Below are 56490 nucleotides of genomic sequence, written 5' to 3'. Positions count from 1 at the left end.
GGGCGGCGCAGCGTCTGCGACGAGTCGGGGCAACGCACGTTCGGGCGGCACCGGCGACGTGGCGAGCAGGCGCGGCAGGATCCGCCGCAGTGCCGCGCAGGCACGCGGACCGATCCGTTCGGCCGACGCGATGAGCGCCGAGCACGCGAGGACGGCGACGGCGTGCGCCGACAGCATCGGCGCCGACAGCTGCGCGCCGTCGTGCATACCGGCGTGGGCGTCACCGAGCGAGAGGGCGCCGTGCGCGAGCACCTGCCCGGCGGCGAGCACCGGAACCAACGCGCCCCGGCGCGCCGCGAGGGCGGGCACCGCGGTGACGGCCGCGGCGACCACGGCGGCGACGCCGACGAGCAGCAAGAGCGTCACACCGTGGGGCATGCCGCCCCCGCCCATGCCGTGGGCCCCGATGGCGAGGGCCACCACGGACGCGGCCACGGCAAGACCCCGCACTTGGCGTGCGAGCTCCTCACCTGGCCCGATGCGCATGCCGCGACAGTACTACACGCTGTCGTACCGAGACGGCGACCCCGCACCCCCTCGTTTTACGAACTTGACAGTCTGTTGTGTTTTTACAACGATGCATTGCATGAGTCCGGTGCGGCGTGGCGCGAGCCTCCCCATCTTCAATCGCATCGGGGTGCTGCGCGCGGAACGAAAGATGAGTCGCGCACAGCTCGCCGAGTCGATCGAGGTGAATCCGCAGACCGTCGGTGCGCTCGAGCGCGGCGACCACTACCCGAGCCTGGACCTCGCGATGCGCATCTGCACGGTGTTCGAACTACCGATCGAGGCGGTGTTCTCGCGCACCGAGTTCGCGCCGATGTCGGTCGAGCTCTACCCGACCACCCCCAAGGAGGAGGGCTGACATGCCCGGCACGACCCTCGTCGAGCGTTACGAGGACTTCCGCACGCGACGATTCCTCCGTCAGGAAGCTCGGATGTCCACCTGGATGCCGCAGTGGCGTTCTCGTTCCCGCCGCCGCGCGCTGGTGATGGCGCTCGTCGTCATCTTCGCCGGCATGTTCGCGACCGCGGTCGGCACGTACTTCTCCACGCCGGCCGTGCTCGGCTGGATCGCCCTGCTGGTCGTGTTCCTCCCGGTCTGGACCAGCCTCCAGATCGTCTCCAGCCGACAATGCGACGCGCCCCGCCACGCCCTCGACGAGCGCGAGATCGCCGAACGCAACAGCGCCCGCTCCGTCGGCCTCACCGCCCTGCAGTGGCTGGTGCTGCTGCCGATATTCGCGCTCACGTGGGGTGCGGGAGTGGACGGACTCGATCACCGGGCACTGGCCTACGCCGGCGGCGGGACCGCGCTGGCCGCGGTCCTGTTCGGCGGGTGCCTGCCCGCCATGATCCTGGCCTGGTCGGCCCCCGACCCCGACCCCGATACCGACGACCACGAGGAGTCCTCATGACCGGTCAGACGCTCACCTTCGACGGCATCTCCAAACGCTACGGCGACGTCGTCGCGCTGGAGGGCCTGAGCTTCGACGTCCGCCCCGGCGAGATCTTCGGATTCGTCGGCAGCAACGGCGCCGGCAAGACCACCGCGATGCGCATCGCCCTCGGCGTCCTGGCTGCCGACGGGGGTGAGGTGCGGCTCGGCGGCCGGCCGGTCGACCTCGAGGTCCGCCGCTCGATCGGTTACATGCCCGAGGAACGCGGGCTCTACCCGAAGATGAAGGTGGGTCGTCAGCTCACGTACTTCGCGGAACTACACGGGCTTTCGCGTGCCGAGGCGAGCGAGTCCGCGCGCCGGTGGACCGAGCGTCTGGGGATCGAGACACGGGTGAACGACACCGTCGACGCGCTCAGCCTCGGCAACCAGCAGCGCGTCCAGCTCGCCGCCGCACTGGTCCACGACCCCGCGGTACTCATTCTCGACGAACCGTTCTCCGGACTCGATCCGGTCGCGGTCGACGTCATGAGCGACGTCCTCGTCGAGAAGGCGAACACCGGTGTCCCGGTGATCTTCTCCAGTCACCAGCTGGATCTGGTGCAGCGGCTGTGCGACCGGGTCGGCATCATCTCGAAGGGCCGGATGAACTCGATCGGCACCGTCGACGAGTTGCGTGGCAGCGGCGACGTGCTCCTCGAGGTCCACGCGCCCGCGGCACCCGCCGGATGGGCCGATCACCTGTTCGCGGTGACGACCGTCAGCCACGCCGACGGCCGCACCGTGCTGTCGCTCGGCTCGGGCGCCGACGACCAGGCCGTCCTGCACGCCGCCCTGAAGACCGGACCCGTACACGAGTTCGCGGTCCGCAAACCGTCCCTGACCGAACTGTTCCGAGAGGTGGTGTCCGCATGAACGTTCGGAACGGCCTGAGCCCGGCCCGCGCGATCGCCCTGGTCGCTCGGCGCGAATTCCTGACCCAGGTGCAGAAGAAGAGCTTCCTGATCAGCAACGTGATCGTCCTGATCGCGATCGTCGGTGGCATCGTCGCCGCCTCGATCTTCTCGGGCGGCGACGACGAGTCGCGGTCCACAGTGGGGCTGGTCGGCGATCAGTCGTTGAGCGCCGCGCTGGTGGCCACCGGTGACGCGGCCGGCAATCCGGTCGAGGTCACCGAGATCGGCGACGAGCAGGCCGCCCGCGGCCAGGTCGAGAACGGCGACCTCGACGTCGCGCTCGTGCCCGGCACCGGCGGCAGCGTCACCGCGATCACCAAGTCCGAGATCGACGCTCCGCTGCGCGTCGTGCTCGACGGCGCCGTGGCCGCACAGGCACAGACCGCCGCGCTGGCGGCGCAGGGCGTCGACGCGGCGCAGTTGGCCGAGAGCACGAAGTCCGCCGTCGTCACCGTCGACGCGATCGACCCACCGGATCCCGAACGCGGACAACGCATCGCGCTCTCGACCGCGGTCGTGATCCTGCTGTACATGCAAATCCTCGCGTTCGGCATGTACGTGGCGATGGGTGTGGTCGAGGAGAAGTCGTCGCGCGTGGTGGAACTGCTGCTGTCGACGCTGCGACCGCTGCAGCTGTTGTGGGGCAAGGTGATCGGCATCGGCGCCGTCGGCCTGGCGCAGCTCGCGGTGTACGGCGTGGTCGGCGTGGGCGCCGGCGTCGCGACCGGCGTCCTCACGCTCGGTGGCACCGCGTGGGGCACGCTGGTCGGCACCCTCGGCTGGTTCGTCCTCGGGTTCGCCTTCTTCGCGGTGCTCTACGCCGCGACCGGGTCGATGGTCTCGCGCCAGGAGGACGTCAACTCCACCGCGATGCCGCTCACGATCTTGATCATGGCAATGTTCTTCGCCGCGTTCAGCGCCGTGCAGAACCCGGACGGCCCGCTGTCGAACGTGCTCAGCTGGATCCCGCCGTTCTCCGCGATCCTCATGCCGCTGCGCATCGCCGCCGGCGTCGCGAGCGGAGTGCAGATCGTGGGCACCGTCGCCTTGATGCTGCTCGTCACGGTCGCGATGTCGGCCCTGGCCGCCCGCATCTACCAGCGATCGATTCTCCGCATGGGCAAGACGGTCTCGTGGCGTGAGGCCCTCGCCCGGTAACTAGGCTGAACCACGGCGACCGCGCCCGCTGCCGGGTGCGGTCGCCGTCGGCGATTCGCGAGATGGAGGAGGGCCCATGTCCCGCACCAGAATGTCGGCTCGGGACCTGATCGCGCGGGTGTTCGACGCCGACAGTTTCGAGTCGTGGGACACCGCCCCGGTCGACGTCGACCCCGACCCGAAGTACCGCGCCGAGCTCGCCGCCGCGGCGGCGCGCTCCGGCGTGGACGAGTCGGTGCTCACCGGTACCGCATTGCTCGGCGGCCGTCGCGTCGCCGTCATCGCGTGCGAGTTCTCCTTCCTCGCCGGGTCGATCGGGGTGGCCGCGGCCGAACGGATCGTCACCGCGGTCGAACGCGCCACCGCCGAGGGGCTACCCCTGCTGGCGTCCCCCACGTCGGGCGGAACTCGCATGCAGGAGGGCACCGTCGCGTTCGTGCAGATGGTCAAGATCGCGGCGGCAGTCGCCGCGCACAAGGCCGCGCACCTGCCGTACCTGGTGTACCTGCGCGACCCCACGACCGGTGGCGTCTTCGCGTCGTGGGGATCGCTCGGGCACGTGACGATCGCCGAACCCGGCGCGCTCGTCGGATTCCTCGGCCCCCGCGTGTACCAGGCCCTGTACGGCGCCGAGTTCCCGGCGGGCGTCCAGACGTCGGAGAATCTGTATCGCAAGGGCGTCATCGACGGGGTCGCGTCCGTCGAGCAGCTGCGCGAGCTCGTCGACCGTGCGCTGCACGTGGTGTGCGACCCGGCCGACGCCACGGTGCCGATCCCCGAACTCGCCGCGCCCGAGGACATCCCGGATGTACCGGCTTGGCAATCCGTGATGTCGTCCCGCCGCACCGACCGCCCCGGTGTGCGCGAGCTGGTACGGCACGCGGCCTCCACCCGCGTGCCGCTGAGCGGAACCGGTCAGGGGGAGGTGGACTCGACCGTCCTGCTGTCGCTCGCCCGGTTCGGCGGCCGGCCGTGCGTACTGTTCGGTCAGGACCGTGCGGGCCAGTCGGCCCTCAACACGATGGGCCCGGCCGCGCTGCGGGAGGCCCGCCGTGGCATGCGGATGGCCGCCGAACTCCGGCTGCCCCTGGTGCTGGTGATCGACACGCTCGGGGCGGCGCTGTCGCAGGAGGCCGAGGAACGCGGCCTGGCCCCGGAGATCGCGCGCTGCATCTCCGATCTGGTGACGCTGCGAACCCCGACGGTGTCGGTGCTGCTCGGTCAGGGCACCGGCGGTGGCGCGCTCGCATTGCTGCCTGCCGACCGCGTACTCGCGGCCCAGAACGGCTGGCTCGCCCCGCTTCCCCCCGAGGGTGCGAGCGCCATCGTGCACCGTGACACCACCCACGCGCCGCAGATGGCTGCGGCGCAGGGCATCCGGTCGCTCGACCTGTTGCGCGACGGCGTGGTCGACGCGGTGATCCCCGAACTTCCCGACGCCGCCCTCGAACCGGTCGAGTTCTCGCGCCGGGTCGGCGCGGCGATCGCGCACGAACTCGCGGCGTTGGACGACCTCCCGGTCGACGACCGGATCACGACACGCACGTCGCGCTACCGCACTCTCGGCCTGCCCGGGAGTTGACGCTCCGGAGGATCCTGCGCCAGTCCTCCCGGACCGAGCCACGATCGATCACGCGCCCCTCCCCGCCGGACGAGAGCGCGGTCAGCCGATCGTCGGAGCGAACTCGCCGTAGGTGGTGCCGTCCCCGCGCCACAACTCCGACGAGCGCAGCCGGGCCACCACCGCGTCGAACGCGTCGACGAGCCATTCCCGGTCCGCGGCCGCGAGCAGGTCATCGGAGCGGTCGAAGAAGCGCACCGCCCACAGGCCGTCACCGTCGTCGGTGGCGGTGGACAGATCGCCTCCCTCGTTGGTGGCGAGGAGATATCGGCCCAATTCGAACTCGACCCGAATCGCGTATGTAGATCCCACGTTGACGATGCCGGCCGGGCGTTGCGTCGCCGCCGCCAGGGCGACGAGAGCGTCCGCGTACCGCTCGGTGTGCTGACGGGTCAGGGGCACGGCGCGGCCACCCGCCGCGTCGGGACGGGCAGCACGGGCCCGAGGTCATTCGGATGCATGGCGCCGATCCTTCGAACGGAGCCGCACGCGCGATCGATTCGCGTGCCTATCGACCTTTTCCCAACACTCTCACCTTCTCACGACAACCGACGCGGCCTACCTGCTCTCCCACCCTTTAGACGCACGGATGACGCCGAACCGAACGCCTACAAACCTGTGATCTACGACACATTTCCGACGGACGCTCGGTGCGGTTCGGGGAAGTGGTGATCGGCACGCCGGCTCGGTTAAAGTCTGCGTGCCTCACTCCCGCGACGGCTTCGACGGGAGGAGTGTATTCAGTGACCGAACGGGCCGTGGACGGGCAGAGAGGGCTCGACCATGCCTATCACCATCACCGGGGTGAAGACCCCGACGACACCTTCGCGCAGTTCGTCGACCGACACGGTCGTGAACTGCGCAGATACTGTCGGCAGCTGGCTCCCGACGACCACACCGCCGAGGACGTCGTGCAGGAGACGTTCCTGGCCGCGTGGAACCGGTTGGCCTCGTTCCGCGGCGACTCCTCGATTCGGACGTGGCTGTTCGCGATCTGCACTCGGAAGATCTTCGACCTGCACCGACGCCGGCGACCGGACCTGGTGGACGACGAGACACTTCGCGCCCTCCCGGACGGGCCCGAGGTCGAGCCCGCATCGGTGGCGTCGAACAATGCCTTCCTGCACGCTCTCGACAGCGCTCTGCGGCAGCTCCCGCTTCGCCAACGCGCATCATGGGTGATGAGAGAGGTGGAGGCGATGACGTTCCCGGAGATCGGCAAGGTGCTGGGGCTCAGCCCGGACGCGGCGCGCGGTCAGCATCGGCGTGCCGCGGCGGCGCTGGCGGTGCTGCTGGAAGAGTGGCGATGACCGCGCAGCGGATCGAAGGAGGCCGGCACGATGGTGCACACTGACCCGCGCACGGACGGGCGGGCGCCGGGCGCCGACGAGGTCGTCGCGATCGCCGAGGTGTCCGACCTGCCGCCGAACAGGCTGGCGTCGATACTGGTGTCCCTCGGCGAGAGCATCACCGACGAGGACGACCTGGTGAACCTGCTCGACCGTGTCACCGAGGTGGCGCACGAGGTGATCGACGGTGCCGACTGCACGGGCGTGACGATCGACTTCGGCGGGCGGACGTACACGGCCTCGTACACCGACGGACGCACCCTGCGGGTGGACCACGAGCAGTACGCCGCCGGTGAGGGCCCCTGTCTCCACGCGTCGCGCACGCGCGAGACCGTGCTGGTCGACCTGGACGAGGCGACGGACCGGTGGCCCGCATTCACCGAAGCGGCACGCGCCGAGGGGATATGCAGCTTCCTGGCCGCCCCGCTGTTCGTCGCCGACCGCACTCTCGGCGCCCTCAACCTCTACGGCCGTGCTCGCGCCGCATTCGACGAAGTGGACGCCGACGTCCTGGAACTGCTGACGAGCACGGTCTCGCGGGCCATCGGCGAGTTCGCGCGGTTCAAGTCCGCGCGCGACGCCGCGGACGCACTGCAACGGGCACTCGAGACGAGGGCGCCCATCGAGCAGGCCAAGGGCATGCTGATGGCTCTGCACCGGATCGATGCCCAACAGGCATTCGAGGTGCTGCGCAAGCAGTCGCAGACGACCAACACCCGGTTGCGGGACGTGGCGGCAGACCTGGTCGAGAAACTGAGCGCGACGGACGGTTCCGGCGCGGGCGAGGCCGTCTCCTGACGCCGGTACCCGGCCCGGACGCGGTGGTCGCCGCCCTGTCCGACGTGGCCGACCCGGACGACGCGCGCCGGTTCGCCCGCTTCTTCAAGACCGCGCCGGGCGAGTACGGCGCCGGTGACGTGTTCGTCGGCGTGCGGGTACCCGCAATCCGTGCAGTGGCCAAGACCTTTGCCACGCTTTCGCTCGACGACGTCGACACGCTGCTCGACAGTGCGGTGCACGAGTACCGTCTGGCCGGCCTGTTGATCCTCGTCGAGCAGTTCGCGCGCGCGAGCCGGACGCGCAGCCGCGACGAGCAGGCCCGCGAGCGTATCGCCGATCGGTATCTCGCGGCGGTGCTGCGGGGCCGGGTGAACAACTGGGACCTCGTCGACCAGTCGGCGCTGCACATCCTGGGTGACTGGCTCTACGACCGACCCCGGACCGTCGTGTTCGAACTGGGCGCGGACGACGATCTGTGGCGTCGACGGGTCGCGCTGCTCACCACGTTCGGCTTCATCCGACGCGGCGACGCGTCCACGACCCTCGAACTCGCGGCCCGCGTCCTCGGCGACCGGCGGGACCTGACCCAGAAGGCGACCGGCTGGATGCTCCGCGAGGTCGGCAAGCGCGTGGACCGGGCGCTGCTGCTCGCTTTCCTGGACGCCCACGCGGCGGACATGGGGGCGACGGCCCTGAGCTACGCCACCGAACACCTGGACACCGACGCCCGCGCGCACTACCGGTTGCTCCGGGGTAGCCGACGGTAGCCGTTCGGCGACCGTTCCGGCCCGTCCGCCGCACGGCCGACCGGTGACCGGTCGCGTGCCGGGGCACCGGCCCGCCGGTCGAATAGGGTGTTGTGTGCATCACAGCTGCAGTGACGTGGCGTCCGCCGACGCTGTCGCTGTCAGGACCGAGAGGACACGAATCGCGATGAGCACCGCCGAGCGCGCCACCAGCGCCTACTCCACCGCCTTCACCGAGAGCGTGGAACAGCCGGACAGCTTCTGGCTCGACGCCGCCCGAGCCGTCGACTGGGACACCGCGCCCACGCGGGCACTGGACGACTCGAACGCGCCGATGTACCGCTGGTTCCCCGACGCCACGCTCAACACGTGCTTCAACGCGCTCGACCGGCACGTGCGGGACGGCCGCGGCGACCAGGCCGCCCTGATCTGGGACTCGGCGATGGTGCCCGCTCGGCGTACGTACACGTACTCCCAGCTGCTCGCGGAGGTCGCGCGGTTCGCCGGGGTGCTCGCCGAGCAGGGAGTCGTGGCGGGTGACCGGGTCGTGGTCTACATGCCGATGATCCCCGAGGCCGCGATCGCGATGCTGGCGTGTGCCCGCATCGGCGCCGTGCACTCGGTGGTGTTCGGCGGCTTCGCCGCCAAGGAGCTGGCCACCCGCATCGACGACGCGCAGCCCGTCGTGCTCGTGACCGCCTCGGGCGGCCTCGAGCCGGGGCGCACCGTCGAGTACCTGCCGATGGTCGACCAGGCGCTCGGCCTGTCGGCGCACCCCCCGCACACCGTGATCGTGAAGAACCGCGAGTCCGTTCCCGGGTCGGCGGCCGACTACCGCGACCGCGGCTCCGCGTGGTTCGACTGGGACGAGCTGGCGACGGACGCGAGCGATGCCGCGCCGGTCTCGGTCGCCGCGACCGATCCGCTGTACATCCTCTACACGTCCGGCACCACCGGAAAGCCCAAGGGCGTGGTCCGCGACAACGGCGGGCACGCGGTGGCCCTCACGTGGTCGATGCGCAACATCTACGACATCGGTCCCGGACAGGTGATGTGGACGGCTTCGGACGTCGGCTGGGTCGTCGGCCACTCGTACATCGTGTACGCCCCGCTGCTCGCGGGCGCGACCACCGTGATGTACGAGGGCAAGCCGGTGGGCACGCCCGATGCGGGCGTGTTCTGGCGAATCATCCAGGAGCACAACGTGTCCGCCCTGTTCACCGCGCCCACCGCGATTCGCGCGATCCGCAAGGCCGACCCGGACGCCGCGGAACTCGGGAAGTACGACGTCACCTCGATGACCACACTGTTCGCCGCGGGCGAGCGCCTCGATCCCGACACCTACGAGTGGGCCACCGAGAAGCTCGGCGTCCCGGTGATCGATCACTGGTGGCAGACCGAGACCGGCTGGGCGATCGCGGCGAACCTGCGCGGGCTCGAGCCGATGCCGATCAAGGCCGGCTCCCCCACCGTGCCGGTGCCGGGCTACCGCGTCGACATCGTCGACGGTGCGGGCACCCCGGTGCAGGCGGGCACCGAGGGCAACATCGTCATCGCGCTGCCGCTGCCCCCGGGCACCCTGACCGGGTTGTGGCGCGACGAGGACCGCTTCGTCAAGTCGTACCTGTCGACGTTCGACGGGTACTACCTCACCGGCGATTCCGGCTACATCGACGAGGACGGGTACGTGTTCGTCCTGGGCCGCAGCGACGACGTCATCAACGTTGCCGGACACCGGCTCTCGACAGGCAGCATGGAGGCGGTGGTGGCGTCGCACCCCGCGGTCGCGGAGTGCGCCGTGATCGGCATCCACGACGATCTCAAGGGTCAGCGCCCCAGCGGCTACGTGGTACTCAAGGCCGGCGTCGAGATCGATCCGGAGGTCCTGCGCACGGAGCTGGTCGCGATGGTCCGCGAACAGATCGGTGCGGTCGCGACGTTCCGGGACGTCACCGTCGTCCAGGCGCTGCCCAAGACTCGGTCAGGCAAGATTTTGCGCAAGACCATGCGGCAGATCGCCGACAACGCCGAGTACACCGTGCCCTCGACGATCGAGGATCCCGGGGTGCTCGACGCCCTCGCCAAGCTGCTGCGCGGATAGCGCCGTTCCCTGCGCGAAGGCCCCGCCCGTGATGGGCGGGGCCTTCCCGTAATTCGGATCAAACGACGATTTCTCCCCAAATCCACCACAAAGACATACTCGACGAAAGCGGTAAAAGGCCAGGTCAGACGCGTGCCGACATTGACTATCACGGTACGATCACGGTAAGTTCACGAATAGAGATCGCTGCTCCGAAGTCATCGCGGTCGTCCCGAGTCCTCATCGCCCGAGGGGGAGATTTGTCCGTCGTAGCCACGCAGTCAGTGCACGCCCTGCTCCGAGACCTGGTCGCGAACAGTCCGCGCCGCCATTTCCTGGACGACACCGAGGGTATCGAGACGTCGAACCAGGCCGCGCTCGCGCGCGACGTGGTGGAGACGGTCCACGCGTGCCTCGAGCCTGCGATCGACTGCCTACGCGCGTCCGAGCGCGACGCCCACGACACGGATCCGACCTGGGCGGCCGGACCGGGACCGCGCGTCCTCATGGCGATTGCGCACTACGAGGAAATTCTGGGCGCGCTGCGTGACACCGCGTGGGCGATGGACGCGGGACGGACGAGCACCGCGTGGACGCTGCTCAGCGCGGCGGGCAGACGACTGCGGGTCCTGGCCGCGCTGGCGTCGCCGACCGGAGCGGACATCGCCCGCGACCTGACCGTCTCGTCGGCGTACGCGCGTGCCCGGTACGCGGCCGTATCCGCCGCAGACGGTGACGGACTCAGCCTGCCTGCACTCGCCGAATCAACGAAGATCCCTGCCGCAGAGAGCGTTTCGACCGGGGTTGCCGACCCCGACCGGACCGTCGCCGGCCTGCTCGAGACGATCGAACTGGGCGCCGAGACCGGCCGCGACGGCGGACCGTTGAGCACGCTCCTGCGCCCCGGCCGGCGTGAGGACTACGCACACCTGGCTGCGGTGGGCGGACACCAGGCCCGGCTCCTCCTCGAGGTCGTCCGGTGTGCCACCGATGTGCTGTGCGGCTTCGCCGCGACGACCGCACCCACGTCGGAATGGGGCACGTGGGCGGACGACGTGCGCGACGCCGTCGACTTCGCCGGCGACTGTCTCTGACTCCGACCCTCTGACACCCGGACGGTCAGCGGCGCACCCGCACCGGGACGGGATCGACCAGAACGCAGCGGGCCCCCGAGAAGATCGTCGGCATGCACTTGTTGCAGTGGATGCACAGTGAGCGCGTGCGCGTTTCCTCCTGGATCCGGTTGATCAGGTCGGGTTCACGCAGCAGCGCGCGGGCCATCGCGACGAACTGGAAGCCTTCCTCCATCGCGGTGTCCATACCGGCCTTGTCGGTGACGCCACCGAGCAACACGAGCGGCATGTCGACCGCCGCGCGGATCTGCCGGGCCTCCTCGAGCATGAACAGCGGCTCGTACGGGTACGCCTTGATGAACGCCTTGCCGACCATCTGCACGCCCAGCTTGACCGGTTGGGGCATGGCCTGCGCGAAGTCGCGGACGGGCGCATCGCCCTTGAACAGGTACATGGGGTTGAGCAACGAGCTGCCCATCGTCAGCTCGAGGGCGTCGAGGCTGCCGTCGGCCTCGAGCCACTGCGCCACCTGAATCGCCTCGTCGACCCAGAAGCCGCCCGGCACGCCGTCGTCCATGTTGAGCTTCGCCAGGATGGCGATTCGGTCACCCACCGCCTCACGGACCGCGCGCGCCGTCTCCCGCACGATCCGCGCACGGTTCGCGAGCGAACCGCCGTAGTCGTCCTTGCGCCGGTTCAGTTTGGGGCTGAGGAACGAGCTCGCGAAATAGTTGTGTCCGAAGTGGATTTCGACGGCGTCGAAGCCGCCCTCGATCGCGAACCGCGCCGCGTCGGCGTGCGCGCGCGTGATGCGCGCGATGTCGGCGGCGGTGGCGGCGTGGATCCGCTTCATGCTGAGCGGACTGAACGAGTTCGACGGCGCCAGCGCCGGCAACCCGTTCGACTTCTCGTTGGCGACCGGGCCGGCGTGCCCGATCTGCGCCGACGCCGCGGCGCCCTCGGCGTGGATCGCGTCGGTGAGCCGGCGCAGACCCGGCACCACCTCGGGGCGCATCCACAACTGTCCGCGCTCGGTGCGGCCCTCCGGTTGCACCGCACAGTAGGCCACGGTCGTCATACCGACGCCCCCGGCTGCGGGCTGCCGATGGAACTCGATCAGCTCGTCGGTCACCAGCGCGTCGGGCGTGCGCCCCTCGAACGTCGCGGACTTGATGATCCGGTTGCGGAGCGTGATCGGGCCCAGCGTGGCCGGCGCGAACACATCGGGCGGCGTGATACTGGTCACCGCAAATCCTTCCGTCGAGGGGCGGCCCGAGGTTATACCGGTGCCAGCGGTCTCGAAAGTGGGGATGTCCACTGGATGGGATGCGGTGCGGTTCCGTGGACCGGCCCCGTTCGGATCGGCTCTCGGATCAGCTCTGGCGACCAGCCTCAGGAGCAGACGGCGCCGGTGAGGCCGTGAATCGTGCGGGCCTGCTCCGGCGTCGGCACGACGCCGTCGTGCTCGGCCCGGTCGACGATGTGCGCCGTCACTACCCGCTCGTCCACGTTGTTCGCGAGGTCGTCGCACGATTCGATCGCGATGTCGGCGATGTCGTCGTCGTCCCGGCCGACCGCGAACTGCGGGTACTGCGCCCGGAAGGCGGCGACGAACTCCGCGAGGCGCTGCGGGTCGTATCCCTGCGTCGCACGCGGTGGGTGTTCGTGGTCGTCGTGCTCGTCGTGCTGGGGCATGACGTCGGTCGTGGCGGCGGGACCCTGCGGCCCCGTGCGGTCGTCCGGCACCCCGTCGGACCCGCACGCCCCCAGCAGTAGGACGGCCGCGACAGCCAATCCGGTGATCGGCACTCTGCCCGCGCCCACTGCGCCCATGCCCCGGGGTGCCCCGGCCGCTGCAGGCCGAAACGTCTCAGCCGCCGGCCACCGCACGCACGGAGATACCCAGGTAGACCAGCATCAGCACGAAGAGGAACCATCCGGCCCCCTGCCAGACGGTCCAGGTCCCGTCGCGGCGCCACGTGCGGTAAGCCTGGACGAAGGCGCCGATGCCACCCAGCAGCAGCAGTATCGCCGGCACCATTACGACCACCACGCGGGCGGTGTCGCTGCACAGGCGACCGTCTTCCGCGCTGCAGTCGCCCACGTCCGAGCCGATGGCGATCGAGACAGCCATCGCGATCAGGGCTACGACGATGATCGCGGCGTCGAACAGCGCCGCCTTCCGGAACGTCGCCGGATCGGACCAGCGCTTCTCCACGTCACGGGTCATGGGCCTCCTTCCACCACCGGTGGATTACCCGTGCGCCGGCGGCACCAAACCGGCGTTCACGTCACACGGGCACCCCGTGGGGCGGAGCCGGTCAGGGCAGCTCGCCGTACCGGGCGAGAGCTTCCCGGCGCTCTTCGGCGTGATCGACCACCGGTTCCGGATAGCCGTCGGGGCGGTCGTTCTTCAGCGCATGGACGGCCTTGCCGGGCACGCCACGCAATTCCGGCACCCACCGGCGCACGTAGTCGCCCGTGGGGTCGAACTTCTCGCCCTGACCGGTCGGGTTGAACACCCGGAAGAACGGAGACGCATCCGTCCCCGAGCCGGCCGTCCACTGCCAGCCGTGCTGGTTCGACGCCAGATCGCCGTCGACCAGGCACTGCATGAAATGGCGCGCCCCACGCCACCACGGCAGGTGCAGATCCTTGACGAGAAACGACGCGACGATCATCCGGACGCGGTTGTGCATCCACCCTTCGGCTGCCAACTGGCGCATGCCGGCATCGACGATCGGATACCCGGTGCGGCCCGCGCACCATGCCTCGAACAGCTCGTCGGCCTCGCGGCCGCTGTCGTGGCGGATCGCGTCGAACTTGCGGTCGTAGTTGCGGCGGGCACTGTCCGGGCGCTGGAACAGGATGTCGGCGTAGAAGTCTCGCCACGCCACCTGCCGTCGGTACTGCTCGGCGCCGCGGCCGCGTGTGCGGGCGAGGTCCGCGAGCATCGTCCGAGGGTGGATGTTGCCGAACTTGAGATACACCGACATCCGGCTGGTGGTGTCGAGATCCGGCCGGTCACGCTCGTCGTCGTAGCCGGCGAGGTCGTCCTCCCGGAACTCCCGCCAGCGCGCGAGTGCAGCCGCCTCCCCCGCCGCCGGGCCGGGCCGGTCGGGCGTCGGGATCCGCACCCGCCGGCCCCGCCCGTCGACGTCGTCCGGATCGATCCACGCGAGCGTGTCCGCGCCGGTGCGTGCCGGTCCGCGCCAGCCGTGGTCGAGCCACCGCTTGAACCACGGCGTGAACACCTTGTAGGGGCTGCCGTCGTCCTTCGTCACCCGGCCGGGCGCCACGGCGTACGGCGAACCGGTGGCCACCAGGTCGACGTGCTCGGCCACCGCCGCATCCCGTTCCCGCCCGTACGGACCGAAGTCGGCGCTCACGTGCACCTCCTGCGCATCGACCGCTCTCGCCACCCGCGGCACCACGTCCACCGGGTCGCCGCGCACGACCAGCAACCGGCCCTCGAGTTGTTCGTCGAGCGCGGACAGGCTGCGGTACAGGAAGTCCCGCCGCGGCCCACCCGACGGCCCGAGCAGTCGGTCGTCGAGCACGAACAGCCCCAGCGCCCGGTCGCCGGCGGCACTCAGCGCCGGCAGGTCACCGACCCGCAGATCACGTCGAAACCACACCACCGACTCAGAGGCCACGGATCGACTCCTGTCCCGCGACGAGGATGCTCGTCGTCAACTCGATGTGCCGCCGCAGCTCGTCGACCGCGCGCTCGGTGTCGCGGTCGACGGCGGCCTCGACGATCCGGCCGTGTTCGGCGTCGACGTCGCGCTCGACCGCGCCGGGGCTGCGCACACTCCAGCAGCGGTAGACCTCCGAGACGTCCCGCAAGGACTCGGCGATCCGCACCAGCCGGGTGTTGGGGCACGCCCGCAGGAGCGTGCCGTGGAAATTGCCGTGCGCCGTGATCCAGGCGTCGGAGACGCGGCCGTCGGCGTCCACCGACGGCGTCCGCGACAGCCGGTGTCGCGCGGCCAGCACCGCCGATTCCCATTCGACGTCGCCGTGGGCGATCGACCGCCGCAACGCCTCCGACTCGACCCATACCCGGGTCTCGGTGAGCTCCAACAGGTCCGGCACCGAGACCGGTACGACGCGGAACCCCAGCTGCGCCTCGGACACCGCGAGCCCCTGCTCGACCAGCCGAGGCAGAACCTCACGCAGGACACCGGTGCTGACGTCGTACCGCGCCTGCAATCGACCGAAGGCGAGCTTCTCGCCGGGCGGCAGGACCCCGCCGAGGATGTCGGCGCGCAGGCGGGCGTGGATCTCGTCCGCGCGGGTACCGGTCGATCGTCCCATCCGGCCAGTACAGGCCGATCCGAATGACGAGTCAAGTTTCGAAATAATATTGCTTTTCCGATATTTTGCGCGGTCTACTGGGATGCACCGCGGCACCCCTCACAGACAGGAACCCGATCACCATGCGCGTCGCCAATCTCTCCGGCCGGGCCGTCATCGTCGCCGACGACCGTGCCCTCGACGTCCACACGGCAAGTGCCGGCCGCTTCGGCCCCGAGCCGGGCCGGCTCTACGCCGACTGGCCGGCATTCTCCGAATGGGCCGGCTCGGTCGCTGCCGCGACGGAGGGCGTCACGTTCGACCGCCGCGATCTCGAGGCCCCGTCGCCGGCCCCGACCCAGGTCTTCGCGATCGGCCTGAACTACCGCGACCATGCCGCCGAGACGGGTCTGGCCGCGCCGGAGGCGCCGCCCACGTTCACCAAGTTCGCGAGTTGCCTGACCGGACCCGAGACCGATCTGCCGCTGCCCACCGACACCGTCGACTGGGAGGTGGAGCTGGTGGTCGTCATCGGCCGCGAGGCGACCGGGGTGAGCGCGGGCTCCGCGTGGTCGCACGTGGCGGGGTTGACCGTCGGGCAGGACTACTCCGAACGGACCTCGCAGATGGCCGGACCGGCACCGCAGTTCTCCCTGGCCAAGTCGTTTCCCGGCTTCGGCGCGACGGGCCCCTGGCTGGTGACCCCCGAGGAGTTCGCCGACCGGGACGACCTGGCGATCGAGTGTGCGATCGACGGTGCGACGGTCCAGTCGGGACGCACGGCGCAGATGATCTTCCCGGTGCCCGAGTTGGTCGCCTACCTGTCGTCGGTGTGCACTCTGCGGCCGGGCGACCTGATCTTCACAGGGACCCCGGCGGGTGTGGGGGTGGGCCGCGACCCCCGGCGGTTCCTGGTGCCCGGCAACGTCGTCACCAGCCGGATCGAAGGCATCGGCACGCTCGTCCAGCAGTGCGTGGTGGGCCGGACGTAGGGCGGTTCCGGCAAACCCACCACACGACCGTGCGGAAAAAATAGAATGTTTTCCAGTTCCGGACTGCATGCCACCCGGCCCGACAGGAGTTGCCATGGGTGATCGCCCACTGCTCGCGCGGTCCGACGGGCCGCGGTACGTCCCGCAAGGCGTGCTCGACACCGCGCACCAGGTCGAATTCGAGGCGGCCGTGAACGCGGCGATGCGATCGCCTGCCGTGCAGGCTGCGCGCCGGGACGTCGTCGAGATGTACCGGACCGACCCTCAGGCCCGCACCACGGCGGGCGCCGCGACGCTCGAGCGTGCCGCCGACTCCATCGCCGTGGCGGCGGCGCAGACGGTGGTGGGTGACGACCCCGCGCGGCCGCAGTTCGCGTGGGTGGTGAACGCGGCACACCGGTGGCACGGTGTGGACGTTCCCGGCTCGGGCTACGGCATCGACAACCCCGACAACGTGCACCGGCACGCCGCGGTGGACGGGACGTCGAGCTACGTCGTGCGCAGTCGACTGCCGGACGGCGCACGGTCGCAGCTGTCCTTCGTGTTGTACGGCGAGTTGCCCGGCACCGGCGCGGTCACGAAGGAGGGCGCCCCCGTGCTCGGCTTCCTCACCGGCGACCGCATGCGGATCGGCGCCGACGGGGCGTTCACCGTCACGATCTCGCCCGCTCCCGGTGACGACCGCACCGACCACATCCGCACCGCCGGGGCTGCGCGGCTGCTGATCGTGCGCGACTCACTCGACGACTGGTCCACGCAGACGCCGTGCGCCCTCACGATCGAGCGGGTCACCGGCCCGGCGGAAGCGCCGCCGCGCACCGCCGCGGAAGTCGCCGACCACACCGCCGAGTTGCTCCGCCGGATCGGCAGGTACTGGCTGGACTACGACAACGCGTACATCTACGCCAAGCCCGCGAACACCGTGCAGCCGCCACCCGGGCTGCGGGCGTCCGGCTTCGGCTTCGCGACCAGCGGCCACTTCGCGCTGCCGGCGGGGCAGGCGCTCGTCGTCACGCTCGACGCGGTCGGCGCGCGGTACCTCGGCTTCGAGATCACCGATCCGTGGGGCGTGACCCGCGAGTACGTGCAGCGCACCGGAAGTCTCAATCAGTCTCAGGCACAGCACAATCCTGACGGCACGATCACCTACGTGATCGCGGCCGCCGATCCGGGCGTCACCAACTGGCTCGACACCGGCGGCATCGACGCCGGCATGTTCGCGATCCGCTGGCAGTCGGTGCCTGCCGGGACCGACGTCGGCGGCGCGGTTCGCGCGGTCGACCTGCTCCCGGTCGCCGACGTGCCGGCGGTCCTCGGCGCACGGGCCACGACCACGGCCGACGGGCGACGCGCGCAACTGGACCGCCGGGCGGCCGACTACGCGCGGCGCCTGGGCGGCCCGACGCTTCGGTGAGCCGAGCGGTCATTTAGTGAACACGGTTCACAATGAACTAGCATCACCGCAGTGTCCGACTCCTCCGATCAGCGCGCCGTCGCCGCCGCACTGGGCCGCGCGTTCGTGCTCGCCGAACACCTGTCGGGATCGCTGCAGGCCGGCAACCGCGACGTCGGGCTGACCACGGCACGCACCCGGGCACTGCTGTGCGTGCTCGAGAACCCCCCGATGACGCAGCGGGACCTGGCCGCGTCGCTGCGCTGCAGCACACGGCAGGTGACGGCCCTGGTCGATGCGCTCGAGAAGTCCGGGCACGTCCGCCGCGATCCGCACCCCACCGACCGACGCGCCCACATCGTCGCGCTCACCGACCGCGGCAGGAGCGACGCCGACCGGATCCGGGACCTCCGCGCGCGCACCGCACAGCTCCTGTTCGACGGTGTCGAGCCGGCGGACCTCGACGCGTTCGTGCGTGTCGCCGACACGCTGATCGCACGCTCCGACGGCCTGCGCCCCCGAGTGGAGGAGTGACGAATGCGCGAAACCGACCCGCGCGACGGGCACAATGCTCAGGTGACCGCATCCGCAGCCGTGCTCGTCGTCGACGACGACCCGGACGTACTCGCCTCGCTCGAGCGCGGACTGCGACTGTCGGGCTTCACCGTTCTCACCGCCTCCGACGGCGCGGTGGCGCTGAAGGTGGTCGCCGACGCCGCACCCGACGTGGTCGTCCTCGACATGAACATGCCTGTGCTGGACGGCACCGGCGTCGTCACCGCCCTGCGCGCGGCCGGAAACGACGTCCCGATCTGTGTTCTCAGCGCGCGTAGTTCGGTCGACGACCGCATCGCCGGACTCGAGTCCGGCGCCGACGACTACCTCGTGAAGCCGTTCGTCCTCGCCGAACTGGTCGCACGGATCCGCGCGATGCTGCGCCGCCGCTCGGCATCCGCACCGGGCCCGGCGTCGGACCCGCCCATCGTGGTGGGGCCGCTCGCGGTGGATGTGGCCGGTCGTCGGGTGCGCCTCGGCGAACGCGAGATCCCGCTCACCAAGCGCGAATTCGAGCTCACCGAGGTCCTCGCCCGGAACGCCGGTGTGGTGCTGAGCCGCGAACGGTTGCTGGATCTGGTGTGGGGGTACGACTTCGTCGCCGACACCAACGTCGTCGACGTCTTCGTGGGTTACCTCCGGCGCAAGTTCGAGGTGGACGGCACCCCACGGCTGGTGCACACCGTGCGCGGGGTGGGATTCGTACTGCGAGAACCGACGTGAGCCGGCCGCATTCCCTGCGGGCGCGCGTCGCGGCGGCCACCGCGCTGGGCGCGACGATCGTCGTCGCCGCGGTGGGCGTCTACCTGGCGCTGGCCATTGCCCGCAACAACCTGCAGCAGCTCGACCGCCGGCTCGAAACCGCGTCCCGGGTGCTGATCGTCAATGCGCCTGCGGCAGCACCGTTCCTGAACGTCCTCGGTGACGGCGGTGCCTTTGCAGTGACCATCCGCAACGGGGACGCCGTCGTCTCGAGCACGTCGAGCCGGCTCCCCCGGCTCGAACCCGGGTCGCACACCGTCGACGTCGCGGGGATCCCGTTCCGCGCGTTCACGGCGCCGCTGGCCCCCGAGTCGACGTCGTTGTTGTCCGTCGCGGTTCCGCTCGCCGAGGCGAAGGATCCGACGACCGACCAGCAACAGCAGGTCGCCCTCGTGGGCGTCCTGGCGATTGTCGCCGCGACCGGCCTCGGCTGGCTGTTCGGTGGTCATGCCGTGCGCCCGCTGGTCGATCTCACGCAGCGGGTGGGCCGCCGGGACCGCGACCTCGCACCGGCCGCGTCCGGAGTCCGTGAGGCCGACGAACTGGCGGCGGCCGTGGGCACGATGCTGCAGGACGTCTCCGACGCCCAGGCGCGCACCGCGACGGCCCTCGACACCGCCCGCGACTTCGCGGCCGCGTCCGCGCACGAGCTCCGGACCCCGCTCACGGCGATGCGCACCGACCTGGAGGTCCTCAGCACGCTGGAGCTCTCCGACGCGCAGCGCATCGAGATCCTCGGCGACCTCGCCCGCACCCAGGGCCGACTCGAGGCGACGCTCACCGCGCTCGAGCGGCTGGCGTCCGGTGAGTTGTCGAGCGAGAAGGACCACATCGACCTCGACCTGACCGAATTGTGCGACCTCGCGGCCGAGGACGCCCAGCGCCAGCACCCCGGTCTGACCGTCACCGTCGACGCGCCTCCGGGGTTGGTGGTCCGGGGTCTGCCCGTCGGGCTGCGGCTCGCGCTCGACAACGCGGTCACCAACGCGGTCCGGCACGGCGGGGCGCGCCACGTCGCGATCGGGGCCGCCCGCGCGGACGACGGCGCCGTCACGATCACGGTCGACGACGACGGGGCCGGTGTCCCGGAGGGCGAGAGGGCCGCCGTGTTCGACCGGTTCCGCCGCGGAAGCCGCGCGACGAAGGGCGGCTCCGGGCTGGGGCTGGCGCTCGTTGCGCAACAGGCCGGGTTGCACGGCGGCGACGCACGATTGGAGGACAGCGCCCTGGGCGGCGCGCGACTGGTGGTGACCCTTGAAAGTTGACGGACGGGAGATCCCGGTCGCGGGCAGCCTGCTGCAGCCGTTGACCCGGCGCACCAGCGACATCCTGCGGGTCGTGTTCGCGCTCGTGCTCCTGGGCGCGGTCATCGCGGGCTCGGTGATCACGCGCAGCGAGTGGGACGCACTCGAGACGTCGGTGTCCGACATCGTCGGCATCCTGTCGCCGGGTGTGTCGGACACCGTGTACCTGCTGTACGGGGTGGCGATCCTGGCGCTGCCGTTCGCGATCCTGATCCAGTTGATCGTCGGCCGGCGCTGGAAGCTGCTGGCGGGATACGCGGCCGCCGGGCTCATCGCCGGTATCGCGCTGTCTTTCACCGGTTCCGGTCTCTCGGCCCCGCGCTGGCACCTCGACGTCTCCGACCGGCTCAACACGTTCCTGTCCCAGTTCCTCGACGACCCCCGGTGGATCGCGATGCTCGCCGCGGTGCTGACGGTGTCGGGGCCGTGGCTGCCCAAGCGGTGGCGCCGAGTGTGGTGGGCGCTGCTGTTGTTGTTCGCGCCGATCCATCTGATCGTCAGCTCGATCGTCCCGGCCCGCTCCATGCTGGGGCTCGCCGTCGGATACCTCGTCGGTGCGATCATCGTGCTGGTGGTCGGCACCCCGGCGCTCGAGGTACCGCTCGAGTCGGCCGTCGAGGCGCTCGGGCGCCTGGGCCACCGCGTCACCGCGTTCCGGGTGATCGCGCCTGCCGGCAGCGGCCCGCTCGTGCTCGGCGCGGCGCGCGACGGCGAGCCCGAGATGATCGTCGAGCTGTACGGACAGAACCAGCGCAGCCGCGGGGTGCTCCGGCAGGTGTCGAAGTGGCTGACGTTGCGCAGCAGCGAGAGCACCCCGGTGCACGCGTCGCTCGCGCGAGCCGTCGAGCACCGGGCACTCATGGGCATCGCGGTCGCCGACCTCGGGCTCGCGGCATCCAAGCCGATGGCCGTCACGGCGCTCGACCGCGGGTGGAAGCTCTACGCCCGCCCGGTCGCCCACGGCGCCCCGATCGCCACCCTGGCCACCGACAACCCGCACCCCCGCGACACGCTGCTCGAGATGCTGTGGAGGTCGCTGGGCAAACTGCACGCCCACCAGATGACTCACGGCGACCTACGTGCGTCGGAGATCCGCATCGACGACGACCAGGCCCTCTTCGACGGTTTCGCGTACGCGGAACTCGGGCCGTCCGAGGCACAGATCCAGTCCGACACCGCGCAACTCCTGCTGACCACGGCGGGGTTGTTCGGGGTGGAAGCCGCCGTCCGCGCCGCGCTGGCCGCGCGCGGCCGCGACCGCGTGCTGGCCGCGTCCGGGCGCCTCACCAAGTCCGCGATGCCGTCCCGGCTGCGCAAGCCCGTCCCGGACTCCGCGGCGATGCTGGGGGCGATCCGCGACGAGGTGAGCAACCAGACCGACATCGACAAGATCGCGCCCGAGCAGGTCACCCGGTTCACCCGCAACCAGATCATCCAACTGGTGCTGCTGATCGGTCTGGTCTACGTGGCCTACCCGTTCATCAGCCAGGTCCCCACCTTCCTCACCGAACTGAAGACCGCGAACTGGGCGTGGGGGCTGGTGGGGTTGGTCGTGTCGGCGCTGACGTACGTGGGCGCCGCCGCCGCGCTGTGGGCGTGTGCGTCCGAACTGGTGCGGTACCGGGACCTGTTGATCATGCAGATCGCCAACACCTTCGCCGCGACCACCACGCCGGCCGGAGTGGGTGGCCTCGCGCTGAGCGTGCGGTTCCTCCAGAAGGGCGGCCTGGGCACCGTCCGCGCGACCGCCGCGGTGGCGCTGCAGCAGACCGTGCAGGTGGTCACCCACGTCGCGCTGCTGGTCTTCTTCAGCGTCGCGGCCGGCCGCGACGCCGACCTCGCCCACTTCGTCCCCCGCGGCACCACGCTCTACCTCATCGCGGGCGTCGCGCTGGGAGCGGTGGGCACGTTCATGTTCATCCCCAAGGCGCGGCGTTGGTTGCGCAACGAGGTCCGGCCGCAACTGACCGAGGTGCTCGGGTCCCTCACCCAACTCGCCCGCAATCCGGGCCGGTTCCTGTTGATCGTCCTCGGCAGCGCCGGCACCACGCTCGGCGCCGCGCTGGCGCTGTGGGCCAGCGTCGAGGCGTTCGGGGGCGGCACCACGTTCGTGACGGTCACGGTGGTCACGATGATCGGTGGCACCCTGGCCTCCGCCGCGCCGACGCCCGGCGGCGTGGGCGCGGTCGAGGCCGCTCTGATCGGTGGCCTGACCGCCTTCGGGCTCCCCGTGGGCATAGCAGTACCGTCAGTGTTGCTTTACCGCGTCCTCACCTGCTGGCTACCGGTGTTCTGCGGCTGGCCGACGCTGCGCTGGCTGCAGAAAAACGACATGGTCTGATGGTTCGTGACCGATAATCGAGGAACGTTGGTTTAATTTTCCGGCAACCCGTAGCAAATCGAGACGTAGTCCCGATAGCGAAAGTGATATACACACGTCCAGTATCCGTGGAGTAGAACCGCGCTCCCCGGCCCACCACCGAAGGCGAGAAAGCATGCGTGTAACCCAGAAGTCCCGCCGGCTCAGAGCGTTGATCGGCGCCACGACCGCAACGGTCGCCGCACTTCCCGTGTTCTTCGGGGCCGGAGTCGCCTCCGCGAATGCACCGGTCGGCACCGATGCCGCAAAGGTCGAGGCGTCCGCGAAGCCGAACGGCGGGACCCGCCTCGTCTCCGCCACCCCGGGCTCCGCGTCCAACAAGATGCGCCTGACGGTCCATTCCGAGTCGATGAACCGCGACATCCCGCTCGAGGTCATCCGCCCGAAGAACACCTCGGTTCCGGCCCCCACGCTGTACCTGCTCAACGGTGCCGGCGGCGGCGAGGACTCGGCGTCGTGGCAGAAGCAGGCCGACATCGGCACGTTCTTCGAGGGCAAGCAGGTCAACGTCGTCACCCCGATGCAGGGCGCGTTCACCTACTACACGGACTGGCAGAACGCGGACGAGGCGCTGCACGGTGTCAACAAGTGGGAGACGTTCCTGACCAAGGAACTGCCCCCGGTCATCGACTCCGCGCTGGGCACCACGGGCGTCAACACCCTCGCCGGCATCTCGACGTCGGGCACCTCGGTGTTCAACCTCGCGCTCAAGGATCCCAAGCTGTACAAGGCCGTCGGCGCCTACAGCGGCTGCGCGGACACCGCCACCCCGGTGGGCCAGACCTACATCCAGATCGTCATCGCCGCCCGCGGGTCGGCCGAGGTCGAGAACATGTGGGGCCCGGTCGGTGGGCCGGACTGGATCGCCCACGATCCGATCCTGAACATCAACAGGCTCAAGGACGGCCCGCGCCTGTACGTGTCGAACGCGTCCGGCCTGCCGGGTCCGCACGACACCCTCGACAGCCAGGGCATCAACGGCAACGTCCCGACGCTGGCCAACCAGATCATCGTCGGCGGCATCATCGAGGCGGCCACCAACGAGTGCACACACCGACTGTTCGACGCCGTCAACCGCGCCGGGATGGGCAACCAGGCGTTCTTCGACTTCAAGCCGGCGGGCACCCACTCGTGGGGCTACTGGCGTGACGACCTGAGGAACTCGTGGCCGATGCTGGCCGACGCGATGAACACCCCCGGTAGTTCATCCGCGATACGTCACACCACGTTCCTGGAAGGGCGCCCCGACCGCGGTCGGGGCGCCCTTCCCGTCTGGTGAGCATCCGGCTCGCCGCTCCTGCCTTCGGAACGACGCAGGCCCCGCACCGGTGACCGGTGCGGGGCCTGGACTCTTGCGACGCTGTGGCTACTTGGTGCCGAGCAGATCGATGATGAACACCAGCGTCTTGCCCGACAGCTGGTGGCCGCTGCCGGCGGGGCCGTACGCGAGCTCCGGCGGAACCGTGAGCTTGCGGCGACCGCCGACCTTCATGCCGGGGATGCCTTCCTGCCAGCCCGGGATCAACCGGTTCAGCGGGAACGCGACCGAGTCACCGCGCAGGAACGACGAGTCGAACACCTGGTTCGTGTCGTACTCGACGCCGTGGTAGTGCACGTCGACGACCGAACCGGGCTGCGCCTCCGCGCCGTCACCGACGGTGATGTCCTCGATCACGAGCTCCGACGGCGCCGGGCCCTCGGCGGGCTCGATCACGGGCGGCTCGGGCGGGACGACGACGTCGAGCAGGTCGATGACGAACACCAGCGTCTTGCCCGACAGCTGATGTCCACCGCCGGCGGGACCGTACGCGAGCTCCGGCGGAATGGTCAGCTGACGTCGGCCGCCCACCTTCATGCCCGGGATGCCTTCCTGCCAGCCGGCGATGAGGCCCTGCAGCGGGAAGGTGATGGACTCGCCCCGGCTCCACGAGGAGTCGAACTCCTCACCGGAGTCGAACTCGACACCGACGTAGTGGACCTCGACCTTGGCGCCGGGCGTGGCCTCGGGGCCGTCGCCGACGACGATGTCCTTGATGACGAGTTCGGTGGGCGCGGGGCCCTCCTGGAACTCGATCTCGGGCTTGGTGCTCATGATTCGTTGTCCGATCTGTCGGGGTCGGGCAGAACAGGTCAGCGGGCCGACAGGTCCACGTAACCGCGCTGGGTGTAGCCGGTGTAGATCTGCCGCGGGCGGCCGATCTTGGTGGCCGGATCCTCGTGCATCTCACGCCAGTGCGCGATCCAGCCGGGCAGGCGGCCGAGCGCGAACAGGACCGTGAACATGCGCGTCGGGAAGCCCATCGCACGGTAGATCAGACCCGTGTAGAAGTCGACGTTCGGGTACAGCTTGCGCTCGACGAAGTAATCGTCGGTGAGCGCGGTCTCCTCGAGGTTCATGGCGATCTCGAGCAGCTTGTCGTCGCCGCCGAGCTTGCCCAGAACCGAGTGCGCGGTCTGCTTGACCAGCGCAGCCCGCGGGTCGTAGTTGCGGTAGACGCGGTGCCCGAAGCCCATGAGCTTCACGCCGTCTTCCTTGTTCTTGACCTTGCGGACGAACTCCTTGACGTCACCGCCGTTCGCGGCGATCTCGTCGAGCATCTCGAGCACGGCCTGGTTGGCGCCGCCGTGCAGCGGGCCCCACAGCGCGTTGATGCCGGCGGAGACCGACGTGAACAGGTTGGCGTCCGACGAGCCGACCATGCGGACGGTCGACGTCGAGCAGTTCTGCTCGTGGTCGGCGTGCAGGATCAGCAGCATGTCGAGAGCCTTGGCGACCTCGGGGTCGACCTCGTAGGGCTCGGCCGGGAAGCCGAACGTCATGCGCAGGAAGTTCTCGACCAGGCTCAGCGAGTTGTCCGGGTAGAGGAACGGCTGACCGACCGACTTCTTGTACGCGTACGCCGCGATCGTGGGCAGCTTCGCGAGCAGACGGATGGTGGACAGCTCGACCTGCTCCGGGTCGTCCGGGTCCAGCGCGTCCTGGTAGTAGGCCGACAGCGCGTTGACGGCGCTCGACAGCACCGGCATGGGGTGCGCGTTACGCGGGAAGCCGTCGAAGAACCGCTTGAGGTCCTCGTGTAGCAGGGTGTGCCGACGGATCTTGTCGGTGAACACCTCGAGTTGGGCCTGCGTGGGCAGCTCCCCGTAGATCAGCAGGTAGCTGACCTCGATGAACGTCGAGCGCTGGGCGAGTTCCTCGATGGGGTACCCGCGGTAACGCAGGATGCCCTGCTCGCCGTCGATGTAGGTGATAGCAGAACTGGTGGACGCGGTGTTCACGAAGCCCGGGTCGAGCGTCGTGTAACCAGTGTTGGCAAGGAGCTTCCCCAGCTCGATGCCGTCGTTGCCTTCAGTCGCCTTGGCGATGGACATCGTGTGCTCGCCACCGGGGTAGCTGAGTGTGGGCTTGTTGTCATTCTCAGCGGGCACGGAAGGATCCCTCTCAAACTCAGACCAGTGAGTAACTTCGTAACATTCAAGTAGAAACTAGCCGCCCGTGAGCTCGGTTGCCCACGGAGGGTCCGCCCCGGGCCGCGAAACAGTGATCGCCGCTGCCGCAGCCGCGAACCCGAGGACGTCTCGCCATTGTCCCCCGTCGAGAGCCGCAATCGAACCCCGACCACCGGGTCCCGCCTCGACGAGGCGGTGCAGCAACGCACCGTGCACGGTGTCACCTGCGCCGATGGTGTCCGCGACGGCGACCGCCGCCCCCGGCACGGCCACCTCGAGCGCTCGCGTCCGCACGGACAGCCCGTCGGCACCGTGGGTCGTCACGACCGCGGTGACCCCGGCCTCGAGCCACTGTGCGGGCGTGGTCCCGTCCGCCCCCGCGGCCAGCCATCGAACGTCGTCGTCGGAGACCTTCAGCACGTCGACCGAGGGCAGCAACTCGACGAAACGGCGACGGTAGTGGTCGGGGAAGACGGCCGGGCGGACGTTGGGGTCGAGGACCGTCAGGCAGCCGTCGTCGTGGGCCCGGCGCAGCAGCGCGGCGTACACGCTCGCGCCGGGCTCGAACACCAGCGACAACGTGCCCACGGACACCGCCCGGACCGAGGCCGGGAGCGTGCCCGGATCCGCGACGAGCCGATCGGCGGTCCCGTCGGCGTAGAAGGTGTAGCGGGCGCCGCCGTCCGGGTCGAGGCCCGCGACGGCGAGCGTGGTGGGTTCCGGCCCCCGCTGGACCAGCCGGGTGTCGACGCCCGCCCCGGCGAGCGCCTCGAACAGCCGCTCCCCGAACGGATCGGTGGAGATGCGGGAGCACAACGCGACGGAGCTGCCGAGGCGTCCGAGCGTCACCGCGACGTTGAACGGACCGCCGCCGAGACGCGCGTCGTAGGTGGTCTCGCCGGTCGGGACGAGGTCGACGAGCGCCTCGCCGCACACCAGGATCCGCGGATCAGACATGCTCCGGCTCCCCCGCCCGCGCCACGCGGTACCGCACGAAGGCAGGGAAGGCCAGCACCGAAACCACCACACCGATCACGACCAGGACGCCGCCACCGGCAGACGCGACGGCCGTACCGAACGCGAAGGCAGCGGCGCCGTGCAGGACGTCGCCGATACGTGGACCGCCGGCCACGACCACCGTGAACACACCTTGCAGCCGCCCGCGCATGTCGTCGGTGGCGACCTGCTGCAGCATCGTGCTGCGCAGCGCGGCCGAGACCATGTCGACCGCGCCGCCGAATGCCAGGCACGCGAGCGCGAACCACAGCAGGACCGGCGAGCTGTCGGGGTTCGCGATGCCGACGACGACACCGAAACCCACCATCGCCACGCCCCACAGCACGATGCAGACCACCACCGCCCGCCCCTGGTAGCGGATCCGCGGCAGCCACCCGGAGAACACGCCGCCCAGCACCGCGCCGGCCGACATCGCGGCGAACAGCAACCCGAGGGCCACGCCGCCGTCCAGTGGGTCGCCGAACGAATCGTGGGCGATCTGCGGGAACAGCGCCCGCGGCATGCCGAACACCATCGCGACGATGTCGACGACGAACGACGCCAGCAGCACCTTCTGCGTGGCGAGATAGGTGAAGCCCTCCCCCACGACCCGCAGTCCGGCGCGGCGGGCGGGACCGGTGGGCGGCAGCGCCGGCAGCTTGATCACCGCCCACAACGTCGCGAGCAGCGCAATCGAGTCGAGCAGATACACCGTCGACAACCCGGCCGCCGGGATCAGCACTCCGGCGAGCAGCGGGCCGGCGATGGCGCCGAACTGCATCACCGTCATGTTCAGCGAGTTCGCGGCCGGGAGCTCGTTCATCGGCAGCAGCCGCGGGATGATCGCGCTGCGCGTGGGTGAGTTGATCGCGAAGAACACCTGCTGCAGCGAGAACAGGCACAGCAACAGCCACACGTTGTTCACGTTCGCGGCGGCCTGGAGCCACAGCAGCAACGACGTGCCGATCAACCCGAGCGTCGAGATGATGATGAGCTTGCGCCGATCCATGACGTCGGCGAGCGCGCCGCCCCACAGCCCGAACACGACGAGCGGTACCAGTCCGAAGAGCCCCGCCAGCCCCACGTAGGCGGAGTTCTGCGTCATCGCGAAGATCTGCAGGGGCACCGCGACGACGGTGAGCTGGCCGCCGATGACGGTGACGATCCCGCTCGTCCACAGGCGTCGGTAGTCGGGATTGCGGAGCGGGGTGACGTCGGCGAGGAGTCCGCGCATCACGGCTGGAGCCGTTCGACGGTCCACGCCCCGTCGACGAGACGGGAGCGGATCCGGTTGTGCATGCGGTTGGGCCGGCCCTGCCAGAACTCGACCGACTCGGGGCGGATCCGGAATCCGCCCCAGTGCGGCGGCACCGGGACCTCCCCGTCGACGCTGAAGCGTTGACCGGCCTCCACGAGCCGGGACTCTAGGTCGGCGCGGGAAGCGACGGGACGGGACTGCTGCGAGGCCCAGGCGCCGAGGCGGGACCCGCGCGGGCGACTGTTCCAGTACTCGGTGGTGACGTCGACGCTGGTGCGTTCGACCGGCCCACGCAGCGTGACCTGGTGCGCCAGCGGGATCCACGTGAACGTCACCGACGCGTACGGCACGGCCGCGAGCTGGTGTCCCTTGTCAGATTCGTAGTTGGTGAAGAACAGCACGCCGTCCTCGGACAGCCCCTTGCACAGCACCGTTCGGGTGCACGGGTGCCCGTCGGAATCGACCGTGCCGAGCACCATCGCGTTCGGTTCGGGCAGACCCGCCTCCACCGCTTCCTCCACCCATTGCCGGGCGAGCGCGGCCCACCCGCCGGTGAGCCAGGACGGCTCGAGATCGGGTTCGACGACGGGGCGCTGCGGCCCGATCTCGCCGTAACTCACCCGCATCGCGGACAGATCGGACTTCCGGGAACCCCGGCGACGGGAATCTGACGACACAGGTGCAGACGCTACCCCCGGGTATGCGCTGGCCAGGCGTGCGGTGCGACCGGCTAGAGTTTGGGTAGCCGACCCGCGAGCACCACCCGGGTCGAGCACGGACGAGCACGAAGACGCGCACGTGAGTGCGGACGAGTCGGACGGATCGCACGATCGAGTAGTCGAAGGCCGAATCAGTGCAAGGCAGTGCGGCTCTGACGGGCAGCACTCGGATGAGGAGAGTCCAGGAACGATGGCACCCAGCGCTGTAGTACCCGAGGATTTCGTCAGCGGACTCGAAGGCGTCGTCGCCTTCACCACTGACATCGCCGAGCCGGACAAGGACGGCGGCGCGCTGCGGTACCGCGGCGTCGACATCGAGGATCTGGTGAGCCGCCGGGTCACCTTCGGCAACGTGTGGGCGCTCCTGGTCGACGGCGAGTTCGGCCGCGGTCTGCCGCCGGCCGAGCCGTTCCCGCTGCCCATCCACACCGGCGACGTCCGCGTGGACGTGCAGGCGGGGCTGGCGATGCTGGCTCCCATCTGGGGATACCAGCCGCTGCTCGACATCGACGACGAGACCGCCCGCGAGAACCTGGCGCGCGCGTCGGTGATGGCGCTGTCGTACGTCGCCCAGTCGGCCCGCGGCATCTATCAGCCGGCCGTGCCGCAGAAGCAGATCGACGAATGCTCGACCGTCACAGCACGTTTCATGACGCGCTGGAAGGGTGACCCGGACCCCGCGCACGTCGAGGCCATCGACGCCTACTGGGTCTCGGCAGCCGAGCACGGCATGAATGCCTCCACCTTCACCGCCCGCGTGATCGCCTCCACCGGCGCCGACGTCGCGGCTTCGCTGTCCGGCGCGATCGGCGCGATGTCGGGACCGCTGCACGGCGGCGCCCCGGCCCGCGTGCTGCCGATGATCGAGGAGACCGAGCGCACGGGCGACGCCCGCGCGCTGGTCAAGGGCATCCTCGACCGCAAGGAGAAGCTCATGGGCTTCGGTCACCGGGTGTACCGGGCCGAGGACCCCCGCGCCCGCGTGCTGCGCGACACCGCCAAGCGGCTGAACGCTCCCAGGTACGAGGTGGCGGCAGCGCTCGAGCAGGCCGCGCTCGCCGAGCTCCGCGAGCGTCGTCCCGATCGCGCGATCGAGACGAACGTCGAGTTCTGGGCGGCGGTGATCCTCGACTTCGCCGAGGTGCCGGCGCACATGATGCCCGCGATGTTCACGTGCGGCCGCACCGCCGGCTGGTGCGCGCACATCATGGAGCAGAAGCGCCTGGGCAAGCTCGTCCGCCCGGCCGCGATCTACACCGGACCCGAGCCCCGCCCCGCCGATTCGGTCGCGGGCTGGGACCAGATCTCGCACAGCTGACCGCTGGGCCCTTCCCCACATCCGAGCACAACAGACAAAGGACGAACTCGCACCGATGAGCAACCCGATCATCCCCGCCGACCTCAAGCCCGTCGACGGCCGCTTCGGCTGCGGACCCTCGAAGGTCCGCCCCGAGCAGCTGCAGTCCCTGGTCGACGTCGGCGCCTCGGTGTTCGGCACCAGCCACCGGCAGAAGCCGGTCAAGGACGTCGTCGCGCGCGTGCGTTCGGGTCTGCGGGACCTGTTCTCGCTGCCCGAGGGCTACGAGGTCGTGCTCGGCAACGGCGGCACCACCGCGTTCTGGGACGCGGCCGCGTTCGGCCTGATCCGCGAGCGCTCGCAGCACTTCACGTACGGCGAGTTCTCGTCCAAGTTCGCGTCGGTGGCCAAGAACAACCCGTTCATCGGTGATCCGGTCGTCGTCTCGAGCGAGCCGGGCAGCGCTCCCGAGATCGTCGCCGACGGCTCCGTCGACCTCATCGGCTGGGCGCACAACGAGACCTCGACGGGTGTCGCGGTGCCGGTGCGCCGTCCGGCCGGTTCCGAGAACGCGCTCATCGCGATCGACGCCACGTCGGGCGCGGGCGGCCTGCCGGTCGACGCCGCCGACGCCGACGTCTACTACTTCGCGCCGCAGAAGTCCTTCGCCGCCGACGGTGGCCTGTGGATCGCGCTGATGAGCCCGGCCGCGCTCGAGCGGGTCGCCGAGATCAAGGACTCCGGCCGCTGGACGCCGGACTTCCTGTCGCTGCCGATCGCGATCGACAACTCCACCAAGGATCAGACGTACAACACGCCGGCGCTCGCGACGCTGCTGCTGTTCGCCAACCAGATCGAGTGGATGAACAACAACGGTGGCCTGGAGTGGGCCACCGCGCGCACCAAGGATTCGTCCTCGCGCCTGTACGACTGGGCCGAGGCCTCCGAGTACGCGACGCCGTTCGTCACCGACCCGGCGCTGCGCTCGCAGGTCGTCGGCACCATCGACTTCGCCGAGTCGGTGGACGCCGCGCAGGTCGCGAAGATCCTGCGCGCCAACGGCATCGTCGACACCGAGCCCTACCGCAAGCTGGGCCGCAACCAGCTGCGCGTCGGCATGTTCCCGGCGATCGATCCCGCGGACGTCACCCAGCTGACCAAGAGCATCGACTGGGTCGTCTCGCAGCTCGGCTGATTCGCTCACGGATCCACACCGATCTCCGCTCACGAGGGCGGGCGCGCCACCGGCGCGCCCGCCCTCGTCGTGTCGGATACGCGTGTCTTTCCGAGCGCCAGTGTCACAAATGAATTACAGTCGACTTCGGCATGATCGCGAGTCGGCGCGATGAGGAGGAACACGTGCGAGAGCTGCGAGTGATCGGACTCGAACCTGGCGGCGCGCACGTGGTGTGCTCGGACCCCGACACCGGAGAGAAGTTCCGGATCGCGGCGGACGACAAGCTCCGCGCCGCGTCCCGTGGCGACATCGCACGGCTGGGCCAGATCGAGATCGAGACGGACTGCCAGATGCGTCCGCGCGAAATCCAGGCGCGTATTCGGGCCGGCGCCTCGGTCGATCAGGTGGCTGCCGAGGCCGGTGTCCCGCACGCGAAGGTCGAACGCTTCGCGTACCCCGTTCTGCTCGAACGGTCGCGTGCCGCGGAGATGGCGCAGGCGGGCCACCCGCTGCGCCCGGACGGACCGGCCGTGAACACCCTCGGTGAGATCGTCGCGCAGGCGTTCCGCGCGCGGGGCCACGACATCGACATCGCGACGTGGGACGCCTGGAAGGAAGAGGGCGGCCACTGGGTGGCGCAGCTCCAGTGGCAGGCCGGGCGCACCACCAATACCGCCCATTGGCGCTACCAGCCGGACGCCCACGGCGGCACCATCACCGCACTCGACGACACGGCGACCCAGCTGGTGGACCCGGACTTCGGCCGGCCGTTGCGCGGTCTCGCGCCGGTCCCGATGGAGGGCATCTACGGCCCCGCCGACATCGAGCAGGATCACGAGCACGACGGCGAGCCGGTCGTGGAGGCCGACTCGTTCGCCTTCGCCGACAGCGTGATCGCGGAATCCGTCGAGGTGGTCGAGGCCGAGGTGGTCGATGCTGCCGAGCAGGAATTGAAGGTCGCCCCGCAGCACAGCCCCGGTAAGGACAAGCGCGGCAAGCCGGCGCTGCCGTCGTGGGACGACGTCCTGCTGGGCGTTCGGAGCAACGGGCGCGGCTGACGGCGGTGCCGGGGCTCCACGCATCCACTCTCTGGTACGTCGACACCACCGACCCCGCCGCCGCGGTGCGGGGCGCGGACCCCGACGTCGACGCCGCACGCCGGCTGGCACTACTCCTCCATCCGGGCCTCGAGGCGACCCACCTCGGCAACGAGACCCTCGCCGAGGCAACGAAGGTCGCGGACGGCGAGATCGTCGTCGGCTGCTTTCCCGGTGTGGCGGTGGTCCGGACCGCCGAACAACTGCCGCCCGTCCCGTCCTCGCTGGTGGAACACTGGATCCACCCGACCGGGTGCCGTCACACCTACCTGTGCTCGTCGAGTCCGGTGACGCGGGCCGGCTCGTGGGGCGCCTTCGCGCACTGGAACGGTGACAAGCTCGAGCGATCGTTCAGTGCCACACCGGTGCACATCATCGAGAACGTCGGCCTGCCGCAGGTCTGGGAGCGCCCGTTCTGGGCGGGTGAGCACCCGGCCCGGCCGTCGCTGGACGTGCTGCCCGACCCGCAGACGTTGCCGTTCGATCCCGGGGAGTTCGCGGACGCCGCCCCGCGCGCCTGGCTCGGCGACGATCTCGATCCGACGTCGATCCTGTTGTGCCGCTTCGCCGTCCACCCCGCCGGTCAGGTACCGGAAGCGGTGCTCAGACGCGAAGAGCAACTCCGCGAGCAGGCGCGACGCGAGGAGGAGCGGCGGCAGGAGCAACTGCGCGACGAGCGATTCGCACAGCTACGCCGACTCGAGGACGAGCGCGCCGCAGCGGCCGGACGCGCGGCCTCCGAGGCCGCACCGGAGCGTCCGCGCCGACGTTCCCTGTTCGCTCGCTGGTTCGGCCGCGGGGACTGACCCTCAGAGCGCGCCGGAGAACAGGACGAGCCAGCCGGAGATCACTCCCGCGCCCACGCCGTAGACCACCCAGCGCCACACCGGCACGCGGCGCCAGCGCCACACCGTGGGTGCGGCACCCCCGACGACCACCAGATTGAACCCCACCGCGAGCAGCGGATGGATTGCGGCCAGCGCCGATCCGAACGCCACCACCGCGACCAGGGTGAAGACGGCGGCGAACGCCCCGACGAGCAGACCCGTGGCCCACGGGGTCGGCTCCGGCGGCGCGGTCGACATCACGGCGCCGTGCGGATGCGCTCGTAGAACGCCATCGCGGCCGCGGTGGCGACGTTGAGCGAGTCGGTCCCCGGCGCCATCGGGATCCGGGCTCGCACGTCGCTGGCGCGCATCGCGTGTTCGGTGAGACCGGGCCCCTCCGCCCCGAGCAGCAGCGCCACCCTGTCCCCGGTCATCGCCTCGGCCAAGGGCGCCGACGCCGGATCAGGAGTCAGGGAAATCACCTGGAAGCCTCTGTCCCGCAGTATATTCAGACCCCGCGGCCAGTCCGGGACCTGCGCGAACGGCACCCGCAACACGTGCCCCATCGACACCCGGACCGCCCGACGGTAGAGCGGGTCCGCCACCGCGGCCCCGAACAGGACGGCGTCCACGCCCAGGCCGGCCGCGTTGCGGAACAGCGAGCCGATGTTCTCGTGGTCGTTGACCCCCTCGAGCACCGCGACGGTGCGGGCCTCACGGAGGACGTCCTCGAGATCCGACGCGGGCGGACGGTGCGCGGCGGCGAGCACGCCCCGGTTGAGATGGAAGCCGACCACCTCCGCCATGACGTCGGCGGAGGTCCGGTAGAACGGGACGTCGACGTCCTCGAGATCGCCGGCGAGTTCGCCCAGACGGCGGTCGACGCCCAGCAGACCGATCGGCGAGAACCGGGAGCAGAGCATCCGCTGCACCACCAGGACACCCTCGGCGATCACCAGACCCTTGCCGCCGGGCAGGTCGGGCCGGCGGTCCGACGAGTTGAGATCTCGGAAGTCGTCCAGCCTGGGGTCGGCGGGGTCTGCGATGTCGATGACGTGAACCACGGGCCCCATCGTGCCGCATGGCGATCTGCGCGCTAGCGAGAGTTCCCGTCGGGGCCCAGCAGCGCCGCGAAATGCGCGTCGAGCACGGCATGGATGCGAGCCGTGTCCACCCGGGCCGGGTGGTTGACACCGTGCGCCGCCAGACCGTCGACCAGGGCATGCAGCCGCATCGCCTCGACCTCGGCATCCGCTCCGTCCACCAGCAGCCCGCGCTCCCCCAACGCGGACGTGGCGCGCAGGAACCCCTCGTACATCTCCCGATCGGTCCGGTCGCGCACCTCGGCCAGCGTGGGGTCGGTCCGCGCGGCGACGACGAAGGCCTGCCAGATATCCATCTCGGCGCGGCGATCGCCGTCCAGCGGGACGAACTGTTCGGTCAGCGTCCGCACGTCGCGCCGCGGCTCGCCGCTGAATTCGATGCGGGCGATGCGCTCGTACACCCGCCGGGTGATCAACTCCATGGCGAACAGCAGCAGTTCGGATTGGGTGCCGAAGAAGTGCCGCAGCGAGCCGGTGGACATACCGGCCTCGTCGGCGACGGTCCGCACGCTGGCCGCGCCGATGCCGTCGCGCCGGATCACGCGCAGCACGGCGTCGGCGATGTCCTCGCGGCGCCGCTCGGGATCGGGTCGTTTCACCACGTGGTCAAAACTAACACGGCTGTGCTACTTTCCACCTCGGTAACACAGTCGTACTAGAAACGAGCCGCCCATGATCGTCCAACTGATCGTCGCGTGCGAGGTGCTGTTCTGGGTGTTCCTGGGGTCCGGGCTCGTCGCCCGGTACCCGCTCGGCCGACCCACGCTCGGAGCCGCCCTGCTCCTGTGCGCTCCCCTCGTCGACGTCGTGCTGCTCGTCGCGGCCACCGTCGACCTGCGGACCGGCGGCGTGGCATCGTGGAGTCACGGACTCGCGGCGGCCTACATCGGCTTCTCGGTGGCCTTCGGGCACAGCATCATCCGCTGGGCCGACGCGCACTTCGCCCACCGTTTCGCGCACGGCCGCGCACCGACGAAGCCGGCCCGGTACGGCAGGGCCCGCGCCGCGCGCGAATGGCGAGAGTTCGGCAAGGCCCTCATCGCGTGGGGTGTCGCGTGCGGTCTGCTGCTGGCGGCGATCGGCATGGTGGGCGACCCGCACCGCACCGAGGCGCTGTCGGACTGGATCCGAACGCTCTCGGTCGCGCTCGGCGTGTGGGGAGTGATCGCACTCAGTTACACGGTGTTCCCGGCACGAGAGCGGGCACGACTCGACTGACCCCGACGCACCGAGCGCTACGCGGACGCCCTCGCGGCGTCGGCCGCGGTCACCCAGCGCCCCGAGCGAACCGCGGCCCCCGACCACGCAGTGAGCCCGCGGCCGCCGGAAGGCTTGACGCTCACCGGTTCCGGGCGCCGGCACCGGTCCGGGGAAGGTCAGTCGTTCTCGACGAGCGTGGTGATGATGGAGACGGCGTCCCGTAGCGTTTCGAGCTGCTTGTCCTCGAGGCTCGACAGCTTCTCGGTCATCCACGCCTCGCGGGCCGCGGTCTCACTCTCCATCAGGGCGTGACCGGAGTCCGACAGCGAGACGATGATCTGACGTCCGTCGGTGGGATGCGGTGTGCGATCGACCAGTCCGAGATCCGCGAGCGACGCGATGACGCGGGTCATCGACGGCGGCTGGACCTTCTCACGCGCCGCCAGCGAACCGGGGGTCATGGAGCCCTCGGCGCTCAGCGTGGCCAGCGCCGAGAGCTGCGTCAGCGAGACCTGGGCCTCGCTTCTCCGCCCGCGCAGATGGCGCGTCAGCCGCACCACCGCAAGGGAGAGATCGCTGGCCAGGGCGCGGGTATCCGATGTCACAGAACCAAACAATACGGGAACCCGCGCCCGGGCCATCACGTAACGGCGTCAGTGATGGGACCCACCGCGAAGTACGCGACGAACAGTGCCGCGACGATCCACAGCAGCGGATGAATCTTCTTGATGTTGCCGCCGGCGGCCGCGAGGACCACGTAGGAGATGAAGCCGACGCCGATGCCGTTGGCGATCGAGTACGTGAACGGCATGGTGACGATGGTGAGGAACGCCGGCAGCGCGATCGAGAACTTGCTGAAGTCGATCTCGCGGACCTGTCCGATCATCAACGCGCCCACCACGACCAGCGCCGGGGCGGCGGCCTCGATCGGCACCACCGAGTACAGCGGGGTGAGGAACATCGCGGCCAGGAACAGCGTGCCGGTCACGACGTTGGCGAGGCCGGTGCGGGCACCTTCACCGATACCGGAGGCGGACTCGACGAAAACGGTGTTGGACGACGCGGAGGCGCCACCGCCGACGATCGCACCGGCACCTTCGACGACGAGGGCCTTGCCGACGCCCGGCAGGTTGCCGTCCTTGTCGGCGAGCCCGGCCTCCTTGCCGAGGCCCGTCATGGTGCCCATCGCGTCGAAGAAGTTGGCGAGCACCAAGGTGAACACGAGCAGGCTGGCAGCCAGGACACCGATCCGGGTGAACGCGCCGAACAGGTTGAAGTCGCCGACCAGGCTCAGGTCGGGCAGCTGCGCGATGACGTCCGGGACCGCGGGCACGCTGAGGTTCCACCCCTTGGGGTCGACACCCTTGGACGCACCGACGTGGAAGACGGCCTCGAGGACCGCGGCCAGCACGGTGGTGGTGACGATGCCGATCAGCAGACCGCCGCGGACCTTGCGCACGACGAGGACACCCATGAGCAGGACGCCGAAGACGAACACGACCGTCGGCCAGGCGCCGATCGAGCCGTTGATGCCGAGCCCGACCGGGACGGACGTGCCGGCGGCGTCGGGGATGCGGCGCACGAACCCGGCGTCGACGAACCCGAGGAAGGCGATGAACATGCCGATGCCGGCGGCGATCGCAGCCTTGAGCTCGCTCGGGATCGCGTTGAACACCGCGGTGCGGAACCCGGTGGCGGCCAGCGCCACGATAATGAGGCCGTCGATGACGACCAGACCCATGGCCTCGGGCCAGGTCACCTGCGGGGCGATCGACACGGCGAGCAGACTGTTGATGCCCAGGCCGGCGGCGATGCCGAACGGATAGTTGGCGATGATGCCGAAGATGATGCTCATCAGGCCCGCGACGAGCGCGGTGACGGCGGCGACCTGGCCGACCGGCAGGATGTTGCCGAGCACGTCGGTCTTGGCGGAGGCGTCGTCGGCGGAGAAGCTGCCGAGGATCAGCGGATTGAGGACGATGATGTACGCCATGGCCACGAACGTGACCAGGCCGCCGCGGACCTCCCGGCTGATGGTCGAGCCCCGCTCGGTGATCTTGAAGTAGGTGTCGAGCAACCGCGAGGGCGCCGACTGCCCGGTGGGCTCGGTGGTCTTGTCGGTAACCGCCATGTCGAGTTTCGGTCCAATCGCCGGGAAGTGGGGTTTCGCACCTGGCAGATTAGGGCACCGACGGACGGGTAACTTAATCGTGTGACCGAAATCCATACCACGCCGACGCCCGTCGAGCGGCTCTCCGACCCCCGTCCCGTGCTTGCGGCGGGCACCGTCGTGTGGGTGGTGGCCACCGTCGTGGTCCTGCTGAGCGGCAACCGGTGGAGCGCCGCGCTGCCGGTCTGCTACGCCGGAATCGGCTTGGGCGTGCTGGGATTCGGATTGTTCCTCGTCCAGCGCCGGGCGGCCCGCCGTGGTCGGCGCGGTGCCCAGCGCGGACTGAGCTGAAACAGACGACCGACCGGCCTCCCTCGACGGGGACGGTGAGGGAACTCACACGCGATCGATGCGTGTCGAGCGGCGGCTGAGGGCCCAGATCCACAGCCCCGCCCACGCCACTCCCAGGGCCCAGCCGGCGACCACGTCGGTGAGCCAGTGCGCGGCCAGATACACCCGCGTCATCCCGACCGCGACGGTGTAGCACGCCAGCAGGACCAGCACCGCGAGGCGCCGCAATCCGGGCGCGAGCACGCGCACCACCACGGCGCCCAGCACGCATGCGAGGATCGCGGACATCATGGCGTGCCCGGACGGGAACGAATACGTGTCGAGATCGACGAGCCGCTCCGGTACCGGCGGACGCTGCCGGCCGAACAGCAGCTTGAGCAGACTCATCACCGCCCACCCCGACAGCATCGCACCGGCGACGGTCACGGCTTCGGCGGTCCGCCGCGCACGCAGCAGCGCGACCGTCACGACCGCGGAGATCAGGAACGCTGCGACGGTGCCGCCGCTGTGGGTGATCACCGTGGCGACGTCCGTGAGCCACGGGCTGCGCAGATCGAGCATCCAGTCGAGTACCGCCCGGTCCACCGTCATCCGCGTCATGCGCCGCCGCCTCGCCACCGCCGGCAGTGGGTGCGGCCGTCCTCGTCCACCCACCACGGCACCGTCACGTCACCCTCGACGGCGCCGCGGAACCGGACCACGAGCTCGTCGTGCACCACCACCGGACCCGACGGCAGCGGTAGTCCCAGCGCCGCGCAGGCCAGGACGGCGCCCGGCTCCCGGTCCCACGCACTCTCCCGGCCCGCACCGACCACGTCGGCGGCGATCGCGGTCGACGCGAGCGGGAGGTCCAGCAGGTCGGCGAGGGCGGCGGCCGTCTCGAACGCGCCCAGCACGATCCGCTCGGGCGGAATCACCGCCCCCAGGTGCGGGCGGTCGAGCACGAGCGCGACGTCCGGTTCGGTCGTGGTGCCGGCGAGGCTGCGGACCTGCGGCGGCAGGTCGAGGGCGTCGAGATCGAGCACGCCCCGTGCCGCGGCCGCACCGAGCAGTCGGTGCGTGCGGGTCACGACGTCGGGCGTGACCGTGCGCTCGGGGTCGGCCAGCCGCGCGAGCAGGACGGCGGCCAACGCGGTGTCGTCGACAGCGGCCGGGGCCAGCGCGGCCGCGAGGGCGGACGCGGACGGGTGGTCCAGGGCGTCGAGCAGGCCCGCGAAGGTGTGATCGTCGGGTGCGCGCAGCCGCCCGAGCGGGACGCCGGCGACCGTGGCGTGCCGCCGCAACCACCAGGCGGTGTACCCCGCGCGGTCGGCGAGCGCGGCGGCGGTCTCGGGATCGTCGGCCAGCAGGCTCAGGGCCTGCGGCCAACGCGCCGGGTCGACCAGGTCGAGATCGCGAACGGCGATCAGGGTCTCGGGATCGTCGGAGAGGGTCTGCCACCACGCGTCCTCGTCGTCGAGGTCGTGTTCGGGTCCGGTCGGCAGCTCGGCCCGCAGCACGGCGAAGCCCCAGCCCACCCCCAGTGCGCGCAGCGGTTCCTCGCCGACGCGGGCGACCAGGGCGGGGTCGACGGTGGCGAACGGCGAGTCCTCGTCCAGGACGTCCGTGAGCGGCGCACCCGGCAGCAGTAACTCGTCGGCCGGCACCAGGTCGCCGTCCGTGTCGGGCAGCGGCAGCTCCCCCAGCCACGGCGGACGGGCGTCGGGGCCCGCGAGGCCGACGAGCCCCAGCACGACGGACGCCAGTTCCGTCGCGGCGGCGGGATCGTCGTAGTCGACGTCCTCGATCCGGGCCCGGAGCGCGGGGTCGCCGAGCAGGTCACCCGCGGTCGCACGCTCGGCGCCCAGCCGGGTGAGCAACGGGTGGACCGCGTCCGGATGCACCAGGCGTACCCAGTCGAGGGCCGCCGCGGCCTCCCCCAGCAACGCCCCGAGGTCGGCACCCGTGACGGTGGTCCGCGGCCCGGTGACGGTGCGCCCGTCTGCCAGCGGAACCGGCACGGCGGCAAGCTCTTCCACCGTGATGCCGTCCACGACGAGCGGTTCGAGCGCGTCGTAGAGCGTGTACCACCACGATGGCTCCCGGTGGTGCCCGCCGAGCAGTTCCGCGAGCCGGGCCAGCCCGATCCGGTGCACGTCGACGGCCGCGAGCGTCGGCGCGAGCCGCGGGCCCGACAGCCGCGGGTCCACCAGGTCGGGGACGACGTCGGCGAGCGCGTCGGCGAGCTCACGGGTCAGCCCGGTCAGGACGGTGGCGCGGGTCGGGACCAGGTCGGGGGCGTCGTCGCCGGCGGCCGGCAGCCACGGCTGTGTGCGCAGCTCGTCCACGAGCGCCTCGCGCAGTACCGCGTCGACCTCGCTGCGCGCGAACCCGGGGAGCGGCACCATGTCGAGGCGCTGGTCCCGGGGCAGCGCCGCCACGAACGCGGCGTAGCCGCGTGCGACGTGCGCGGGCAGTTCTCCCGGCAGGATCCGGCGCCGGTCGGGCTGCATCGGGACGTCCGTGATCAGCACCGCCGGCAGCGACAGCTCCTCGTCCGACCGGGTGGGCGCGCGCAGCACGTCTCCGGCCACCGCCTGCAGGCGCCCGTCCACCACCGGCACGAGCCAGCGCGCCGTCGCGGTCGTGTACTGCCACCACGTCGTGTGGCCGATGCCGATCTCCGTGAGGCCGTTGCCGAGATCGCGCTCGGTGCGGCGCAGCACGGTTCCGTCGATCTCGATCGACACGAGTGCCGGCAGTTCCAGCAGCAGGTCGACGGCCTCGGCGGCGAACCGGGTCAGCAGCGCGAGCGCGCCGGCGCCGTGGAGGTCGGGATGCAGGCGCAGCACCACCTCGGTGTCGAAGCCGTCGGCGGGCCGCTCGTCGGTGGCCCACGCCAATCGCAGCGTCGGCGCGCCGACCGCAGGCACCCCGAGCCCGGCCGAGGCCAGTTCCTCGCGGGTACGACGGGCGGAGAAGGCCAGCGAGCCCGTGGTCGAACGCAGTTCGATGTCGTCACTGACGGCGAGGACGGCGGTGAACCCCACTCCGAATCGGCCCACGCCGTGGGACGGTCCCGTCCCGTCACCCTTCCCGGACGCCCGCAGCGCCACCAGGGACTGGACCCCGTCCCGGTCGAGCGGACTGCCGGTGTTCGCGACGCGCAGCACGTCCCCGTGCAGCTCGACGCGCAGCGCGCCGGGCACTCCCGCCTTCGCGGCGGCATCGGCCGCGTTCTGGGCCAGCTCGGTGAGGATGCGGTCCCGGTACCCCGCCCGGACCAGGTCGGCCTCGGCGGCGGCGTCCTCACGCAGGCGCGTGGGAGAACTGCGCCACGCGAGGAGCGTCCCCTCGCGGAGGGCGGCGGTGTCGAAGGGGTCGGTCAGTGATCCGATGCCGGGTCCAACGGCGACTCGGGATCCACCGGCGCCTGCGGGTCGGCCGTGTCCTGCGGCTCGGCGGACGCCTCGGGTCGGGCGGCGATCTCCACGACCTCGACGGCCGCGTCGTCGAACGCGTCGTAGCGCGGCGTGCCGGCCCCGGTGGGCAGCGTGGTGTCGGAATGCGCGCCGCACCCGTAGGTCGCGGTCACGACGTGGCCGTCGGCGGCCATCTCGTTGCCGCAGACCCCGAACTCGGCGTGCAGCGAACCGGCGAGCGGCAGGTAGAAGCCGCACAGCTCGCACGTCGAGGGGGCCGCCTTCGCCATGTCGGAGTCGGGACCGAAGTCGCCGTCGTGCCAGCGCTGCGCGCAGTCGAGGCGGCCCTCCCGGCTCATGACCTGCTTGCGGCCGAGGCCCACCTCGAACGCGACCTCGTCCACCTCGGGGTCGCCGGTCGCCACGTAACCGGGCACCAACCGCGGGTCGTTCGCCGGCGGCGCCAGCAGATCGCCGGGCGACAGGTCACCCGGACGCACACGCTGGTCCCACGGCAGCCACTCGGGTGCGACGAGGGCGTCGGGGCCGGGGAGCAGCGCCAGCTCGCTGACGGTGACGTGGTCGGAGTCGGGCACCGCTGCCAGGACCACCGCCCACTGCCAACCGCGGTAACCGGGCAGCTCGGCCTCGAAACGATGGGTCGCGGCGCAATCGTCCTCGGCGGTGACACCGAGGTGCCGACCCACGCCGCCTTCCTCGAACTCCTCCAGTGCCGCGCGGGCACGGTCGACGGCTCGAGCGAGGACGGGGCGCACGACGGCGCTCTCGGGAGACGACGCAACACTCACGGCGTCCATCTTGCCGCACTCGGTCCGTCGTGTGCTCGTCCGGGCTCGCCGGGGCTGTCATGCTGGTCCGGTGAACCGGCGTCGTACCCCCCGTCTCCTCGCCCTCGCGGCGGTCGCCGCGACGGCTGCACTCGCGGCGGGCTGCTCGGACAGCACCACGGCCGCCCCACCCGAGGGCGCCGTTCTCGCCCAGCAGTTGCACCCGGAGATCGTCCGCGAGCTTTCGCACGATCCCACCGCCTTCACGCAGGGACTCGAGATCTCCGACGGCACGCTGTACGAGAGCACCGGCCGCGTCGGCACCTCGTGGGTGCGAGCCACCGACCTCGACACGGGCGCCGAGATCGCGCGCGCCGACCTGATGCGTCCGATGTTCGGCGAGGGCGTCACCGTCGCGGGTGACACCGTGTGGCAGATCACATGGAAGGACGGCGTCGCGATCGCCCGTGACGCCGGCACGCTCGCACAGCAGCGGCAGGTGTCGTACGACGGCGAGGGCTGGGGACTGTGCACGCAGGCCGACCGGCTGGTGATGAGCAACGGCTCGGCCACCCTGACCTTCCGGGATCCCGCGACGTTCGACGCGACCGGCACGGTCGACGTCACGCTCGACGGCCGGCCCCTCGACCGGCTCAACGAACTCGAGTGCAGCAACGACGGATTCGTGTACGCGAACGTGTGGACCACGGACCGGATCGTGAAGATCGACCCCGCGACGGGCGCCGTCGTCGCCTCGATCGACGCCGCGAACCTCGAGGACGCGCTGCCGGCGAGCGAACGCGGCGGCATCGACGTCCTCAACGGCATCGCGCAGATTCCCGGCACCGACAGGTTCCTCGTGACCGGCAAGCTGTGGCCGCGGATGTTCGAGGTGCGGTTCGTCGCCTGAGGCGGTTTCCGCCGGGTTCCGACACGTCCGGACGAGCTGGGACGGGCCGCCGGTGTCGAGCAATGTCCGCCGACTAGGACAGAATTGAGGGGTGACCGGACCCCGCGACCCCCACGACGCCCCTCGGCGTGCGCAGGAACCGCGCGAAGCGCCGCCTCGGCGACACCCCGGCTACCAGAACTATCCCCCCGCGCCCCGGGCGGCGGGACGCCGCACGCCCTTGCCTCCGCTGCACCCCGTGGGCCGGCCCGACGCGCCCCGGCCCGACCGTCCCGAGCCGGCCGAGCAGCCGGCGCGGACCCAGCGGATCCAGTCGCCGCCGCCGAACCAGCCACCCCCGCCGAGCCAGCCACCGCCCCCGACCCAGCCGCCGCCGACCCGGCCGATGCCGGAACAACCCGACCCCGGCCGCGGCCCCGCCGAGGACGACGCGCCCAAGCCCCCGCCGATGCCGCGGAAGCTGACGGTCACCCGCGTGGCCGCGATGCGCGGGCGCGAACTGACCAACAAGGGCATCGCCACGTTCCGGCGGGCCGCGACCGCCGACGGCGCCGACAAGTCCGGTCTCACGGCCCTCACGTACGCGGTGATGGCGAACTTCGCGACGGACGCAACCATCGCCGTCGCGCTCGCGAACACGCTGTTCTTCTCCGCCGCGACCGGTGAGGACAAGACCAAGGTCGCGCTCTATCTCCTCATCACGATCGCGCCGTTCGCGGTGATCGCACCGCTGATCGGCCCGGCCCTCGACCGGCTGCAGCGCGGCCGCCGCATCGCACTGGCGTCGTCCTTCGCGCTGCGCACGGTGCTCGCGGTGGTACTCGTCTTCAACTTCGACAGTTGGGCGCTGTACCCGTGTGCGCTGGGGATGATGGTGCTCAGCAAGTCGTTCTCGGTGCTCAAGAGCGCCGTGACGCCACGCGTGCTGCCACCCGAGATCGACCTCGTCCGAGTCAACTCCCGCCTCACAGTGTTCGGGCTGGTCGGCGGCACGATCGGTGCCGGCGCGCTGGCCGGCGCCCTGGCGTTCGTCACCGGCTCGACCGGAGTGCTGTGGTTAGCCGCGGCCGTCACCGCCTTCGGCGCCTACCTGAGCATGCGCATTCCGGCGTGGGTCGAGGTCACGGAGGGCGAGGTCCCGGCGACGCTGACGTTCCACGGCGACGACTCCCCCACCGAACTGATCGATGTCGGCGCGGCCGCGGGCGGCAAGCCCGACAAGCGCCGGCAGCCGCTCGGCCGAGCAGTGGTCACCGGTCTGTGGGGCAACGGCACGATCCGGGTGCTCACCGGCTTCCTCACTCTGTACATCGCGTTCGTCGCGAAGGCCAACACCGAACACGAGGCGCTGATGCAGGCGGCGATGCTCGGCATGGTCGGCGCGGCCGCGGGCATCGGCAACTTCGCCGGCAACGCCGCCGGTGCCCGGCTCGAGCTCGGCCGCCCCGCCATGATGGTGCTGCGGTGCACGATCGCGGTCACCGTCGTGGCGATCCTGGCCGCCTTGATCGGCAACCTGCTGGCAGCCGCGCTGGCCGCCCTGGTGGCGTCGGGGGCGAGTGCGCTCGCGAAGGTGTCGCTGGACGCGTCGCTGCAGCAGGACCTGCCCGAGGAGTCCATCGCGTCGGGCTTCGGCCGCTCCGAGACCGTCCTGCAGCTGAGCTGGGTCATCGGCGGCGCGCTGGGCGTCATGCTGCCCACCGAACTGTGGATCGGTTTCACCGTCGTCGCGGTGGTGCTTACGATCGGCCTGGTTCAGACGATCCTGACGTACCGCGGGGCGACACTGCTGCCCGGTCTGGGCGGTAGACGTCCCGAGCACGTCAATCCCGAGACCACCGTCGGGCACAGCCCCCGTGCCGACTGATCCACCGAACGAGAAACGGAATCGATGATGCAAGCCCGGACGAAACGAATAGTTGCGCTGATCGCGGCGGTGGTAGTGGTGGTCGCGGCCGGTCTCGCCGGGGTCGTGGCCTACCTCGTGGGTGAGTCGAACGAGAAGCTCCCCACCGTCACCGCGTACTCCAAGGAGGAGACCGCGAGCGTCGTGCCCGGGTTCTGTGACGCGTCACTGCAGTGCGAGGGGCTCGAGATCGTCGAACTGAACGTGCCCGAGGGCTACCCCCTGCAGCTGTCGCTGCCCAAGGAGATCGCGGACTCGGACTGGCGACTGAACGTCCAGATCGGCAACCCCAAGACCGGTGAGATCTTCGAGGGCTATCGCGACTACACGCCCGGCGAGGCCTGGGCGGTCACGGTCCCCGGCAACCCGGGCGAGCAGCTGATCAGCGCCATCATCCAGCTGCCGGCCCGGGACGGGCTGGCGCCGGTGTGGGCACTGCAGACCATGGAGCTGCCCGGCGGCGGTGTGGTGGCACCCGCGTCGTAGCGGCCACTGTCACACGAACGACGGGAGCCCTCCGGTGATACCGGAGGGCTCCCGTCGTTCGTGTGAGTGCTCGACTCAGCTGTCGAGCTCGCGCGCGACGGCCCGCACAACCTCGGAGATCCGCTGCGCGGTCTTGCGATCCGGGTAGCGGCCCTTGCGCAGGTCCGGCTGGATCTTGGCCTCGAGCAGCGTGATCATGTCCTCGACCATCCCGTGCAGCTCGTCCGGGGTGTGCTTGCGGGTCGCGGCCGCATCGCGCCGGGCGCCCTGCCGGACGGACGGCGCCGGCTCGAGCACCTTCACGCTCAGCGCCTGCGGGCCTCGTCGGCCCGCGGCCATCCCGAACTCGACTCGCTGGCCGGCCTTGAGACCCTCGACGCCGTCGGGCAACGCGGACGCGCGGACGTAGACGTCCTCCCCCTCCTCCTGTGACAGGAAGCCGAAACCCTTCTCGACGTCGTACCACTTCACCTTGCCGGTAGGCACCGTGTTCACCCGCTCATCTGCCTGCCGCACTCTCCGTTGAGCGCGCGCGTGGATAATGCAAAACAACGCGCCCCACCGAAACTGCGGGACGCGCGAATGCCCCAGTGTACCCGCCTCGTACCACCCCGAGCATCCACGAATTCGCTCCGTGCGCCCGCGGGTCGCCGTGGCCCCTCGCCTCCGCACCCACTCCCCTTTCCGCCCCCTCCGCCGAAGCCGACCGTGTGCGCCGGGACGCGGCGCCCTCCCCGGGATCTTCCGGCGAGACGCTTCCGGCGGCACTGCGACGCGCCGGCAGTGGCGGCCGTCTCCGAACAAGTGAACGATCCGGCGGCCCAGTTTCTCCCCGAGATTCCACACCCCCAGTCGTCGCCCCCGAGGGCAGATTGCGGTCCGAAAGCCGCCGCGCCACCTACGAGCGGCGCTTCCCCCGCTGAAAATCAGCGAATTCGCGGAGTGGAGCGCGCCACACTTGCGGCGGTGCCCCCGCCCCGCTCCCGAGCGGTCGACCCCCTCGAATCGACACCCGAGAAGGCCGGGGCGCGAGATACCGACCAGTCACCCCAGAAGGCGCGCCGCCCCGACGGTCGCGAGACAACGGCAGTCCGAAAGATATTGCGCGACAAATTATTCCACTGCTTCGCACACGAGTGGATACGCACGTCGCCGCACGTCGGCACCGGCTGGAACGAGGAGGTTCATCGACCCTTTCGTGGGGTGCCGGGAGGCATCATCGGACACCTCCTATGGCACGGTGTGTCACAGATCTCTCTTGGACAAATGACCAAATGCCCTACTCGTGGGGCCTTGCGGGTGCTAGAAATTACTCCGGCACCGCGCGGGGGCAGTGTCGTGTGTTCGATCCAGCAATGACAGCGCCGGACGAGCTCCGACCAGATGTTGTGCGTAAAACAATCTTTCGACTGGTTCAGGGTCTCTTCACCGTCGCATGTCCTTTTCACCGACCCCTACCAACGGGGCCAGCAGAAACGAGAAGACCCCCATGAACAAGAAGATCAAGGGCGCAATCGCCGCCGGTGCCGCAGCTCTCCTCCTCACCGGCGGTGCCGGCACCTTCGCAGCCTGGAACGATTCGAAGGATCTCAACGGCGGCAAGGTCACGACCGGCAAGCTCGCGTTCGGCGACACCATCGACAGCGGGTGGTACGAGGGCACCGACACCGGCGTCACCGGCAAGAAGATCCCCGACATCACCACGTACCGGATCATTCCGGGCACCAAGCTGACCTACAAGGCCACCACCAGCTTCGTCGCGCAGGGCGACAACCTCAAGGCGAAGCTCGAAATCGCCGGCGCCGACGCCACCAACGTCAACGGATTCCAGTGGGAGGCAACGAAGTTCTCCGGAGACCAGGCGATCTCGGCCGCGGGTGAAATCACGCCGGACAGCGGTGCGTCGCATGCCGTGACGGTGACGAAGACGGTCCTGTTCGACGCCACCGGCATCGCGAACCAGGCCGTGACCAACGATCTCACCGGCCTCAAGCTGAAGCTGTCGCAGACCAACTAGAGCCGTGGCCAAACACCCTCGATGGTGGGCGCTCGCAGCGGTGCCGGTCGCTGGGCTGATCTTCTTCTCGGCCCAGCAGACCGGCGCCCTGTGGAGCGACACCAGGAACCTCTCCGGCGGGACCGTCACGACCGGCACCCTGGCGATCGGCGTCGGCGCCGACGGGAAGACGAGCTCGGCCTTCACCCTCGACAACTTCGGCAAGACGAAGATGCTCGAGGGCGGCTACTCGCAGACCCCGTTGACGGTCAAGAACACCGGAAACGTGCCCATGAAGTATCGCCTGGCCGGCGTCGCGCAGACCAACGCCGCGCTCCCGCTGACACTCAACGTCTGGCGGGTCGCAAGCGCAGCCGCGTGCGGCGCCACCGGCACCCCGGCGGGCACACAGCTGTACTCCGGCAACATGATCGGCGCGAGCATTGCCACGTGGCAGACCCTGCAGCCGAACAACTCCGAGGTGCTGTGCCTGCGCGGCACGGTGACCGCCGGGGCCGGCCCGGGAATCAAGTCCAAGGTCACGTTCACATTCGATGCGAATCAGGTCTGACATGAGCAACTCTGCCCCGCTGGGCGATCAACGGACCACCGCGTGGTGGTGGGTCCGCTCCATCGTCTCGTGGACCCTCCTCATCGCGATGATCGCGGTCCTCGCCATGACGATCGCCGTCCCGAGGATCACCGGATCGACCCCGTACACGGTGTTGACCGGCTCCATGGAGCCGACCTACCCGCCGGGGACGCTGGTCGTCGTCAAGTCGGCCGACCCGGCATCGCTCGGCCCCGGCGACGCCGTCACGTATCAGTGGGAGTCCGGAAAGACCGCAGTCGTCACGCACCGCATCACCGAGGTGGAGTACGCGGAGGACGGGGAGTTGCAGTTCGTCACGCAGGGCGACGCGAACCCGATGCCCGACGAAAGACCCGTTGTCCCGGAACAGATCCGCGGCAAGGTCTGGTACGCCATCCCGTACCTGGGGTACGTCAACAACTTCGTCACCGGCAAGCAGCGCTCGATCCTTCTCATCGCACTGGTCGGCGGGTTGCTGGCCTACGCGGCATACATGTTCGCGAGCGCGGCACGGGACGAGTTCCGCAACCGCCGCAACCGCGAGACCGACACGGAGGATCCGGTGACGGATGAGCTTCCCGTCGTCGCCGCCGGCTCGTCGATCATGCCGAATTGACCAGGAAACGAACATGTCTCGTCATCGAACCGTGAGTACCACACCTGCCCGCAGCAGACTGCTGCGTCGGGTCGTGGGTGGAGGGCGCGTGCGGGCCGCGCTCTCGCTCGGCATCGTGCTGGGCCTCGGATCCGTCGGCACGCTGGCCGCGTGGAGCGACAGCGCCACGGCCACGTCGGCGGACTTCCAGACCGGTGTGGCCGACCTGAAGCTGGGCCCGGACCCGGGCGTGGACACCTACAGCTTCTCTGCCTTCGGGGGTTCCGGTTTGCGTCCAGGAAGGCAGGTCCAGGCTGCTCTGGACGTCCGCAACAAGGGTGATGTGCCGTTCCGGTACTCGGTGACCGCGAAGGCCACCGGAAATTCCGCTGTGGCCCAGCAGATCTCGCTTACCGTCTACCCCAACTCGGCCTGCTCCGGGACCACCACGCTCGGCACCCTCACCGCGATGTCGGCCGCCGATCAGACGCTGGTGTCCGGTAAGGGCCCACTCGCCCTCAACGGTGCCGAGACCGTGTGCGTCCAGGCAACGGTCGGTAATTCCGTCACGAAAGCGATGCAGAACCAGGCGATCAACGTGGTCTTCACGTTCACCGCCACGTCAGTGTGAGGCAGACATGTTCGCAAACACCACGTTCGACACCCCCGCGCCGTCCACCGCTCGCAAGGTTCGCGAAGTGGCGCTCACGGTCGGCGCCATCGCGGGCGTCGTCTGCATCGTCGCGACCGTCGCGACGCTGCTGTTCGACATCAAGCCCCTCATCTTCCGATCGGGATCGATGGCCCCCGCCGTCTCCACGGGGTCGCTCGCGCTCGCACACACGGTCCCCGCGTCCGAGTTGTCGGTGGGCGACATCGTCAGCGTCGAGAACGCGGACGGCACGCGAATCACGCACCGGCTGTACGCACTCGAGCCACAGGGGGCGGATATCTTCGCTGTCACACTGAAGGGTGACGCGAACGCCGAACCGGATGTGGAGCCGTACCTCATCACCGAGGCCGACCGGGTGTTCTGGAGCGCGCCCGGCCTCGGCTACGGCGCGGCGTGGCTGACCAGTTCCACCGCGGTCTTCCTCGGCGGCGCACTCGTCGGAGCGCTACTCGTGCTCGTGGCGCGACCGGCGGGTCGCCGCGAGGACGAAGCGCTCCCGCGTTCCGCCGAGGAGCCCCACGACAGTTCCTGTGAGGGAAAGGTCCCGACGCCGTGAGCCCCGACGCACCTCGCCCTTCGCGTCGGAACGGGTTCCGGCTGTCGCGATTCGTCCGCGCCGCGCTCGGCATGAGCGCTGTCGCCCTCACAGTGCTCGGGGTTACGCAGATCAGCGACACGAGCGCCGCCTGGCAGGACACCGGCAACACCGCGACCAGCGGCCGCCTGGTCGTCAGTCCCGACGTGCTGCCGGCAATCTCGGAACCGACCTACAGAACCCAAGGACCGTACGGCTTCTACTTCTGCCGCCTGAGCTGGACACACCTCGGCCCCGCCTACAGCTACAAGGTCTATGTGAAGCTGGACGACGGGAGCTGGACGTTCTCGTGGATGAACAAAGCCGAGAATATCGCCGAGGGCGAGCAGGTCACCGACGACATCGACTGGGACGACGCCAACTACGACATCGACAAAGGTAGCCGCAATTTGACGGTCGAGATCCACACCGTCAACCGCTACACCGGAGAAGAGGGGCCCGCCTGGCGTGGAGCGGTCGTCTACCGCTACAGGTTCCAGTTCAGCCTGGGATGTGTCTCCGGAGCATCCAGCGCCACCACCGCCCTCGAGGCGAATGCGCTGAACGCCCGAGGCACAGCGGCGCCGGAAATCACCGCCACCTCGACGACATCTCCGACTCCGCCGACCACGACCACTGCCGCCGCACCGAGTACCTCCAGCACCACAACCACCCCCACGACTCCGAGCTCGACCTCGACGTCCTCGACCACGTCGGCGGCGCCCTCTTCCACGACGTCGACGCGCCCGGCGCCCACCACCACGACGACGGCCGCGCCCACGACGACCACCACCGTCGAAGCGGACACCGCGCTGGGTGTGGAGAAGCAGTCACCGTCGGCTTCGTACTCGGCGGCCCTGGTGATGCCGTCCGGCACGTCACAGCCCGCAATCGCGATCTTCGATGCGGACGGCGAGGCGGTGGCTCGCATTCGGTCCACCTCGGCCGCCCGGTACGAGTGGGATTCGTCCACGGACACCCTGTGGATCGTGGACGGCGGCCGGTTGTACAAGGCGACGGGCGGCGACTGGGCCGAGACGGCGGTCGACCCGTCGTCGAGCGAGGTGCCGGAGCACATCGCCGCGCTGCTCGGGTAGCCGGCCCAACGTGCCCGTTCGGGTCGATTCCGGACGGAAGCCGAGCAGCCCGACATCGTCGACCGGGCCGTGGCCTACCGTGGTGTTGTGACGAACGAACCCCACCCCCACGGCACCGGCGCCTCCCCTCACACCGGCAAGGGACTGTTCTATGCGGCAGTCGTCAGCTTCCTGGTCGGCATCGCCGCGATCGTGGTCATCTTCTTCGTCCACTCCCTGTCCGAGGGTGATCCGGGCCTGGTCCTGTACCTGCTGACGCTGGCGTGCCCGCTCGGTTTCGTCCTGGCCATCGCATACGCTCTGCGCTCCGGCCGCCGGAGCCGCTGAAAGGGACGGTCATGAGGATCCTGCTGAACATCATCTGGCTGATCTTCGGCGGCCTGTGGCTGGCCCTGGGCTACTTCGTGGCCGGGCTCGTCATGTGCATCCTCGTCATCACGATCCCGTTCGGGATCGCGTCCTTCCGGATCGGCCTGTACGCGCTGTGGCCGTTCGGGAAGACGGTCGTCGACAAGCCGACCGCGGGTGTCATGTCGCTGATCGGCAACGTCATCTGGTTGCTCCTGGCGGGGATCTGGCTCGCCCTGGGCCACCTCGTGTCCGCGGTCCTCATGGCCGTCACCATCATCGGCATCCCGCTGGCGGTCGCGAACCTGAAGATGATTCCGGTGTCGCTGCTGCCGCTCGGCAAGGAGATCGTCGACGTCGACCGGGCCCAGTGGGCTCCCGCCTGAGCGTTCCGAAATCTGAGACACACCCCGGTGTATACGTGTGATCTCCATCACATAACGTCACGATAACGGGCGGGTGTCGAAACGTAACCGAACAAGCGGCAGGGCGACTAGCTGGGGCGACGCCGCCTTACCCGAATTCCGGTCCCGAACAACACAAGACGCACCGCGTTATCAAGTGGTGACGTTGGAGGGCGAATCGTCGTACGGTCGTTTCCGGCCGGGAACCTCGGCCACGCCGGGCCCGCCGCGCCAAACCCCGTCCAGTGGGTCCGGAAGCACCCACGAACCAACCATGGACGGGGACGGGGGACCCAAGGTCCTCCGGGGAACCGGTCCCGACAGGGTCCGACCCCGCAGGCATCGGGAGAGCAATCTCCCTGGGGGTGAAGCCAGACCCGCTCCAGCCATGAGCGGCGAGGCCGGGCGACCTCTCAGCCCGAACCCGACAGCTGACCTCGCAGGCGCGTGTGGAGAGGAACCGACCGACATGAGCGGACGCCATCGCAAGCCGTCAACCACCGGCCGTACCGTCGCCAAGGTCGCCGTGACCGGCGCCATCATGGGCGTGGGCGGCGTCGCCTTCGCCGGCACTGCCAACGCAGCTCCCGACTCCGACTGGGACCGCCTGGCGCAGTGCGAGGCCAGCGGCAACTGGAACATCAACACCGGCAACGGCTTCCAGGGCGGCCTGCAGTTCACGCCCAGCACGTGGACCAGCCACGGCGGCGGCCAGTACGCCCCCACCGCCGACAAGGCCACCCGCGAGCAGCAGATCGTCGTTGCCGAGCGAGTGCTCGCCAACCAGGGCTGGGGCGCATGGCCCTCCTGCTCCTCCAAGCTCGGCCTGAGCAGCGCGCCGACGCAGCGCAGCGCCCCGGCCACCGCGGCGCCCGCACCGGCCACCCCGTCGCCCGTCGCCGAGGCACCCGCGGCGCCGCACCCGGCCGCGACCGTGTTCGACCAGATCGACGACCTGATCGACATCGCGCAGGCGCAGGGCGTCGCGATCGCACCGCAGGTCCTCGACGTCTACGCGGCCGCCAAGTCGTTCGACCTCAGCGCACTGCAGAACATCAACCTGCAGGACATCGCCGGCACCATCGCGAACACCTCGCAGAGCTGAGCGTTCCCCAGCACACGAGAAGGGCCCCTCGCCATCGGCAAGGGGCCCTTCTTCTGTGCGTATGCGTCAGCGGTTGATCACGGTGTGCGGGTGCACGTAGGGCAGCGAGTCCACCGGAAGCGGGAACTCGGTCTCCTCACCGAAGGGGGACAGATTGCCCGCCCGGCTGGACGACAGCTCGGTCACCGCGTGATCTCCGTCCGCGGTCTCCGGCCACCCTGGATCGACATAGCGCTTCTTCGAATTGTTAGCCACGCGCCCATCTTGGCAGGAGCAAGCGCCGCGGTACAGCCCAGGTCACTAATCTCATAGGCGATGACCTCTACTCATGGCACCGAGGACGCCGCCGAAGCCGCGGACCCGGTGGTGACGCCGACGCTGACCGACTGGTTGAGCGCCCGCAAGGACGCCGACCTCACCGAGCTGCTGCGGCTGCGCCCCGACCTGGCGGTTCCGCCGCCGGCGACGTGCGCCGTGCTGGCCGGACGGGCCGAGCAGCGCGCGTCGGTGATGCGTGCCGCCGATACCCTCGACACCCTCGAATTCGGGGTGCTCGAAATTCTCGTTCTGGAGCAGGCCGACCGGATGCCCGTCGCCCGCCGTCACCTGGACGAGGCGTTCGCAGACCGGGTGCCCGCCCGCGCGCTGGGCAAGGCGCTCGCGCACCTCCGCAGCCTCGCCCTCGTCTGGGGCGACGACGACCGTCTGCGCGTCGTCCGGGCCGCGGCAGAGGCGATTCCATGGCGGGTCGGACGCGGGCACACCGAGTCGGAGGGGCTGACGGAGGAGGAGATCCGCGCCGCCCTCGACACGATCGAGCCGAACGAGCGCGACCTGCTGACCACACTGGCCCGCTCGTCGCCGATCGGCCGCACTCGCGACGCCGCGCCCGGCACGCCGCCCGAGCGCCCGGTCCAACGTTTGCTCGCGCGAGGACTGTTGCACTGGATCGACGCCGAGACCGTCGAGCTGCCCGCGCAGGTGGGCCAGGTGCTGCGCGGCGAGGCGGTACACGACCCGGCCTCCCCCGTCCCGCCGACACTGTCCGGCCGCAAGCAGAAGGTCGCCGACGTCAATGCCGCCGCTGCCGGCGAGGCCCTCGAACTCGTCCGGCACTGTGAGGACCTCGTCGCCGCGCTCGGCGACGCCCCGGCACCCGCTCTGAAGGCCGGGGGGCTGGGGGTGCGTGAACTGCGACGGCTGTCGAAGGCCGTCGGCGTCGACGAGGCACGGGTGGCGCTGGTGCTCGAGCTGCTGGCCGCCGCCGGCCTGATCGCGAGCGGGATCCCCGATCCGGCGCCGTTGACGGACGTCGACGACTACTGGGCGCCCACGGTCGCGGTCGACGGCTGGCTCAACTCCGGGACGGCCCGGCGGTGGGCCACGGTGGCCGGGGCATGGTTGTCGCTGCCGCGGCGGCCGTGGATCATCGGCAGCCGCGACGCCGCCGACAAGCCGATCTCGGCGCTGTCGGAGGAGGTGCGCGCCCCGGGCGCCCCGCAGGAGCGCCGACTGCTGCTCGAACTGCTCGCCGAGGCGGGCACCGGGAGATCGGTGTCCGCGGACGAGGCCAGCCGGCTGTTGGCGTGGCGGCGGCCGCGCTGGGCGGGCCGGCTGGGTCCGCGTGTCGTCGCCCGCACCCTCGACGAGGCGCGGGCACTGGGGTTGGTCGCCCACGGTGTGCTCAGCTCCCCCGGCAAGGCGCTGCTGCACGGCGGCGACCCCGAGGCCGAGATGGATGCGGCGCTGCCCGCACCGATCGACTACGTCCTGGTGCAGGCGGACCTCACCGTCGTCGCGCCCGGCCCGTTGATCCCGGACCTGCTCGAGCAGATCACGCTCGTCGCCGACATCGAGTCGGCCGGTGCCGCGTCGATGTACCGGATCAGCGAGGCCAGTATTCGCCGTGCCCTGGACGCCGGGCTCACCGCGTCGGAGCTGCAGACCTTGTTCGCGACCCGCTCCAAGACCTCCGTCCCGCAGTCGCTGACCTACCTGATCGACGACGTCGCGCGCCGGCACGGTCGGCTCCGGGCCGGCGTGGCCGCGTCGTTCGTCCGCTGCGAGGACCCGGCGCTGCTCGCGGAGGTGTTGTCCTCGCCGGTCGCCGATCAGCTGGCGCTGCGGGCCCTGGCGCCCACCGTCGTGATCTCCCAGGCACCGCTCAAGGAGGTGCTGTCCGAGCTGCGGGCCGCGGGTTTCGCGCCGGCCGGGGAGGATTCGACGGGCGCCATCGTGGACCTGCGACCGCGCGGAGCGCGGGTCCCCGCCGCCCGGGTCCCGCGGCTCCGGACACCCGCGGTGCCCACCGACGAGCAGCTCGCGACGCTGGTGCGGTCGCTGCGCGCCGGCGATCGGGCGGCCGCGTCCACCGGGGTCGGATTGCGCAGCGACGGCAGCCGCGCGTCGACGGCCGCGACCATGACGCTCCTGCAGACCGCCGCCCAGGTGCAGCGGTCGGTCACGATCGGCTACGTCGACGCCCAGGGCGTCGCGTCGCACCGCATCGTGCAACCGGTCAGCGTCGGCGGCGGTCAGCTGGACGCGCTCGATCCCGCGACCGGCGAGGTGCGGCGCTTCACGCTCCACCGGATCACGTCGGTTGCGCTCGCGGACTGACGAGCGCGCACGGGAAACCGGGCCGCGAACTGCGCGACTGGCTTTTTCCTGGAAATGGGCTATGGTCTCGATCGAGTGATTGCCACTTCGAATTCAGGAGCGACAATGGCCGAGCGAAAACCTGGCAAGAGTCTGAAAAAGTCCGCGCAGTCCATCAAGGAAAAGCGCGCGGAGAAAAGGGAGCGCGCCGCGGAGGTGGGCGAGTTGATCAAGAAGCGCAAGCGCCACTGAGCGGACGAGCCATGACCCGCCCGTCGGTCGCGCCCGCGACTCCCGATGTCCTGGACCAACTCCACCGCAAACTGGACCGACTGCTCCCCGGCGGAACGTTGCCCGCACCCCGGTCCGACGGGTTTCGATCCGGGATCACGTCGGCGAAGATCTTCGTCCTCGACGAACGCGCGCAGCATTCCGGAATTCCGACGAGTCCTGCCACCCCCGAAAATATCGCGCAGAAAATGACGAGGACCGAACTGTGAAGCGCACCCTGCTCGCACTGGACAGAATTCAGGCGAGACTGGAAAACGAACTCGACACCAACGCCGGACTCACCGAAAGGGATGT

61 protein-coding genes and 1 pseudogene (2 of these 62 cut by a window edge) are annotated in these 56490 nt (G+C 70.2%); 39 read left to right on the top strand and 23 right to left on the bottom strand.

Annotation, left to right across the window (positions count from 1 at the left end):
* Positions 1-486, bottom strand: partial view of a hypothetical protein gene (locus tag E7742_RS01075; protein WP_137797233.1) — the 5' portion only. The gene continues 57 nt to the left of window position 1, outside the view; 486 of the gene's 543 nt are visible here — the first part of the coding sequence; its start codon is at positions 484-486; its stop codon lies beyond the left edge, outside the window.
* A gap of 100 nt (positions 487-586) precedes the next feature.
* On the opposite strand from E7742_RS01075, the gene E7742_RS01070 reads away from it, so the two are divergent.
* The 5 genes from E7742_RS01070 (at position 587) to E7742_RS01050 (ending at position 5095) form a co-directional block, all read left to right on the top strand.
* Positions 587-865 carry a helix-turn-helix transcriptional regulator gene (locus tag E7742_RS01070; RefSeq protein ID WP_137797232.1) on the top strand — a complete coding sequence of 93 codons (279 nt, stop codon included), beginning with the start codon at positions 587-589 and terminating at the stop codon, positions 863-865.
* A gap of 1 nt (position 866) precedes the next feature.
* Positions 867-1418, top strand: a complete 552-nt coding sequence (locus tag E7742_RS01065; RefSeq protein WP_137797231.1) for a hypothetical protein — start codon at positions 867-869, stop codon at positions 1416-1418.
* Positions 1415-2314 (top strand): ABC transporter ATP-binding protein, encoded by a 900-nt coding sequence (locus tag E7742_RS01060; protein WP_137797230.1) that lies wholly within the window; start codon positions 1415-1417, stop codon positions 2312-2314. The genes E7742_RS01065 and E7742_RS01060 overlap by 4 nt, the downstream gene beginning before the upstream one ends.
* Complete coding sequence (locus E7742_RS01055) at positions 2311-3513, top strand: ABC transporter permease (protein ID WP_137797229.1); 1203 nt, start codon at positions 2311-2313, stop codon at positions 3511-3513. Before E7742_RS01060 ends, E7742_RS01055 begins: the two co-directional genes overlap by 4 nt.
* Positions 3514-3589: 76 nt before the next feature.
* Entirely contained in the window at positions 3590-5095 is a 1506-nt protein-coding gene (locus tag E7742_RS01050) for an acetyl-coenzyme A carboxylase carboxyl transferase subunits beta/alpha (protein ID WP_137797228.1), read from the top strand.
* An 81-nt stretch (positions 5096-5176) separates the two neighbouring features.
* Here E7742_RS01050 and E7742_RS01045 read toward each other — a convergent pair whose 3' ends face one another.
* Positions 5177-5536, bottom strand: coding sequence for a hypothetical protein (locus E7742_RS01045; protein WP_137797227.1), 360 nt, complete (start codon positions 5534-5536; stop codon positions 5177-5179).
* A gap of 341 nt (positions 5537-5877) precedes the next feature.
* On the opposite strand from E7742_RS01045, the gene E7742_RS01040 reads away from it, so the two are divergent.
* The 5 genes from E7742_RS01040 (at position 5878) to E7742_RS01020 (ending at position 11183) form a co-directional block, all read left to right on the top strand.
* Complete coding sequence (locus E7742_RS01040) at positions 5878-6444, top strand: RNA polymerase sigma factor (protein ID WP_137797226.1); 567 nt, start codon at positions 5878-5880, stop codon at positions 6442-6444.
* Positions 6445-6474: 30 nt separating this feature from the next.
* A complete protein-coding gene (locus E7742_RS01035; protein WP_137797225.1) occupies positions 6475-7281 on the top strand; it encodes a GAF and ANTAR domain-containing protein in 807 nt (268 codons plus the stop codon).
* Complete coding sequence (locus tag E7742_RS01030) at positions 7278-8030, top strand: DNA alkylation repair protein (protein WP_254699252.1); 753 nt, start codon at positions 7278-7280, stop codon at positions 8028-8030. The genes E7742_RS01035 and E7742_RS01030 overlap by 4 nt, the downstream gene beginning before the upstream one ends.
* Positions 8031-8196: 166 nt before the next feature.
* Complete coding sequence (locus E7742_RS01025) at positions 8197-10110, top strand: propionyl-CoA synthetase (RefSeq protein ID WP_137797223.1); 1914 nt, start codon at positions 8197-8199, stop codon at positions 10108-10110.
* A gap of 263 nt (positions 10111-10373) precedes the next feature.
* Positions 10374-11183 carry a hypothetical protein gene (locus E7742_RS01020; RefSeq protein WP_254699123.1) on the top strand — a complete coding sequence of 270 codons (810 nt, stop codon included), beginning with the start codon at positions 10374-10376 and terminating at the stop codon, positions 11181-11183.
* Between the two features lie 25 nt (positions 11184-11208).
* Here the strand turns inward: E7742_RS01020 and E7742_RS01015 are convergent, their stop codons facing one another.
* The 5 genes from E7742_RS01015 to E7742_RS00995 all read right to left on the bottom strand — a co-directional run bounded on the left by E7742_RS01015 (position 11209) and on the right by E7742_RS00995 (position 15482).
* Positions 11209-12408 (bottom strand): NADH:flavin oxidoreductase, encoded by a 1200-nt coding sequence (locus E7742_RS01015; RefSeq protein WP_137797221.1) that lies wholly within the window; start codon positions 12406-12408, stop codon positions 11209-11211.
* Between the two features lie 146 nt (positions 12409-12554).
* Positions 12555-12971 (bottom strand): hypothetical protein, encoded by a 417-nt coding sequence (locus E7742_RS01010; RefSeq protein ID WP_137797220.1) that lies wholly within the window; start codon positions 12969-12971, stop codon positions 12555-12557.
* 61 nt (positions 12972-13032) lie between these two features.
* Positions 13033-13392 carry a hypothetical protein gene (locus E7742_RS01005; protein WP_137797219.1) on the bottom strand — a complete coding sequence of 120 codons (360 nt, stop codon included), beginning with the start codon at positions 13390-13392 and terminating at the stop codon, positions 13033-13035.
* 91 nt (positions 13393-13483) lie between these two features.
* The gene (locus tag E7742_RS01000) at positions 13484-14818 is read right to left on the bottom strand and encodes a cryptochrome/photolyase family protein (RefSeq protein WP_137797218.1); all 1335 of its coding nucleotides are present in this window, start codon (positions 14816-14818) and stop codon (positions 13484-13486) included.
* Complete coding sequence (locus tag E7742_RS00995) at positions 14808-15482, bottom strand: GntR family transcriptional regulator (RefSeq protein ID WP_137797217.1); 675 nt, start codon at positions 15480-15482, stop codon at positions 14808-14810. The genes E7742_RS01000 and E7742_RS00995 overlap by 11 nt, the downstream gene beginning before the upstream one ends.
* Positions 15483-15604: 122 nt before the next feature.
* Here E7742_RS00995 and E7742_RS00990 point away from each other — a divergent pair, with 122 nt between their 5' ends.
* The 7 genes from E7742_RS00990 to E7742_RS00960 all read left to right on the top strand — a co-directional run bounded on the left by E7742_RS00990 (position 15605) and on the right by E7742_RS00960 (position 24126).
* Positions 15605-16453: a fumarylacetoacetate hydrolase family protein gene (locus tag E7742_RS00990; protein ID WP_137797216.1), complete on the top strand. Its 849-nt coding sequence runs from the start codon at positions 15605-15607 to the stop codon at positions 16451-16453.
* 94 nt (positions 16454-16547) lie between these two features.
* Positions 16548-17867, top strand: coding sequence for a hypothetical protein (locus E7742_RS00985; protein ID WP_137797215.1), 1320 nt, complete (start codon positions 16548-16550; stop codon positions 17865-17867).
* A gap of 51 nt (positions 17868-17918) precedes the next feature.
* On the top strand, positions 17919-18380 hold the full coding sequence (locus E7742_RS00980; protein ID WP_137797214.1) for a MarR family winged helix-turn-helix transcriptional regulator: 462 nt from the start codon (positions 17919-17921) through the stop codon (positions 18378-18380).
* 3 nt (positions 18381-18383) lie between these two features.
* Positions 18384-19124 (top strand): response regulator transcription factor, encoded by a 741-nt coding sequence (locus E7742_RS00975; protein WP_137797213.1) that lies wholly within the window; start codon positions 18384-18386, stop codon positions 19122-19124.
* Positions 19121-20428 (top strand): sensor histidine kinase, encoded by a 1308-nt coding sequence (locus E7742_RS00970; protein WP_137797212.1) that lies wholly within the window; start codon positions 19121-19123, stop codon positions 20426-20428. Before E7742_RS00975 ends, E7742_RS00970 begins: the two co-directional genes overlap by 4 nt.
* A complete protein-coding gene (locus E7742_RS00965) occupies positions 20418-22808 on the top strand; it encodes a lysylphosphatidylglycerol synthase transmembrane domain-containing protein (RefSeq protein WP_137797211.1) in 2391 nt (796 codons plus the stop codon). The genes E7742_RS00970 and E7742_RS00965 overlap by 11 nt, the downstream gene beginning before the upstream one ends.
* 154 nt (positions 22809-22962) lie before the next feature.
* Complete coding sequence (locus E7742_RS00960; protein WP_137797210.1) at positions 22963-24126, top strand: alpha/beta hydrolase; 1164 nt, start codon at positions 22963-22965, stop codon at positions 24124-24126.
* Positions 24127-24213: 87 nt separating this feature from the next.
* Here E7742_RS00960 and E7742_RS23390 read toward each other — a convergent pair whose 3' ends face one another.
* The 6 genes and pseudogenes from E7742_RS23390 to pdxH all read right to left on the bottom strand — a co-directional run bounded on the left by E7742_RS23390 (position 24214) and on the right by pdxH (position 29177).
* Complete coding sequence (locus tag E7742_RS23390) at positions 24214-24594, bottom strand: FKBP-type peptidyl-prolyl cis-trans isomerase (protein ID WP_302661131.1); 381 nt, start codon at positions 24592-24594, stop codon at positions 24214-24216.
* Positions 24589-24939, bottom strand: a pseudogene (locus tag E7742_RS23385) (FKBP-type peptidyl-prolyl cis-trans isomerase); the annotation flags it as partial. The gene E7742_RS23390 and the pseudogene E7742_RS23385, both read right to left, overlap by 6 nt.
* 38 nt (positions 24940-24977) lie before the next feature.
* The gene (locus E7742_RS00950; protein ID WP_137797208.1) at positions 24978-26276 is read right to left on the bottom strand and encodes a citrate synthase; all 1299 of its coding nucleotides are present in this window, start codon (positions 26274-26276) and stop codon (positions 24978-24980) included.
* A gap of 57 nt (positions 26277-26333) precedes the next feature.
* A complete protein-coding gene (locus E7742_RS00945; RefSeq protein ID WP_137797207.1) occupies positions 26334-27254 on the bottom strand; it encodes a carbohydrate kinase family protein in 921 nt (306 codons plus the stop codon).
* On the bottom strand, positions 27247-28527 hold the full coding sequence (locus tag E7742_RS00940) for an MFS transporter (protein ID WP_137797206.1): 1281 nt from the start codon (positions 28525-28527) through the stop codon (positions 27247-27249). The genes E7742_RS00945 and E7742_RS00940 overlap by 8 nt, the downstream gene beginning before the upstream one ends.
* Entirely contained in the window at positions 28527-29177 is a 651-nt protein-coding gene (pdxH, locus tag E7742_RS00935; protein WP_137800996.1) for a pyridoxamine 5'-phosphate oxidase, read from the bottom strand. The genes E7742_RS00940 and pdxH overlap by 1 nt, the downstream gene beginning before the upstream one ends.
* Before the next feature lie 283 nt (positions 29178-29460).
* On the opposite strand from pdxH, the gene E7742_RS00930 reads away from it, so the two are divergent.
* From E7742_RS00930 to E7742_RS00915, 4 genes are all read left to right on the top strand, one after another.
* Positions 29461-30588: a citrate synthase 2 gene (locus E7742_RS00930; protein ID WP_137797205.1), complete on the top strand. Its 1128-nt coding sequence runs from the start codon at positions 29461-29463 to the stop codon at positions 30586-30588.
* A 55-nt stretch (positions 30589-30643) separates the two neighbouring features.
* Positions 30644-31762, top strand: coding sequence for a phosphoserine transaminase (gene serC / locus E7742_RS00925; protein WP_137797204.1), 1119 nt, complete (start codon positions 30644-30646; stop codon positions 31760-31762).
* Positions 31763-31926: 164 nt separating this feature from the next.
* The gene (gene sepH / locus E7742_RS00920; RefSeq protein ID WP_175420378.1) at positions 31927-32802 is read left to right on the top strand and encodes a septation protein SepH; all 876 of its coding nucleotides are present in this window, start codon (positions 31927-31929) and stop codon (positions 32800-32802) included.
* Between the two features lie 5 nt (positions 32803-32807).
* Positions 32808-33647 (top strand): DUF6928 family protein, encoded by an 840-nt coding sequence (locus E7742_RS00915; RefSeq protein WP_137797202.1) that lies wholly within the window; start codon positions 32808-32810, stop codon positions 33645-33647.
* Between the two features lie 3 nt (positions 33648-33650).
* On the opposite strand, the gene E7742_RS00910 is transcribed toward E7742_RS00915, so the two are convergent.
* From E7742_RS00910 to E7742_RS00900, 3 genes are read right to left on the bottom strand one after another with little or no spacing between them, the layout of a single operon-like run.
* Positions 33651-33926: a DUF2537 domain-containing protein gene (locus E7742_RS00910; protein WP_137797201.1), complete on the bottom strand. Its 276-nt coding sequence runs from the start codon at positions 33924-33926 to the stop codon at positions 33651-33653.
* On the bottom strand, positions 33926-34732 hold the full coding sequence (locus E7742_RS00905; protein ID WP_137797200.1) for a TrmH family RNA methyltransferase: 807 nt from the start codon (positions 34730-34732) through the stop codon (positions 33926-33928). The genes E7742_RS00910 and E7742_RS00905 overlap by 1 nt, the downstream gene beginning before the upstream one ends.
* A 32-nt stretch (positions 34733-34764) precedes the next feature.
* Complete coding sequence (locus E7742_RS00900) at positions 34765-35373, bottom strand: TetR/AcrR family transcriptional regulator (RefSeq protein ID WP_137797199.1); 609 nt, start codon at positions 35371-35373, stop codon at positions 34765-34767.
* Positions 35374-35443: 70 nt separating this feature from the next.
* Here E7742_RS00900 and E7742_RS00895 point away from each other — a divergent pair, with 70 nt between their 5' ends.
* Entirely contained in the window at positions 35444-35989 is a 546-nt protein-coding gene (locus E7742_RS00895) for a hypothetical protein (RefSeq protein ID WP_137797198.1), read from the top strand.
* Between the two features lie 158 nt (positions 35990-36147).
* On the opposite strand, the gene E7742_RS00890 is transcribed toward E7742_RS00895, so the two are convergent.
* Together E7742_RS00890 and E7742_RS00885 are read right to left on the bottom strand one after the other, a co-directional pair.
* Positions 36148-36576, bottom strand: coding sequence for a MarR family winged helix-turn-helix transcriptional regulator (locus E7742_RS00890; protein WP_175420377.1), 429 nt, complete (start codon positions 36574-36576; stop codon positions 36148-36150).
* A 35-nt stretch (positions 36577-36611) separates the two neighbouring features.
* Complete coding sequence (locus tag E7742_RS00885) at positions 36612-38102, bottom strand: NCS2 family permease (protein ID WP_137797196.1); 1491 nt, start codon at positions 38100-38102, stop codon at positions 36612-36614.
* An 81-nt stretch (positions 38103-38183) separates the two neighbouring features.
* Between E7742_RS00885 and E7742_RS00880 the strand changes: the two genes are divergently transcribed.
* Complete coding sequence (locus tag E7742_RS00880; protein WP_137797195.1) at positions 38184-38432, top strand: DUF2530 domain-containing protein; 249 nt, start codon at positions 38184-38186, stop codon at positions 38430-38432.
* A 45-nt stretch (positions 38433-38477) separates the two neighbouring features.
* Here the strand turns inward: E7742_RS00880 and E7742_RS00875 are convergent, their stop codons facing one another.
* The 3 genes from E7742_RS00875 to E7742_RS00865 are packed head-to-tail and all read right to left on the bottom strand — an operon-like array spanning position 38478 to position 42651.
* Positions 38478-39023, bottom strand: coding sequence for a phosphatase PAP2 family protein (locus E7742_RS00875; protein WP_175420562.1), 546 nt, complete (start codon positions 39021-39023; stop codon positions 38478-38480).
* A gap of 5 nt (positions 39024-39028) precedes the next feature.
* Positions 39029-41800 carry a sacsin N-terminal ATP-binding-like domain-containing protein gene (locus tag E7742_RS00870; protein ID WP_137800995.1) on the bottom strand — a complete coding sequence of 924 codons (2772 nt, stop codon included), beginning with the start codon at positions 41798-41800 and terminating at the stop codon, positions 39029-39031.
* Positions 41797-42651, bottom strand: coding sequence for a DUF3027 domain-containing protein (locus tag E7742_RS00865; RefSeq protein WP_137797193.1), 855 nt, complete (start codon positions 42649-42651; stop codon positions 41797-41799). Before E7742_RS00865 ends, E7742_RS00870 begins: the two co-directional genes overlap by 4 nt.
* Before the next feature lie 61 nt (positions 42652-42712).
* Between E7742_RS00865 and E7742_RS00860 the strand changes: the two genes are divergently transcribed.
* From E7742_RS00860 to E7742_RS00850, 3 genes are all read left to right on the top strand, one after another.
* Positions 42713-43531: a glutaminyl-peptide cyclotransferase gene (locus tag E7742_RS00860; protein ID WP_137797192.1), complete on the top strand. Its 819-nt coding sequence runs from the start codon at positions 42713-42715 to the stop codon at positions 43529-43531.
* Between the two features lie 91 nt (positions 43532-43622).
* Complete coding sequence (locus E7742_RS00855; protein WP_137797191.1) at positions 43623-45398, top strand: MFS transporter; 1776 nt, start codon at positions 43623-43625, stop codon at positions 45396-45398.
* Between the two features lie 27 nt (positions 45399-45425).
* Positions 45426-45923: a DUF2771 family protein gene (locus E7742_RS00850; protein ID WP_254699121.1), complete on the top strand. Its 498-nt coding sequence runs from the start codon at positions 45426-45428 to the stop codon at positions 45921-45923.
* Positions 45924-45998: 75 nt separating this feature from the next.
* On the opposite strand, the gene E7742_RS00845 is transcribed toward E7742_RS00850, so the two are convergent.
* Positions 45999-46409, bottom strand: a complete 411-nt coding sequence (locus E7742_RS00845; protein WP_137800994.1) for a cold-shock protein — start codon at positions 46407-46409, stop codon at positions 45999-46001.
* Positions 46410-47412: 1003 nt separating this feature from the next.
* Between E7742_RS00845 and E7742_RS00840 the strand changes: the two genes are divergently transcribed.
* From E7742_RS00840 to E7742_RS00800, 9 genes are all read left to right on the top strand, one after another.
* Positions 47413-47940 (top strand): alternate-type signal peptide domain-containing protein, encoded by a 528-nt coding sequence (locus E7742_RS00840; RefSeq protein WP_175420376.1) that lies wholly within the window; start codon positions 47413-47415, stop codon positions 47938-47940.
* A gap of 4 nt (positions 47941-47944) precedes the next feature.
* Positions 47945-48490: a hypothetical protein gene (locus tag E7742_RS00835; RefSeq protein WP_254699120.1), complete on the top strand. Its 546-nt coding sequence runs from the start codon at positions 47945-47947 to the stop codon at positions 48488-48490.
* 1 nt (position 48491) lies between these two features.
* Positions 48492-49127, top strand: a complete 636-nt coding sequence (locus tag E7742_RS00830; protein WP_175420375.1) for a signal peptidase I — start codon at positions 48492-48494, stop codon at positions 49125-49127.
* Positions 49128-49158: 31 nt separating this feature from the next.
* Positions 49159-49737 carry a SipW-dependent-type signal peptide-containing protein gene (locus E7742_RS00825; protein WP_175420374.1) on the top strand — a complete coding sequence of 193 codons (579 nt, stop codon included), beginning with the start codon at positions 49159-49161 and terminating at the stop codon, positions 49735-49737.
* 7 nt (positions 49738-49744) lie between these two features.
* On the top strand, positions 49745-50335 hold the full coding sequence (locus E7742_RS00820) for a signal peptidase I (RefSeq protein WP_137797186.1): 591 nt from the start codon (positions 49745-49747) through the stop codon (positions 50333-50335).
* Positions 50336-50406: 71 nt separating this feature from the next.
* Positions 50407-51450, top strand: coding sequence for a hypothetical protein (locus E7742_RS00815; RefSeq protein WP_137797185.1), 1044 nt, complete (start codon positions 50407-50409; stop codon positions 51448-51450).
* Positions 51451-51537: 87 nt separating this feature from the next.
* Positions 51538-51777, top strand: a complete 240-nt coding sequence (locus tag E7742_RS00810; protein ID WP_137797184.1) for a hypothetical protein — start codon at positions 51538-51540, stop codon at positions 51775-51777.
* An 11-nt stretch (positions 51778-51788) separates the two neighbouring features.
* Positions 51789-52184 carry a YccF domain-containing protein gene (locus E7742_RS00805; RefSeq protein WP_137797183.1) on the top strand — a complete coding sequence of 132 codons (396 nt, stop codon included), beginning with the start codon at positions 51789-51791 and terminating at the stop codon, positions 52182-52184.
* Positions 52185-52671: 487 nt separating this feature from the next.
* The gene (locus E7742_RS00800) at positions 52672-53307 is read left to right on the top strand and encodes a transglycosylase family protein (protein WP_137797182.1); all 636 of its coding nucleotides are present in this window, start codon (positions 52672-52674) and stop codon (positions 53305-53307) included.
* A 66-nt stretch (positions 53308-53373) separates the two neighbouring features.
* Here E7742_RS00800 and E7742_RS00795 read toward each other — a convergent pair whose 3' ends face one another.
* Positions 53374-53562 (bottom strand): hypothetical protein, encoded by a 189-nt coding sequence (locus E7742_RS00795; RefSeq protein ID WP_031937314.1) that lies wholly within the window; start codon positions 53560-53562, stop codon positions 53374-53376.
* A 60-nt stretch (positions 53563-53622) separates the two neighbouring features.
* Here E7742_RS00795 and E7742_RS00790 point away from each other — a divergent pair, with 60 nt between their 5' ends.
* From E7742_RS00790 to E7742_RS23090, 4 genes are all read left to right on the top strand, one after another.
* On the top strand, positions 53623-55926 hold the full coding sequence (locus E7742_RS00790; protein ID WP_137797181.1) for a helicase-associated domain-containing protein: 2304 nt from the start codon (positions 53623-53625) through the stop codon (positions 55924-55926).
* A gap of 105 nt (positions 55927-56031) precedes the next feature.
* On the top strand, positions 56032-56157 hold the full coding sequence (locus E7742_RS23585; RefSeq protein WP_302660322.1) for a hypothetical protein: 126 nt from the start codon (positions 56032-56034) through the stop codon (positions 56155-56157).
* A gap of 11 nt (positions 56158-56168) precedes the next feature.
* Entirely contained in the window at positions 56169-56405 is a 237-nt protein-coding gene (locus E7742_RS00785) for a hypothetical protein (protein WP_137797180.1), read from the top strand.
* Positions 56402-56490, top strand: partial view of a hypothetical protein gene (locus tag E7742_RS23090; protein WP_175420373.1) — the 5' portion only. 73 nt of this gene lie beyond the right edge of the window; 89 of the gene's 162 nt are visible here — the first part of the coding sequence; its start codon is at positions 56402-56404; its stop codon lies off the right edge, out of view. The genes E7742_RS00785 and E7742_RS23090 overlap by 4 nt, the downstream gene beginning before the upstream one ends.

Source organism: Rhodococcus sp. SGAir0479 (genome assembly GCF_005484805.1).
In the GTDB taxonomy this organism is placed as follows: Bacteria; Actinomycetota; Actinomycetes; order Mycobacteriales; family Mycobacteriaceae; genus Prescottella.
This window is presented reverse-complemented; position numbering and strand designations above follow the sequence as displayed.

Coding starts and splice junctions, on each gene's coding strand:
- E7742_RS00830 (WP_175420375.1), top strand. CDS start 48,492: ATGAGCAACTCTGCCCCGCTGGGCGATCAACGGACCACCGCGTGGTGG.
- E7742_RS00930 (WP_137797205.1), top strand. CDS start 29,461: ATGGCACCCAGCGCTGTAGTACCCGAGGATTTCGTCAGCGGACTCGAA.
- E7742_RS00875 (WP_175420562.1), bottom strand. CDS start 39,023: ATGACGGTGGACCGGGCGGTACTCGACTGGATGCTCGATCTGCGCAGC.
- E7742_RS00960 (WP_137797210.1), top strand. CDS start 22,963: ATGCGTGTAACCCAGAAGTCCCGCCGGCTCAGAGCGTTGATCGGCGCC.
- E7742_RS00940 (WP_137797206.1), bottom strand. CDS start 28,527: ATGCGCGGACTCCTCGCCGACGTCACCCCGCTCCGCAATCCCGACTAC.
- E7742_RS01070 (WP_137797232.1), top strand. CDS start 587: ATGAGTCCGGTGCGGCGTGGCGCGAGCCTCCCCATCTTCAATCGCATC.
- E7742_RS23585 (WP_302660322.1), top strand. CDS start 56,032: ATGGCCGAGCGAAAACCTGGCAAGAGTCTGAAAAAGTCCGCGCAGTCC.
- E7742_RS01025 (WP_137797223.1), top strand. CDS start 8,197: ATGAGCACCGCCGAGCGCGCCACCAGCGCCTACTCCACCGCCTTCACC.
- E7742_RS00995 (WP_137797217.1), bottom strand. CDS start 15,482: ATGGGACGATCGACCGGTACCCGCGCGGACGAGATCCACGCCCGCCTG.
- E7742_RS00895 (WP_137797198.1), top strand. CDS start 35,444: ATGATCGTCCAACTGATCGTCGCGTGCGAGGTGCTGTTCTGGGTGTTC.
- E7742_RS00885 (WP_137797196.1), bottom strand. CDS start 38,102: ATGGCGGTTACCGACAAGACCACCGAGCCCACCGGGCAGTCGGCGCCC.
- E7742_RS00790 (WP_137797181.1), top strand. CDS start 53,623: ATGACCTCTACTCATGGCACCGAGGACGCCGCCGAAGCCGCGGACCCG.
- pdxH (WP_137800996.1), bottom strand. CDS start 29,177: ATGCGGGTGAGTTACGGCGAGATCGGGCCGCAGCGCCCCGTCGTCGAA.
- E7742_RS00850 (WP_254699121.1), top strand. CDS start 45,426: ATGCAAGCCCGGACGAAACGAATAGTTGCGCTGATCGCGGCGGTGGTA.
- E7742_RS01060 (WP_137797230.1), top strand. CDS start 1,415: ATGACCGGTCAGACGCTCACCTTCGACGGCATCTCCAAACGCTACGGC.
- E7742_RS00840 (WP_175420376.1), top strand. CDS start 47,413: ATGAACAAGAAGATCAAGGGCGCAATCGCCGCCGGTGCCGCAGCTCTC.
- E7742_RS00785 (WP_137797180.1), top strand. CDS start 56,169: ATGACCCGCCCGTCGGTCGCGCCCGCGACTCCCGATGTCCTGGACCAA.
- E7742_RS00800 (WP_137797182.1), top strand. CDS start 52,672: ATGAGCGGACGCCATCGCAAGCCGTCAACCACCGGCCGTACCGTCGCC.
- E7742_RS00805 (WP_137797183.1), top strand. CDS start 51,789: ATGAGGATCCTGCTGAACATCATCTGGCTGATCTTCGGCGGCCTGTGG.
- E7742_RS01035 (WP_137797225.1), top strand. CDS start 6,475: ATGGTGCACACTGACCCGCGCACGGACGGGCGGGCGCCGGGCGCCGAC.
- E7742_RS01050 (WP_137797228.1), top strand. CDS start 3,590: ATGTCCCGCACCAGAATGTCGGCTCGGGACCTGATCGCGCGGGTGTTC.
- E7742_RS00865 (WP_137797193.1), bottom strand. CDS start 42,651: ATGGACGCCGTGAGTGTTGCGTCGTCTCCCGAGAGCGCCGTCGTGCGC.
- serC (WP_137797204.1), top strand. CDS start 30,644: ATGAGCAACCCGATCATCCCCGCCGACCTCAAGCCCGTCGACGGCCGC.
- E7742_RS00820 (WP_137797186.1), top strand. CDS start 49,745: ATGTTCGCAAACACCACGTTCGACACCCCCGCGCCGTCCACCGCTCGC.
- E7742_RS01005 (WP_137797219.1), bottom strand. CDS start 13,392: ATGACCCGTGACGTGGAGAAGCGCTGGTCCGATCCGGCGACGTTCCGG.
- E7742_RS00815 (WP_137797185.1), top strand. CDS start 50,407: ATGAGCGCTGTCGCCCTCACAGTGCTCGGGGTTACGCAGATCAGCGAC.
- E7742_RS01055 (WP_137797229.1), top strand. CDS start 2,311: ATGAACGTTCGGAACGGCCTGAGCCCGGCCCGCGCGATCGCCCTGGTC.
- E7742_RS00990 (WP_137797216.1), top strand. CDS start 15,605: ATGCGCGTCGCCAATCTCTCCGGCCGGGCCGTCATCGTCGCCGACGAC.
- E7742_RS00945 (WP_137797207.1), bottom strand. CDS start 27,254: ATGTCTGATCCGCGGATCCTGGTGTGCGGCGAGGCGCTCGTCGACCTC.
- E7742_RS00975 (WP_137797213.1), top strand. CDS start 18,384: ATGCGCGAAACCGACCCGCGCGACGGGCACAATGCTCAGGTGACCGCA.
- E7742_RS00910 (WP_137797201.1), bottom strand. CDS start 33,926: ATGTCGACCGCGCCGCCGGAGCCGACCCCGTGGGCCACGGGTCTGCTC.
- E7742_RS01065 (WP_137797231.1), top strand. CDS start 867: ATGCCCGGCACGACCCTCGTCGAGCGTTACGAGGACTTCCGCACGCGA.
- E7742_RS00985 (WP_137797215.1), top strand. CDS start 16,548: ATGGGTGATCGCCCACTGCTCGCGCGGTCCGACGGGCCGCGGTACGTC.